The sequence below is a fragment of the Arsenicibacter rosenii genome (genome assembly GCF_001870735.1).
GTDB classification, from domain to species: Bacteria; Bacteroidota; Bacteroidia; order Cytophagales; family Spirosomataceae; genus Arsenicibacter; species Arsenicibacter rosenii.
The window spans coordinates 173,014-230,684 of the sequence record NZ_MORL01000004.1 but is presented as its reverse complement, the minus strand read 5'-3'; the positions used below and the strand labels follow the sequence as shown (position 1 = coordinate 230,684).

52 protein-coding genes and 1 riboswitch (2 of these 53 only partly in view) are annotated in these 57,671 nt (G+C 52.6%); of the genes, 23 read left to right on the top strand and 29 right to left on the bottom strand.

Annotated elements, in window-relative coordinates:
- The 3 genes from BLX24_RS10025 to BLX24_RS10015 all read right to left on the bottom strand — a co-directional run.
- Positions 1 to 122, bottom strand: partial view of an SDR family oxidoreductase gene (locus BLX24_RS10025; protein ID WP_071502989.1) — the 5' end (the start) only. It extends 673 nt beyond the left edge of the window; 122 of the gene's 795 nt are visible here — the first part of the coding sequence; the start codon lies at positions 120 to 122; its stop codon lies beyond the left edge, outside the window.
- A 108-nt stretch (positions 123 to 230) separates the two neighbouring features.
- On the bottom strand, positions 231 to 1,142 hold the full coding sequence (locus BLX24_RS10020) for a S66 peptidase family protein (protein WP_071502988.1): 912 nt from the start codon (positions 1,140 to 1,142) through the stop codon (positions 231 to 233).
- Positions 1,143 to 1,144: 2 nt separating this feature from the next.
- Positions 1,145 to 2,146 carry an ion channel gene (locus BLX24_RS10015; protein ID WP_229201750.1) on the bottom strand — a complete coding sequence of 334 codons (1,002 nt, stop codon included), beginning with the start codon at positions 2,144 to 2,146 and terminating at the stop codon, positions 1,145 to 1,147.
- Between the two features lie 136 nt (positions 2,147 to 2,282).
- Between BLX24_RS10015 and BLX24_RS10010 the strand changes: the two genes are divergently transcribed.
- The 3 genes from BLX24_RS10010 to BLX24_RS10000 are packed head-to-tail and all read left to right on the top strand — an operon-like array spanning position 2,283 to position 5,242.
- Positions 2,283 to 3,272, top strand: a complete 990-nt coding sequence (locus BLX24_RS10010; RefSeq protein WP_071502987.1) for a glycosyltransferase family 2 protein — start codon at positions 2,283 to 2,285, stop codon at positions 3,270 to 3,272.
- Positions 3,236 to 4,048 carry a polysaccharide deacetylase family protein gene (locus BLX24_RS10005; RefSeq protein ID WP_071502986.1) on the top strand — a complete coding sequence of 271 codons (813 nt, stop codon included), beginning with the start codon at positions 3,236 to 3,238 and terminating at the stop codon, positions 4,046 to 4,048. The genes BLX24_RS10010 and BLX24_RS10005 overlap by 37 nt, the downstream gene beginning before the upstream one ends.
- 6 nt (positions 4,049 to 4,054) lie before the next feature.
- Complete coding sequence (locus tag BLX24_RS10000; RefSeq protein WP_229201749.1) at positions 4,055 to 5,242, top strand: glycosyltransferase family 87 protein; 1,188 nt, start codon at positions 4,055 to 4,057, stop codon at positions 5,240 to 5,242.
- Here the strand turns inward: BLX24_RS10000 and BLX24_RS09995 are convergent.
- Entirely contained in the window at positions 5,235 to 5,561 is a 327-nt protein-coding gene (locus BLX24_RS09995; RefSeq protein ID WP_071503208.1) for a DciA family protein, read from the bottom strand. The genes BLX24_RS10000 and BLX24_RS09995 overlap by 8 nt on opposite strands.
- A 215-nt stretch (positions 5,562 to 5,776) precedes the next feature.
- On the opposite strand from BLX24_RS09995, the gene BLX24_RS09990 reads away from it, so the two are divergent.
- Positions 5,777 to 6,733 carry an NAD(P)-dependent alcohol dehydrogenase gene (locus BLX24_RS09990; RefSeq protein WP_071502984.1) on the top strand — a complete coding sequence of 319 codons (957 nt, stop codon included), beginning with the start codon at positions 5,777 to 5,779 and terminating at the stop codon, positions 6,731 to 6,733.
- On the opposite strand, the gene BLX24_RS09985 is transcribed toward BLX24_RS09990, so the two are convergent.
- The 3 genes from BLX24_RS09985 to BLX24_RS09975 form a co-directional block, all read right to left on the bottom strand.
- On the bottom strand, positions 6,730 to 7,308 hold the full coding sequence (locus BLX24_RS09985; protein ID WP_071502983.1) for a Crp/Fnr family transcriptional regulator: 579 nt from the start codon (positions 7,306 to 7,308) through the stop codon (positions 6,730 to 6,732). The genes BLX24_RS09990 and BLX24_RS09985 overlap by 4 nt on opposite strands.
- 12 nt (positions 7,309 to 7,320) lie before the next feature.
- The gene (locus BLX24_RS09980) at positions 7,321 to 7,734 is read right to left on the bottom strand and encodes a DUF1761 domain-containing protein (protein WP_071502982.1); all 414 of its coding nucleotides are present in this window, start codon (positions 7,732 to 7,734) and stop codon (positions 7,321 to 7,323) included.
- A gap of 160 nt (positions 7,735 to 7,894) precedes the next feature.
- Positions 7,895 to 8,308 carry a DoxX family protein gene (locus BLX24_RS09975; RefSeq protein ID WP_071502981.1) on the bottom strand — a complete coding sequence of 138 codons (414 nt, stop codon included), beginning with the start codon at positions 8,306 to 8,308 and terminating at the stop codon, positions 7,895 to 7,897.
- A gap of 120 nt (positions 8,309 to 8,428) precedes the next feature.
- Here BLX24_RS09975 and BLX24_RS09970 point away from each other — a divergent pair, with 120 nt between their 5' ends.
- Positions 8,429 to 8,767 carry a winged helix-turn-helix transcriptional regulator gene (locus BLX24_RS09970; protein ID WP_071502980.1) on the top strand — a complete coding sequence of 113 codons (339 nt, stop codon included), beginning with the start codon at positions 8,429 to 8,431 and terminating at the stop codon, positions 8,765 to 8,767.
- A 39-nt stretch (positions 8,768 to 8,806) separates the two neighbouring features.
- On the opposite strand, the gene BLX24_RS09965 is transcribed toward BLX24_RS09970, so the two are convergent.
- On the bottom strand, positions 8,807 to 9,802 hold the full coding sequence (locus BLX24_RS09965) for a ClpXP adapter SpxH family protein (RefSeq protein WP_229201748.1): 996 nt from the start codon (positions 9,800 to 9,802) through the stop codon (positions 8,807 to 8,809).
- Positions 9,803 to 9,889: 87 nt separating this feature from the next.
- On the opposite strand from BLX24_RS09965, the gene BLX24_RS09960 reads away from it, so the two are divergent.
- The 5 genes from BLX24_RS09960 to BLX24_RS09940 all read left to right on the top strand — a co-directional run bounded on the left by BLX24_RS09960 (position 9,890) and on the right by BLX24_RS09940 (position 14,463).
- Complete coding sequence (locus BLX24_RS09960) at positions 9,890 to 10,189, top strand: winged helix-turn-helix transcriptional regulator (RefSeq protein WP_071502979.1); 300 nt, start codon at positions 9,890 to 9,892, stop codon at positions 10,187 to 10,189.
- 188 nt (positions 10,190 to 10,377) lie between these two features.
- Positions 10,378 to 10,495: riboswitch (SAM riboswitch) on the top strand.
- 157 nt (positions 10,496 to 10,652) lie between these two features.
- Positions 10,653 to 11,951 (top strand): O-acetylhomoserine aminocarboxypropyltransferase/cysteine synthase family protein, encoded by a 1,299-nt coding sequence (locus tag BLX24_RS09955; RefSeq protein WP_071502978.1) that lies wholly within the window; start codon positions 10,653 to 10,655, stop codon positions 11,949 to 11,951.
- 70 nt (positions 11,952 to 12,021) lie between these two features.
- Positions 12,022 to 13,071, top strand: coding sequence for a homoserine O-acetyltransferase family protein (locus BLX24_RS09950; RefSeq protein ID WP_071502977.1), 1,050 nt, complete (start codon positions 12,022 to 12,024; stop codon positions 13,069 to 13,071).
- 7 nt (positions 13,072 to 13,078) lie between these two features.
- Positions 13,079 to 13,672, top strand: a complete 594-nt coding sequence (locus BLX24_RS09945; protein WP_071502976.1) for an SGNH/GDSL hydrolase family protein — start codon at positions 13,079 to 13,081, stop codon at positions 13,670 to 13,672.
- A gap of 62 nt (positions 13,673 to 13,734) precedes the next feature.
- The gene (locus BLX24_RS09940) at positions 13,735 to 14,463 is read left to right on the top strand and encodes an esterase family protein (protein ID WP_071502975.1); all 729 of its coding nucleotides are present in this window, start codon (positions 13,735 to 13,737) and stop codon (positions 14,461 to 14,463) included.
- 62 nt (positions 14,464 to 14,525) lie between these two features.
- Here the strand turns inward: BLX24_RS09940 and BLX24_RS09935 are convergent, their stop codons facing one another.
- The gene (locus tag BLX24_RS09935) at positions 14,526 to 15,596 is read right to left on the bottom strand and encodes a M42 family metallopeptidase (RefSeq protein ID WP_071502974.1); all 1,071 of its coding nucleotides are present in this window, start codon (positions 15,594 to 15,596) and stop codon (positions 14,526 to 14,528) included.
- 154 nt (positions 15,597 to 15,750) lie between these two features.
- On the opposite strand from BLX24_RS09935, the gene BLX24_RS09930 reads away from it, so the two are divergent.
- Positions 15,751 to 16,275 carry a response regulator gene (locus BLX24_RS09930; protein WP_071502973.1) on the top strand — a complete coding sequence of 175 codons (525 nt, stop codon included), beginning with the start codon at positions 15,751 to 15,753 and terminating at the stop codon, positions 16,273 to 16,275.
- Positions 16,272 to 17,576 carry a T9SS type A sorting domain-containing protein gene (locus BLX24_RS09925; RefSeq protein ID WP_071502972.1) on the top strand — a complete coding sequence of 435 codons (1,305 nt, stop codon included), beginning with the start codon at positions 16,272 to 16,274 and terminating at the stop codon, positions 17,574 to 17,576. Before BLX24_RS09930 ends, BLX24_RS09925 begins: the two co-directional genes overlap by 4 nt.
- Before the next feature lie 67 nt (positions 17,577 to 17,643).
- On the opposite strand, the gene BLX24_RS09920 is transcribed toward BLX24_RS09925, so the two are convergent.
- From BLX24_RS09920 to BLX24_RS09910, 3 genes are all read right to left on the bottom strand, one after another.
- A complete protein-coding gene (locus BLX24_RS09920) occupies positions 17,644 to 20,016 on the bottom strand; it encodes a TonB-dependent receptor (RefSeq protein ID WP_071502971.1) in 2,373 nt (790 codons plus the stop codon).
- Positions 20,017 to 20,203: 187 nt separating this feature from the next.
- Positions 20,204 to 22,843: an MGH1-like glycoside hydrolase domain-containing protein gene (locus BLX24_RS09915; protein WP_071502970.1), complete on the bottom strand. Its 2,640-nt coding sequence runs from the start codon at positions 22,841 to 22,843 to the stop codon at positions 20,204 to 20,206.
- Positions 22,844 to 22,863: 20 nt separating this feature from the next.
- A complete protein-coding gene (locus tag BLX24_RS09910) occupies positions 22,864 to 23,667 on the bottom strand; it encodes an SDR family oxidoreductase (protein ID WP_071502969.1) in 804 nt (267 codons plus the stop codon).
- Between the two features lie 285 nt (positions 23,668 to 23,952).
- Here BLX24_RS09910 and BLX24_RS09905 point away from each other — a divergent pair, with 285 nt between their 5' ends.
- The 4 genes from BLX24_RS09905 to BLX24_RS09895 all read left to right on the top strand — a co-directional run bounded on the left by BLX24_RS09905 (position 23,953) and on the right by BLX24_RS09895 (position 29,044).
- Positions 23,953 to 25,581 carry a M1 family metallopeptidase gene (locus tag BLX24_RS09905; protein WP_071503206.1) on the top strand — a complete coding sequence of 543 codons (1,629 nt, stop codon included), beginning with the start codon at positions 23,953 to 23,955 and terminating at the stop codon, positions 25,579 to 25,581.
- Positions 25,582 to 25,623: 42 nt separating this feature from the next.
- A complete protein-coding gene (locus tag BLX24_RS09900; RefSeq protein ID WP_071502968.1) occupies positions 25,624 to 27,900 on the top strand; it encodes a fused MFS/spermidine synthase in 2,277 nt (758 codons plus the stop codon).
- A gap of 63 nt (positions 27,901 to 27,963) precedes the next feature.
- On the top strand, positions 27,964 to 28,134 hold the full coding sequence (locus BLX24_RS32670) for a hypothetical protein (RefSeq protein ID WP_177225816.1): 171 nt from the start codon (positions 27,964 to 27,966) through the stop codon (positions 28,132 to 28,134).
- A gap of 46 nt (positions 28,135 to 28,180) precedes the next feature.
- Positions 28,181 to 29,044 (top strand): glycerophosphodiester phosphodiesterase family protein, encoded by an 864-nt coding sequence (locus BLX24_RS09895; protein WP_071502967.1) that lies wholly within the window; start codon positions 28,181 to 28,183, stop codon positions 29,042 to 29,044.
- On the opposite strand, the gene BLX24_RS09890 is transcribed toward BLX24_RS09895, so the two are convergent.
- The gene (locus tag BLX24_RS09890) at positions 29,027 to 30,148 is read right to left on the bottom strand and encodes an NAD(P)/FAD-dependent oxidoreductase (RefSeq protein WP_071502966.1); all 1,122 of its coding nucleotides are present in this window, start codon (positions 30,146 to 30,148) and stop codon (positions 29,027 to 29,029) included. The two genes, BLX24_RS09895 and BLX24_RS09890, sit on opposite strands and share 18 nt — an antisense overlap.
- An 18-nt stretch (positions 30,149 to 30,166) precedes the next feature.
- On the bottom strand, positions 30,167 to 31,435 hold the full coding sequence (locus tag BLX24_RS09885) for a glycosyltransferase (RefSeq protein WP_071502965.1): 1,269 nt from the start codon (positions 31,433 to 31,435) through the stop codon (positions 30,167 to 30,169).
- A gap of 282 nt (positions 31,436 to 31,717) precedes the next feature.
- On the opposite strand from BLX24_RS09885, the gene BLX24_RS09880 reads away from it, so the two are divergent.
- Positions 31,718 to 32,254, top strand: coding sequence for a heme NO-binding domain-containing protein (locus tag BLX24_RS09880; RefSeq protein WP_071502964.1), 537 nt, complete (start codon positions 31,718 to 31,720; stop codon positions 32,252 to 32,254).
- 25 nt (positions 32,255 to 32,279) lie between these two features.
- The gene (locus BLX24_RS09875) at positions 32,280 to 34,823 is read left to right on the top strand and encodes a PAS domain-containing hybrid sensor histidine kinase/response regulator (protein WP_071502963.1); all 2,544 of its coding nucleotides are present in this window, start codon (positions 32,280 to 32,282) and stop codon (positions 34,821 to 34,823) included.
- Between the two features lie 5 nt (positions 34,824 to 34,828).
- Here the strand turns inward: BLX24_RS09875 and BLX24_RS09870 are convergent, their stop codons facing one another.
- The 3 genes from BLX24_RS09870 to BLX24_RS09860 form a co-directional block, all read right to left on the bottom strand.
- Positions 34,829 to 35,716, bottom strand: coding sequence for a glycosyltransferase family 2 protein (locus BLX24_RS09870; protein ID WP_071502962.1), 888 nt, complete (start codon positions 35,714 to 35,716; stop codon positions 34,829 to 34,831).
- Positions 35,717 to 35,723: 7 nt separating this feature from the next.
- Positions 35,724 to 36,509, bottom strand: coding sequence for a response regulator (locus tag BLX24_RS09865; protein WP_071502961.1), 786 nt, complete (start codon positions 36,507 to 36,509; stop codon positions 35,724 to 35,726).
- Positions 36,510 to 36,674: 165 nt separating this feature from the next.
- On the bottom strand, positions 36,675 to 38,027 hold the full coding sequence (locus BLX24_RS09860) for a sigma-54-dependent transcriptional regulator (RefSeq protein WP_071502960.1): 1,353 nt from the start codon (positions 38,025 to 38,027) through the stop codon (positions 36,675 to 36,677).
- Between the two features lie 185 nt (positions 38,028 to 38,212).
- Between BLX24_RS09860 and BLX24_RS09855 the strand changes: the two genes are divergently transcribed.
- Complete coding sequence (locus tag BLX24_RS09855) at positions 38,213 to 38,578, top strand: response regulator (protein ID WP_071502959.1); 366 nt, start codon at positions 38,213 to 38,215, stop codon at positions 38,576 to 38,578.
- Positions 38,579 to 38,702: 124 nt separating this feature from the next.
- A complete protein-coding gene (locus tag BLX24_RS09850; RefSeq protein ID WP_071502958.1) occupies positions 38,703 to 39,977 on the top strand; it encodes a Gfo/Idh/MocA family protein in 1,275 nt (424 codons plus the stop codon).
- 42 nt (positions 39,978 to 40,019) lie between these two features.
- Here the strand turns inward: BLX24_RS09850 and BLX24_RS09845 are convergent, their stop codons facing one another.
- The gene (locus BLX24_RS09845; protein WP_218160688.1) at positions 40,020 to 40,454 is read right to left on the bottom strand and encodes an OsmC family protein; all 435 of its coding nucleotides are present in this window, start codon (positions 40,452 to 40,454) and stop codon (positions 40,020 to 40,022) included.
- Between the two features lie 245 nt (positions 40,455 to 40,699).
- Between BLX24_RS09845 and BLX24_RS09840 the strand changes: the two genes are divergently transcribed.
- Together BLX24_RS09840 and BLX24_RS09835 are read left to right on the top strand one after the other, a co-directional pair.
- Positions 40,700 to 41,992 carry an outer membrane protein assembly factor BamB family protein gene (locus BLX24_RS09840; RefSeq protein ID WP_071502957.1) on the top strand — a complete coding sequence of 431 codons (1,293 nt, stop codon included), beginning with the start codon at positions 40,700 to 40,702 and terminating at the stop codon, positions 41,990 to 41,992.
- An 86-nt stretch (positions 41,993 to 42,078) separates the two neighbouring features.
- Positions 42,079 to 43,335, top strand: a complete 1,257-nt coding sequence (locus tag BLX24_RS09835) for a ComEC/Rec2 family competence protein (protein WP_071502956.1) — start codon at positions 42,079 to 42,081, stop codon at positions 43,333 to 43,335.
- 93 nt (positions 43,336 to 43,428) lie between these two features.
- On the opposite strand, the gene uxuA is transcribed toward BLX24_RS09835, so the two are convergent.
- The 7 genes from uxuA to BLX24_RS09800 form a co-directional block, all read right to left on the bottom strand.
- Entirely contained in the window at positions 43,429 to 44,616 is a 1,188-nt protein-coding gene (gene uxuA, locus BLX24_RS09830; protein WP_071502955.1) for a mannonate dehydratase, read from the bottom strand.
- 128 nt (positions 44,617 to 44,744) lie between these two features.
- Positions 44,745 to 45,506 (bottom strand): SDR family oxidoreductase, encoded by a 762-nt coding sequence (locus BLX24_RS09825; protein WP_071502954.1) that lies wholly within the window; start codon positions 45,504 to 45,506, stop codon positions 44,745 to 44,747.
- Between the two features lie 70 nt (positions 45,507 to 45,576).
- A complete protein-coding gene (gene kduI / locus BLX24_RS09820; protein ID WP_071502953.1) occupies positions 45,577 to 46,410 on the bottom strand; it encodes a 5-dehydro-4-deoxy-D-glucuronate isomerase in 834 nt (277 codons plus the stop codon).
- Positions 46,411 to 46,467: 57 nt separating this feature from the next.
- The gene (locus tag BLX24_RS09815; protein ID WP_071502952.1) at positions 46,468 to 48,123 is read right to left on the bottom strand and encodes a sodium/sugar symporter; all 1,656 of its coding nucleotides are present in this window, start codon (positions 48,121 to 48,123) and stop codon (positions 46,468 to 46,470) included.
- Between the two features lie 88 nt (positions 48,124 to 48,211).
- Positions 48,212 to 48,910, bottom strand: coding sequence for an L-ribulose-5-phosphate 4-epimerase (locus tag BLX24_RS09810; RefSeq protein ID WP_071503204.1), 699 nt, complete (start codon positions 48,908 to 48,910; stop codon positions 48,212 to 48,214).
- Between the two features lie 90 nt (positions 48,911 to 49,000).
- Positions 49,001 to 50,497, bottom strand: a complete 1,497-nt coding sequence (araA, locus tag BLX24_RS09805) for an L-arabinose isomerase (protein ID WP_071502951.1) — start codon at positions 50,495 to 50,497, stop codon at positions 49,001 to 49,003.
- Between the two features lie 154 nt (positions 50,498 to 50,651).
- The gene (locus BLX24_RS09800; RefSeq protein ID WP_071502950.1) at positions 50,652 to 52,283 is read right to left on the bottom strand and encodes a ribulokinase; all 1,632 of its coding nucleotides are present in this window, start codon (positions 52,281 to 52,283) and stop codon (positions 50,652 to 50,654) included.
- Between the two features lie 166 nt (positions 52,284 to 52,449).
- Here BLX24_RS09800 and BLX24_RS09795 point away from each other — a divergent pair, with 166 nt between their 5' ends.
- The gene (locus tag BLX24_RS09795; protein WP_083421897.1) at positions 52,450 to 54,237 is read left to right on the top strand and encodes a PQQ-dependent sugar dehydrogenase; all 1,788 of its coding nucleotides are present in this window, start codon (positions 52,450 to 52,452) and stop codon (positions 54,235 to 54,237) included.
- Positions 54,238 to 54,338: 101 nt separating this feature from the next.
- On the opposite strand, the gene BLX24_RS09790 is transcribed toward BLX24_RS09795, so the two are convergent.
- From BLX24_RS09790 to BLX24_RS09775, 4 genes are all read right to left on the bottom strand, one after another.
- Positions 54,339 to 55,145, bottom strand: coding sequence for a DUF3108 domain-containing protein (locus BLX24_RS09790; RefSeq protein WP_071502948.1), 807 nt, complete (start codon positions 55,143 to 55,145; stop codon positions 54,339 to 54,341).
- A 15-nt stretch (positions 55,146 to 55,160) separates the two neighbouring features.
- Positions 55,161 to 56,198, bottom strand: coding sequence for an aminopeptidase (locus BLX24_RS09785; protein WP_071502947.1), 1,038 nt, complete (start codon positions 56,196 to 56,198; stop codon positions 55,161 to 55,163).
- A gap of 159 nt (positions 56,199 to 56,357) precedes the next feature.
- A complete protein-coding gene (locus BLX24_RS09780; RefSeq protein ID WP_071503203.1) occupies positions 56,358 to 56,588 on the bottom strand; it encodes a hypothetical protein in 231 nt (76 codons plus the stop codon).
- 87 nt (positions 56,589 to 56,675) lie between these two features.
- On the bottom strand, positions 56,676 to 57,671 hold the 3' portion of the coding sequence (locus BLX24_RS09775) for a sensor histidine kinase (protein WP_071502946.1). It continues 339 nt past the right edge of the window; only the last 996 of its 1,335 coding nucleotides appear in the window; the start codon falls outside the window, past its right edge; the stop codon is at positions 56,676 to 56,678.

Here is a 57,671-nt window from a genome sequence, read left to right as displayed (position 1 = left end):
TCATCTTCGCGGCGGGCCGACAGCACGAGCCGCGCACCTTGCCGGGCCAGTTCAATAGCCAGTGCCTCGCCAATCCCGGACGAGGCACCGGTAATCCAGACTACTTTTTCCCGGAATGACATGAACGAATGGGTTTTGACAGGATTACAGGATGGTATCCCTACAATAACTCATTTTAGTAAAAAAAGTCTGACCCGTAATCAGGTTATCCGACAAATCAGCAAATGCTGTCAGATAAACCGGAGCTGGTTTCCCGCATTGGCATCCACCTGAAGGCGTACGGTCCGGCCCAGCGGCAGCGTCAGGTTATGGGCAACATGGCCGGCCGGGAAATCGTAACAGACGGGGTACTCATAGCCGGCAACGGCATCTGCAATAATCTGGTTAGCCTCTTTTTCAAACGGCAACGACAAGCTGAGCTGCATATCTGTAAACTGTCCGGCGACCAGCCCGGCGAGTTCGGCCAGCCGGCCCGAACGCTTGAGCTGACACATCATCCGGTCAAGTGAAAACAGCGTCTCGTCAATATCTTCGATAAACAGGATTTTATTCCGGTAATCGAGGTCTGTCGGGGTATCCAGTGAATTAATTAACAGCGTTAGATTGCCGCCAATCAGCTGACCTTCAGCTAGTCCTTGTCTTTCGAGCGGATGGGATGGAATGGCGTAGTGTGCGGGTAGCTTACCGAATAACCATTGTTTCAGCGAGGCCAGAGCGCCTTCCACGCCCTCGTTGCCGAACTGTTTCGGCATGATGCCGTGCAGGCTAACGACTCCATGCCGGGTCAGCCAGCTGTGGAGTACGGTTACATCGCTGAAACCTACCAGCCATTTCGGCGATTGCCGGAAGGCGGTGAGATTGAGCTGATCAACGATGCGGTAGCAGCCGTAGCCACCCCGTGCGGCAAATACTGCCTTAATCTCCGGGTTGTCGAGCATGCGCTGAAGGTCGTCGCGGCGCAGGGTATCCGAACCGGCAAAAGGCCCGTCAGCTGCCTGTACACTTTCGCCTTCAATGACGTTGAGTTGCCAATCCTGACGCAGTAAGCGGAGGCCTTCCTGAAGCTCTTGATACGGAAACCGGCTGGCAGGTGCCACAATGCCCACGGTATCGCCCGGGGCCAGAAAAGGGGGAGTAATCATACTTAATTTAAGGGTACCAGATCGTATTCATCCAGTTTGTTGAGATCGACGGTAACCATCGTTCGGGTGTCGCCGTTAAACATCGGCCGGAATTTTGCGCCCCATACCACTTCATCGCAGCGGTACGAATACCGCAAATGTACCATCTGAGAGAACGTATCGTCAATAGCCCGCAACAAAATCAGAAATTCGGCGTCGGAATCCATTAGTTGCTCCTCCGTACAATCGTGCATCGGGCTGTCGGGCGTAATGGCATGCACAAGGGTCCAGTTGTTCGGGAAAAAGGCCACCTTGTTCCGTTCCAGCTTCAGAATAGAGTACTGACGCGACCGGCTGCCATCGGGTTTGGTGACCATTCGTGAATAGGACACTTCGATTTCTACATCAATCAGCTGATTACTGCGTTCATTGATGATGCGGAACATCCAGCCGTTGACATCCAGATAGGGCGCAAACACCGCTACTTTTGAAAAACGTATGTGCGGGGTCGGCCGTGAGAAACGCGCATAAAGCAGACCGGTTGCCAGGGCGAAAGACAGCAGCCCCAGCATCGACTCAAAAGCCGCAATGGAGCTCATCAGAAAGCCACGCGGGGCCAGATGGCCGTAACCGACCGTAGTCAGGGTTTGGGCACTGAAGAAGAAAGAACTCCAGAATGCCGAGACCTGCGTGTTTTCGGCCCCCATCATGTTATCTACCCCGACCCCGACATAAATGAGCGCAAAAAACGTATTGGCGACCATATAAGCCGCAAAAATCCAGCCCAGGAAAGGCAGCCAGGGCATCGTTATAAGCCGGGGATAAATATTCAGCCGGTTCCAGAACCCTTGATTGATATGCCGGACATTAAACGAACCGTCTTTATTGAGTAGCCGGGAGGTCGTATCGGCCCGTGTTCCGAAACCGAGGTCCTGGCGATTGCCTTCCTGCTCGACCAGCCGGCTGGCCCGGCCGCCTAAATTCCGGTTTTTCCGGTTTTCGGCTGAGTGAATTCGCTTTTTCAAGGTAATAGTAAGTCGATAGGCGTTGTGATTTAACAGAATTCTAATGCTAATCTAATGAAGAGAAATCATGAAAGTTCTGGAAAGACATGTAACTTTGTGGTTAAAGTCAAAAAACCGGACTTGTATAAATCTTATCATGAAACCAGTAACAGGATTAATCAGCCTTATTGTTCCGGCGTACAATGAGGAAGAAAATTTACCTGTCTTAGTTGATCGTTTAACAGAGGTCATGTCGCCCTATGATCAGTATGAAATACTGGTGATTGACGATGGGAGCTCCGATCGCACCCGGCAGGTTTTACGGCAATTAAGCCAGGCTTATTCAACCGTACGGTTTATTTCGTTTTCGCGGAATTTCGGTCATCAGATGGCATTACGGGCGGGCTACGAACATGCGCGCGGACAGTGTGTCATCAGTCTGGATGCAGATTTGCAGCATCCGCCGGAATTAATTCCGACTCTGATCGAAAAATGGCGCGAAGGCTATGAGGTTGTTTACACGGTCCGGGAGCCCGATTTTAATGCTTCCTGGTTTAAACGGACCACTTCACAACAGTTTTACCGGCTTTTACGGAAAGTATCGGATCTGTCACTGGAAGACGGAGCCGCTGATTTCCGTCTGCTCGACCGCGTTGTGGTTGATTCACTGAACCAGTTCAAGGAAAACGACCTGTTTGTGCGGGGAATGATTTCCTGGATGGGTTTCCGGCAGGCACGGATAGTGTACCGGCCGGCGGCACGCTTTGCGGGCACGACCAAGTATTCGCTCCGGAAGATGGTTAAACTGGCCCTGATGGGTATTACCTCGTTTTCGACCCGGCCGCTGTATCTGTCCGTATTTCTGGGTTTCCTGATGTCGATCGGGGCCGGTATCTTCGGACTTGAAGTGCTGTACGAAAAATACTTTACCAATCAGACCGTATCGGGCTGGACAACCCTGGTGCTGTTGATGGTACTTATGGGCGGTATTCAGTTTATCGTTATCGGGATCATGGGGGTGTATTTAGGAAAAACATTTATTGAAGTTAAAAAACGCCCGTCATTTATAGTAAGTGATTCGAGCGAGATAGAAGAAATTGCGGAGCTGGAATGGAAGACCGATTCTTATTATTCACCGTCGATGTAGAAGAGTTTGATACAGCAGTGGAGTTCGGCCATGCCATTTCGCTGGATGAACAAATTGCTGTATCAACCCGTGGTCTGACCTTATTGGCCGACCGGCTCGACGTATTGTCTGTTCCTGCAACGTTATTTACGACGGCAAACTATGCCCTGCATGAGCCGGACCTAATCGTCCGGCTCTCGAAGCAGCACGAGATCGCTTCTCATGGCTATTACCATACAACCTTCGAACCCGCCGACCTGGCCACCTCGAAAGAGGCGCTCGAAAAGCTGACCGGGCAGCGGGTCATGGGGTTTCGTAAGGCCCGCATGGGGGCCGTGGATGTGATGGATGTAGCCCATGCCGGGTATGTCTACAATTCCTCGCTGCATCCGACCTATCTGCCTGGCCGTTACAACCATTGGGGTAAGCCCTGCCGGCCGTTTCTGGAAAAGAGTGTATTACAGATTCCGGCTTCCGTAACACCAACGCTCCGGATTCCGCTTTTCTGGCTAAGCCTCAAAAATTTCCCGTTCAGCGTCTACCGGCAGCTTTGCCTGCAAACCCTGCGCCGTTTTGGCTTCCTGAACCTGTATGTACATCCCTGGGAGTTTACGGATCTGAGTGAATACACGAAGATACCGGATTATGTCCGCCGCCATTCGCGTGACCTGCTGCTCGACCGGGTCGAACAACTGCTTCGGTTTCTGCAGCCCCATGGCGAATACGACACGATGGCCAACTATGCCCTGCATAGTCTGTCTAAACTGCCTAGTCCAACAAACACCGTCAAAAAATAATTGCTGATGAACAAGGCCATGAACTGGCTGCCGCTCAACCGCCTGATGGTGGTTTTTGTCTTCATTCTGGTAGCCGCCTCCATTCAGAAATTCATACTCGGGTATTACAACAACTACCTGATGTTTGCCCGTCCGTTCGACTGTCTGCTTACGCACCGTTCCATGTATGTGCTGCGGCCGGAGTTATACAGCGACCTGTATAAATACAGCCCTGTCTTTGCGTGGCTGATGGCACCGTTCTATTACATGCCCGACTGGCTCGGTGTTACCCTCTGGAATTTGCTGAATCCGGTTGTGTTGATACTGGGGGTATGGTATTTTCTGAAAGACGAGTACCACGCCGACTGCAAACGCTGGATTGCCCTGGCCATCATCTTTCCGGAAGCCCTGATTACGGCCCAGAACATGCAAAGCAACAACCTGATTGTCGGGATGATGCTGCTCGGGATTTACCTGCTCCGCAAGGAGAAGGTCTGGCTGGCTGCGTTGCTGTTTACGCTCTGTTTCTACATTAAATTTTACGGGGTGGGGGCCGCTATCTTCTTTTTGTTTTACCCCAGAAAGGTGCAGTTCCTTGTCGCAATGGTTGTCTGGACCGTTATTTTTGCGTTGCTGCCGGCTACCGTTATTTCGTTTGCTGAACTCGGGGCCGAATACGAGGCGTGGCTGAAAATTGTGGTCGATAGCAAACTTGGTCTGTTAGTGTCTGTACCGGGCATTCTGGTCTATTGGTTTGATATGGCCAAAACAGATGGTAACCTGCGGATTGTGGAGGCAGTTGGCATTACGCTCTTTCTGTTGCCTTTCCTGCGTTTTAAGCAATGGAAAATGCCGGTTTACCAGCAACTCATGGTGGCCTATTTTCTGCTGTTTGTGATTATTTTCAATAAGATGGCGGAATCACCGACCTATGTGCTGGCGGTGGTAGGGGTGGCAATCTGGTGGGTAACGGCCGCCGAACGTAATACACTGGACCGGATCCTGCTGGGGCTGGTGGTGGTCTTTACCTCGCTGTCGCCCACAGATTTGTTCCCGCCGTTTATCCGTGACGAGTACATGAATCCCTACAGTATCAAAGCGGTTCCGTGTGTGCTGGTCTGGCTGCGGATGCAGTATCAGCTCTGGACAATACAGTCGTTTCAGGAGCGCGGAAAAACGGGGCAGGCGGTCGCCGCAGAAGTTGCCCTCAAATAAAGATGACGTCTTCAATCACGTCGGTACCCATGTCGGTGTTAATCAGTTTGATCATTTTCTGCTTGGCATTGACGAGTTCGCTGCGAAGCGGTGCCGATGTGATTTCAATGTACAGAATCCGTTCCCGGACGTAGAGCCGGCTGGTACGCGAAGCAATAGCCGATCCCATCATTTTCTCCCAGAACGCTTCCAGATAGGTCTCATTAAAGCGGGCCTGTAGCTGGTACGATTTTAATAACATACCAATGGCATCTTTAACGCTTGTCACATCGGAGCGGCGGGAGCTTGCGTCTTTACGGAATCGATATACTTCGTTCATCAGAAAATCTTGCTTTAAAACAAAAGTACACAACAGACGCTGATGCGCCAAAGTTTCAGCGCTGAATGTTCCGGCAACAATAAGGTGCACTAACTGTCCAAAGAATATCTTTTAGTTAATTACTACCGATAGCTGCATTTCTTAACCGAAGTCAATGCATGGCTGCTGGCCGCAGGGGTAGTTTTGCATCATCATAATCAATTCGTAAACAACTGATGAAAGCCATTGTCTGCCCTGCCTACGGCACCCCCGATGTACTGATGCTACAGGAAATAGCAACCCCTGAACCTGCCGCCAATCAACTATTGATTCAGATTGTGGCAACGGCCGTTAATACCGCTGATTGCCGGTTGCGGCAGGCCGACCCGTTTGCCGTCCGTTTCTTCTTCGGATTGACAAAGCCTGCATACCCGGTCCTGGGTGGGGTTTTCTCCGGAATAGTGGTCCAAACCGGTAGTGCCGTGTCCCGTTTTCAGGTAGGGGATGAGGTCTTCGGGTCAACGGATTTGCGGTTCGGAGCCTATGCCGAATACATTACCCTGGCCGAAACAGAGGCCATTGCCTTAAAACCGTCATTTTTATCCCATGAACAAGCAGCGGTTATTCCGTTCGGCGCAACAACAGCCCTGTATTTTATCCGGAAGGCTGCCATCAAGCCGGGACAAAAAGTACTGATCTACGGTGCCTCCGGTGCGGTAGGCTCAGCGGCAGTGCAGCTTGCCCGGTATTTCGGGGCTGAGGTTACCGGTGTTTGTAGTGCGGCTAACGCCGGTCTGGTCAGACAACTTGGCGCACAAACCGTCATCGACTATGCCCGGACGGATCTGGCATCGCTGACGGAAACGTATGACGTAGTGATGGATACAATTAATAAACTATCCGTCAAGACAGCCGTAAAGTTGTTGAATCAACAGGGAACCCTGATTCTGAGTGCTGCTCAGCTCAGCGAGGTGTTACAGGGTGTTTGCAGGACGATGGGTAACGGTAAAAAACTGCTGATGGGTATGATTACCTCCACCCCGGCAGACCTGGATTTTCTGAACGAACTCATTCAAACCGGGGCATTAACACCCGTGCTTGACCGGACTTTTCCGCTGAGCGACATGGCAGCTGCCCACCGGTATGTGGAGGCGGGGCATAAACGCGGAAATGTAGCCATCAGCATGGCTTAATGCTTCTGTAAAATACGCTTGCGTATCCGGCTCAATGATTCGGGCTTAACGCCGACGTAACTGGCAATCTGGTATTGCGGGACGAGCTGAAACAGATTGGGGCGGGCGGCCATAAGCCGCAGGTAGCGTTGTTCGGGCGTTTCGGTCAGGTATGTAGCGAGAATTTCCTGTTGTTCAGCAAAGACACGCTCCATAATTTTCCGCGAAATGGTCTCAAATTTCGGAAACTGCCGGTATAGACCTTCTTCTTTATCCCGATTCCCGACGATAACGTATGAATCGACACAGGCATCCAGAAAATGAGCGGCTGGTACCTGCTCGTTCAGGCTTTTGATGGAAACGACCCACTGCTCATCGGTAAAAAAGTTGCTGGTTTTCTCGGAACCGTCGATCAGGTAATACTGCCGGATACAACCCTCCAGGACGAAATAGGCTTCTGCCGAAATGTCACCTTCGTGCAGCAGAATCGTGCCTTTTTTGACGTGCTCAATATGGATCGTCGCTGCAATGGCATCGGCTTCTTCCTGCGTAAGCGGCATAATCCGCTGAAAATAGTTCAGTAATTTCTGATGCATAGGCTTACCGGCTTAGTGCCAGGCACCGATGATGGTGCCCATAACCGTAAAGGTCACGACCATATATCCGCCATTGATCAGGATATAAGCCAATGGACGGGATTCGAACAAGGCAATGATTGCCACCGCTAAGGCAACCCATCCGAAGCCGGTCATAAAACCGGCCGTTGCGCCAAACGAGACATCTGCCTGCCCGATGAATAAAGCCAGATTCAGCGCCATTACGAAGGCAAAGAAAAACGCCAGACCGAAAACGACCGCAGGATTGCTTTTGGGTAAATTTGCAGGGTCGAAGCCATTGGCACGTATCCAGCTTTTCTGGAAAAGTACCGGCGAATACCATAATCCGCCAATGAGGAAGGTAGAAAAGGCCGCCGCAAAAACGGCCGGCCAATTGAGATGCTGGAGGGCCACGGTAATGTTCATCAGTAAAAAATCGTTCAGGTAAAGGGTTTGTTCCGCTCAGGTAACCGACAATTGAGCCTTACCAAAAATACAAAAAGAGGCCGGTTAACAACGAAATTGCAGGAAAGAATTTTCATGAATAAACCTGAAAAAAGGCGGGATACAGGCCGTCCTCATCCGTTTATCTTTTGCTTGTGACCGGCACTTTTATAAACCGTCCCCACGCCACAAATGCGGCCATCATGGCAAAGAGGAGATTCGGGGTTATAAGGGCCGCTTCGCCGCGCTGAATATGAAAGACGGTGGCGCATACCATCAGCACCAAACAGCCGACAGCCGCTATCGGGGTCAGGATGGGTTGAATGCGCAGCAAGGCAGGCAACAGCAGGCCAAGTGCCCCCAATAGATCAACGATAGCTGTAAACATAAGCAGGGATCCGGGTACCTGGCCGGTCCAGGGCCACATCTGCGCCAGCTGGCCGGCAGGTTGTATGAGTTTCATCAGCCCTCCCCAGGCAAAACCGGCAGCAAGCAGCCCCTGTACTGTCCATAAGGCGATGTGTAACCCCTTCGGAAATGTTGATTGATTCGTCATCTGTAGTCTGCGTTTGTGAATGGACAAAACTAACTACCTTTACTTTCCGCCGGATAGTACTATCCCGTCGGATAGCGCTATCCGACGGGATAGCGTCGTAAACATAAACTGCCGGAAACTATGCTGACCAGTGGGGGATGCCCTAAAAATATGCTGTCGATCAAAGATGCGCTTGAGGCACTTGAAGGGAAATGGAAACTGTTGATTTTGTTTGCGTTATCCGGAGGGCCAAAGCGGTTCAAACAGATTTCGGCCGAAGTGGGTGGCATAACGGATAAGGTGTTGTCGAAGGAGCTGAAAGCCCTGGAAGCCAATCAGCTGATCCGGCGGCAGGTATATGATACATTTCCGCCAACGGTCGAATACGCCATTACACCCCACGGCTTATCGCTCGAAAAAGTGATGGAAGAGCTGCATTACTGGGGCCTTTCCCATCGTAAGCAGATTATAGGAAAATGAGCGTCCGGCAATCTGCCAAACGCTCACCAATCGGAGGGGTTAGCGGGTAATCCGTTTCCAGAGTACGCCGTTTTTGGTGACCAGACTGGTCAGCATTTGTTGGTGGACTAGCCGGAGGAGCTGCTGGTCGGCCTCCTGAAAGGACAGACCGCTTAATTCAGCAAATTCACGGGTAGTGAGGGTGGGATAGGTGTTAAACAGGTATTGCCAGCTTGTATCGTACGGTCGTTTACCGGCTTTGGGATATAGTTTGGTAATGCCGGTTTCATAGGCCGCATAGGGCTTAAAGCCATAGATAAACTCCCGGTTGCCGGTCATGTCGGTGATGTATACGCTCGGGAAGCCACGGACGCCCAGTTTGCGGGCGAGTTCAAGATCTGCCCGAAACCGTTCCTGCGCCGGACCTTCATAGTCTTGCTTCAGCTTCACGGCATCCAGGCCGGCATCGATGGCCGCCTTCGACAGGTGTTCCCACTTCGTGATGTTCTTTTTCTCCAGAAACACCATTTCGCGGATTATCCGCAGGAAAACAAGGGCTTTTTTCTCATCCTGTAGCTGGGCTGCCTTAAAGGCAATCGATGGCGGATACGAGGAGTGGAGCGGATCTTCGAGCCACACATCCCCGTCAATCGGCATCTGGTAGTACCGGCTGACCTCGTCCCAGTGGTGCGCTACATCCGACGGTTTGCTGATACCTCCGCTGTTATAGCTCCAGTCGGGCAGCAGGCCTCCCATGTGATAGTCGATATGGATGCCATCCCCGTATTCGAGTTTAAGCTTGCGCAACTGCGGTTCAATACCCCAGCAGGTTGAGCAGATAGGGTCGGTAAAATAAGTGATTGTCAGGGGTTTCTTGTCAACCCGGACACTAACCGGTGCGGTTGCTGTCTGTTGGGCCGGTAGCTCACAGATACCTGTTTCAGGATCACAGAGCAGAGGATTGTTGTTGACCATAACGTTCTTCTTGTCTTGTCCGTTGCAACTGCCAAAGAGTGCACTCAGTAGGGTGAAGCAGGCAAAAACGGCTTTTAGCATGGTTTTGTATTAACTTTGTTACAAAGTTGGACAATTACACCAGCCGGGTCAATTAGTCAGAAAAAGTTGACCGGGTAAAATCTCAATATGGAATCAAAGGATGAATGCCCGGCGCAGGGTTTATTAAGAGCCGTTTCCGGAAAATGGAAACCGCAGATTTTTCAATTGGCGGCCGAATCGCCGGTGCGGTTTAATGCGTTATTACGGCAGTTGCCGGGAGCGAATAAGCAGTCGCTCGCGAATGCCCTGAAGGAGATGGAGGAAGAAGGGCTTCTGGATAAATCCGTTGTGAGTGAGAAGCCGTTACACATCGAATATACACTGTCGGCCCGTGGTCAGTCGCTGATTCCGGTTTTCCGGCAGCTGGAGCGTTTGCTGGAGCAGTAGGGGCTGTTGGCTAGTGTTGACATCACTAATACACTTATCCGCCCATTGTCCTGACCGCCCAATCGTCCCGACACTAACAACCTTCACGCCGCCTCTCCCGGAGCGGTTAAATTTGCATTCGAGCGTTTTCTGCCGTATACTTGCGCCATCAAGTCAATTCGAACGTGCCTGACACTCCGGCACGGATTGATTTATACAGAAGAGGGGAGAGATCGGGCTCTGTAAACCTCTGGCAACCTACCGCATGGCAAGGTGCTAATTCCCGCCTAAGACAACCGCAGGTAGCGGCGCTAGGGACTATAAATCGTTAACAACATGATCAACTATCGACGTTGTATGCCCCAAAGGGGCCTATGAACCTGTATCACTGTCTGTCTGAAACCAGGAGCGTTTCCGGCAGGCCCGAGCCTGCACGCTTGCGCTGAATCTATAGTTCATCATTTCTTTTCATTTTCCTATAATCATGGCCGATCAATTGCATTTTGACACCCTCCAGCTTCACGCCGGACAAGAGGTAGACCCGACAACAAATTCACGGGCGGTGCCCATTTACCAGACCACATCGTATGTCTTCAACAGCTCAGAGCACGGGGCCGACCTGTTTGCGCTGAAAGCGTTCGGAAACATCTACACCCGCATTATGAACCCGACAACCGACGTGTTCGAAAAGCGGGTGGCTGCCCTCGAAGGCGGCGTGGCCGCGCTGGCCGTCGCCTCAGGACAGGCGGCGCAGTTTATCGCCCTGAACAACATCCTGAATGCGGGCGATAATTTTATTTCGACCTCGTACCTCTATGGCGGTACCTATAACCAGTTTAAGGTTTCGTTTAAGCGACTGGGTATCGACGTACGGTTTACAGATGGCGAAAGCATCGAAAGCTACGAAAAACTGATCGATGACAACACCAAAGCCATTTATGTCGAAACCATTGGTAATCCGGGTTTTAACATTCCGGATTGGGAAGGCTTGTCGGCGCTGGCGAAAAAATATGACCTGCCGCTGATTGTCGACAATACATTCGGTGCGGGCGGTTACCTGTTCCGGCCGCTGGAACACGGCGCGGCCGTTGTCGTAGAATCGGCAACGAAGTGGATCGGTGGTCACGGTACGAGCATCGGCGGGGTAATTGTCGATGGCGGTAACTACGACTGGGGCAATGGCAAATTCCCGCAGTTCAGCCAGCCGTCGCCGGGGTATCATGGGCTGGTGTTCAGTGACGTGTTCGGGGTAAACGGGCCATTCGGCAATATTCAGTTTGCGATCCGGGCACGGGTGGAAGGTCTCCGCGACTGGGGGCCGGCCATTTCGCCGTTTAACTCGTTTATGCTCCTGCAAGGCATTGAAACGCTGTCACTTCGTGTCGACCGGACTGTGCAGAACGCCCTGGCGCTGGCGCAGTGGCTGGAGCAACACGAGCAGGTCGAATACGTAAACTATCCGGGTCTGGAAAGCAGCCCGTACCACGAACGGGCAAAAAAATACCTTAAACGCGGGTTTGGCGGAGTGTTTATGTTTAAGCTGAAAGCGGGGAAAGAGGCCGCCGACCGCTTCGTAAACAGCCTGAAGCTCGTGAGCCACCTGGCCAATGTCGGAGATTCTAAATCGTTGATTATCCACCCGGCCTCCACAACGCACCAGCAGCTGTCGGAACACGAGCAGGCTGCTGCGGGCGTAGAGCCGGGCCTGTTGCGCGTATCGGCCGGTACGGAACACATCGACGATATCAAAGCCGATTTTGAACAGGCTTTTGCTCAGCTGTAGGCCTGAGTCATCTTGTTTGATCTACCTACGGTCAGCCCGCGCAAGCGGGCTGACCGAAACTGTTTAAGTTTTGAACCACTTCGACTACAAATACTCTTTCCCCCTCGAAGCAGGCGGAACGCTGCCGGGCTTTCGGTTGGCTTACACAACCTATGGGACATTTAAGCCGGACGATCCGAAAAACGTGATCTGGATTTGCCATGCCCTGACCGGCAATGCAGACCCTGCTGACTGGTGGAGCGGGTTAGTGGGACCGGGTAAGTTTTACGACCCGGCTCAGCACTTCATCATCTGTGCCAACGTGATTGGTTCCTGTTACGGGTCTACCGGCCCGCTTTCGATCAATCCGGAAACGGGCGAACCGTTTTATCACGATTTTCCGACCATTACCATCCGCGATATGGTCAATGCGCTGGATTTGCTGCGGCAGGAGCTGGGCATTGAAAAAATCTACAAGCTCATCGGCGGATCGCTGGGCGGGCAACAGGCGGTCGAATGGGCTATTTTACGGCCGAAGCTGGTCGAAAACCTGATCCTGATTGCGTCTAACGCGGTCTTTTCGCCCTGGGGCATTGCCTTTAATGAGTCGCAGCGCATGGCCATTGAGGCCGACCCGACCTGGCGGGAGCGCCGCGACGATGCAGGCGTGAACGGCATGAAAGCAGCCCGCTCCATGGCCCTGATTTCGTACCGGAACTACGATACCTACGGCTTTACACAGGCCCTTGATAATAACGAGCAACTGGCTGATTACAAGGCTGCCAGCTACCAGCGGTATCAGGGCGAAAAAATAGCCGCCCGCTTCAATGCCTTTACCTACCGTGTACTGACAACGGTGATGGATTCCCACAATGTGGGCCGTAACCGCGGCAGTATCCTGAACGCCCTGGCGCAGATCAAAGCCAATACGCTGGTGGTGGGTATCCGGTCCGATATATTATTTCCGCCGTCGGAGCAGCAGTTTCTGGCCCGCCATATTCCGAATGCGGTGTATGAGGAAATCGACTCGCTGTATGGCCATGATGGGTTCCTGATTGAGTTTAAGCCATTGGCCGGGCTGATCAGAAAATGGGTGACTGCTATCGAACAGGCAAAGAAAAAGGAACAGCAAAGCGCGTAACAAGAGCATGTTCTGGTACGAAGAAGAAGTTCGGCAGCTCGAAAAAAAAGTAAGCAATAAACCACCGCTTTCGGGCCGGACTGTGTTTTATGGTAGTTCGTCGATCCGGCTATGGTCGTCGCTGGCGGTTGATTTTCCGGAGAAAAAACCGCTGAATCTCGGCTTCGGCGGCTCCACGCTGGCTGCCTGCACATGGTTTTTTGAGCGGCTGGTTGTACCGGCTAATCCGTCGTCCATCGTGTTTTATGCAGGCGACAACGATCTGGGCGATAACCGTCATCCCGAAGAAGTATTTCTGTTCTTCTGTACCCTGGTCGATAAAGTAGCGCAGTACCTGCCGGGCACCCCGCTGGTCTACCTGGCCATCAAGCCAAGTCCGGCGCGGTGGGCTATTGTCGACCGGATTCATTACACCAACAAAATCATTTCCGAAAAAATACAGGAATTGCCTCATTGTCATTTTGTTGACCTCTACACGCCTATGCTGAACAATCATGGATTGCCGCGGCGGGAACTGTACGAGGCCGACGGATTACACCTGAATCCGAAAGGATACGCGCTGTGGCGGGACGTGTTGTTGAATAGTGCCGTTACGTTTTAACGATTTCTTTACAACCGATTACCCGAAAACTGCCGAAATTCGGCCGTTGAACTGAACTTGTTATGCATCGCGAGTATCACGAATGGTATAGCCCGAACCTCGGCCGGAAGATGGAACTGTTGATATTCGGTCATGCCGGCGCCCGGGTGCTGGTGTTTCCGACGCGTTGCGGCCGGTTCTACGAGTACGAAAACTTCGGGTTGGTAGAGGCGCTGGCCGACAAGATCAATAACGGCTGGATTCAGCTCTTTTGTGTCGACAGCATTGACGCCGAAAGTGTATATAACCTGTACGCCCCGCCAAAAGACCGGATCCGGCGGCATCTGCAGTACGAGCAATATATTCTGGATGAAGTGTTGCCGCTGACGCGGGTAAAAAACGATCAGCCGTTTATGATCTCGCACGGATGCAGCCTGGGTGCGTTCCATGCCATGAATATTGCCCTCCGGCATCCGCATTTATTCGGCCGTATTGTGGCCTTCAGTGGCCGTTACGATTTGTCGACGCCCGTTGAGGACTTCCGCAGTCTGTTCGACAATGCCTATGACGAGGATATTTATTTCAATACGCCGGTTCATTTTCTGCCCAATCTGCAGGATGAATATACCCTGAGCCTTATTCGCCGGATGCAGATCACCTTTACCATCGGCGATCAGGATCCGTTCCTGGGGAACAACATGGCCCTCCGCGACATCTTCCACGAAAAACAGATTCCCCACGAATTTTACGTCTGGCAAGGCCGCGCCCACAAAGCCAAATACTGGCACAAAATGGTACAGATGTACCTTTAGTAATTGGTGAATGAGCGATTGAGTGAAAGAAGTCGCTCAATCACCCATTCGCTCAATCACAATTATTTTATGTATCTGAAATCCTCATTGCCCTGTAATGCCAGGAGCGTCTGGTACATGAGCTGGATGACCGACTGTACGTCGTCTTTGTGAACGGTTTCGACGGTCGTATGCATGTATTTCAGCGGCAGAGAAATCAGGGCGGAAGCGATGCCTTCGGTGGCGTAGGCAAACGCGTCGGTATCCGTACCGGTCGACCGGCTGACGGCCTGACGCTGGAAGGCAATCCCGCTTTTGTCGGCCACATCGATGATAAAATCCAGCACGTTGTTCTGCACGGCCGGTCCGTAGCAAAGCACCGGACCACTGCCCGCTTTCAGGTCGCCCTGCTCTTTTTTGTCGTAGCGCGGCGATTGGGTATCGTGGGTCACATCGGTACAGATGGCGAGGTCGGGGCGCAGGCGGCGCGCGATCATTTCGGCACCACGCAGTCCGATTTCCTCCTGTACGGCATTGACAATGTAGAGCGTGAAGGGCAGCGTTACGTTGTTTTCCTTCAGCATCCGCGCTACTTCGGCAATCATGAAGCCACCCATACGGTTGTCGAGCGCGCGACCCACGTAGTAGCGGTCGTTCAGTTCGAACAGGCCGTCGACAAATGTACAGACCGTACCGACATGAATGCCCATTTCGGCCACTTCCTGCTTATTCGCCGCTCCGACGTCGATGAACAGGTCCGTTACTTTCGGCGCAGTATCTTTGGCCAGGTCGCGGACGTGGATGGCCGGCCAGCCGAATACGCCCGTTACAACCCCCTTCTTCGTGTGCAGATTTACCCGCATCGACGGCGCAATGACGGCATCGGAACCACCGTTCCGGCGGACGTAGATATAGCCGTTGTCGTCGATGTAGTTCACAAACCATGAGATTTCGTCGGAGTGAGCTTCGATCACTACTGTATAAGGCTGCCCCGGATTAATAACCCCGACGGCCGTACCATAGACGTCGACAATGTACTCGTCAATGTATGGCTTCAGGTAATCAAGCCAGATTTGTTGCCCCGAAGCCTCGAAGCCGGTCGGTGAGGCATTGTTCAGGTAAGTATAGAGAAACGCTTTACTTTGATCAGTCATGATAAAAATAACAATGGACTTCTTTGTTTGGCAAGTTATTGGCAAACGGGCATAATCCATAATAAAAAGAATTTACCAATGGATAAATTCGCATCCGGCAACTCAGAAAAGATCACCGAATTTCCGGCCTCATTCGTAACCCTGTACCTTCTTTATGTATAAATCAGTGCTCTCGGTCGCTATCGTTGACGACGATGCTGACGTACGTGATGCTTTACACTGGATTATAGACGACGCTGACGGATTCTCGTGTCAGGCTACCTACCGTTCGGGGCAGGAAGCGCTCGACGGTTTGCAACCCGATGCCTTGCCGGATGTAGTCCTGATGGATATTGGACTGCCCGACCAATCGGACGGGCTGTTACACATAATTACGCCGGCCGCAAAGACGTTTCCGCAGGCTACTTACCTCGGGCCAATCTATCAGGCGGCGAACTACGGCGATTTGCTCCGGACATGGATTATGCCCGAAATGATGGACGTGCTGGCACCGGTTGGCCTGACCGACATGCGCACGGGCAGTAATCCGGCACGCCTCGACAAGGTACGGTGGTTTGCCCGGAACGCCCTTCAGGGCGGTAACGGTCTGTTTATGCAGCGGGCAACCAACCGAAGGCAAACGTTAACCCGCCCGATCCGCGACCGAATCTGCCGACGACCTTTAAAGACAATTCATTGAACAAAATTCTGTCACGGTCCGACTGGACGGCCAATGCCACCTGGTTTAACTGGCAATGCCACTGGACATCCATCAATCACCAGTCGGGGGATGGCAATCAGTTCGAACTCTTCCGGAAAGGGGAGTGGCTGATTAAGGAGCGGAGCGGTTATACAAACGATGGCATTGGGTACACGTCTGAATTTCACAATACGCTGGGTTTGCAGAACGACGTGCCTGCCAATATGCAGTGGTTTGAAGCAGCAACATCGCAGCGGGGCGGGCAGTGGACCAACGGTATGGGGGCCGGCGATCCGTCGGTAATCAGCAGCTACGCAACAGATTACGTCTATGCTACGGGTGATGCTACGAACCTGTACAACCGTGCTAACTCGGCAACCGATATGTTGTACGCTGTGCGGTCTATTGTCTGGCTGAAACCGGACCATGTCATTGTGTACGACCGTGCACGGAGTAAGACGGCCAACCGGTTCAAGCGGTTTTTCCTGCAATTTACGGGGCCGCCGCAGGTCTCGGGTAAAAACGTGGCGGTGAATACACCTGGTGGCCAGAAGGTATACCTGACCAGCTTACTGCCTGCCGCCGGGGTGCTGACGTCGTCGGTATCGGAGGTATTGAATTCGCTGGCTGAACTGGAGACCACTACGCATGAGCTAAAAATTGAAGACCGGTCTAATCCGGCTAATATCCGTTTTCTGAATGTGATTCAGGGTGCCGACGGGACTGTGGCGCAGGATGCATCGGTACTGGTGCAGAGCACCGCCGGCGATGCATTTGAAGGGGCTGTCGTGAAAAACACAGCCGTTCTGTTCCCGAATGTCTGGGGAAATGGCTTTACGACAACGACCTACACCATTCCGTCGGTGGTAACGATGCAGCTCATTACGGGCTTAACACCGAATACCGGTTACGCGGTCGCATCGGTCAATAGCGGTGCCACCACCACCGTGACCATTACGCCGGGCGGCAGCCTGATGACGGACGGTGGCGGCGTTTTACGGATTGCTGGTGCCGCCGGTCGGGAGGCCACAAACGCTGATCTGACGCTTACCGTAATGGCGATGCCAAACCCGGCGCAGGACGAGGTGACGGTGCAGTATACCATGCCGAAGGCAGGGCCGGTCACGGTGGATATTATTGATGTTCCCGGGCGTAAGGCAGCGGTTTTAACGGCATTGCCGATGCAGGAGGCGGGCCGGCATACGTTACAGGCCCCAACGCGGCAACTGAGCAAGGGCATGTACCTGATTCGGGTACAAACCGCCGATCAGCAGGCGACCTATCGTTTATTGGTGCATTAACCGGCAGATCGATTGCCTGTATGGTAACCGGCCCTGCTGTCTGATCAGACGGCAGGGCCGGTTCGGGTTAAAACACAATCCGGTAGCTCAGGATAGGCAGCAGACCGGTCATGAAATAGGTTTTGGTGGTGCCGGAGCGGGGCTCGAAATATTGCCCGAAGACGTTCTGCCGGTTCGTTACATTCTGAATGTCCAGCGACAGCGTACGGGTCGAATGCAGTTTGTTTTTCTTCCAGCTCAGGCGGATATCCGTGCGGAAATAGTCCGGAATTTTTAGCGTATTCGTCAGCGCATCCACGTAAACCGTTTGCTGCTGCCGCTGCGATTCGGCGAGGTTGATGGGCGTGTCGCGGTAACCGCCGAAATACGTCAGTTTGACGTTCAGACCCAGCACACTGTTTTTGAAAACGCCCGTTTCGCCCATGATAAACTCTTTGCCCGCCAGGAGGTTAGTCGCGTATTTCCCGTCGTAACGGGTGCTGCGCCAGATTTGGTCTGAGCCCTGATATTCAGATCGGTAAAGTGATGCCGACCACAGAAAATAGAGGTTATGGTGCAGAAACTGCTCCAGGGTCAGCTCCGCGCCGTAATTGCGGCCCTTACCGGTATTGGCGAGCGGCCGCGCCGAAAACCCGTACATCTGGTTAACGGCCGAAAAGGCGTCGCGTGTCCCGGCGCTGACCGGCAGGTTAAACAACGCCTGATAGTAGGCTTCGGCCTTCAGCCGCAGATGGTCGTTGATGGAGTAGTCGTAGGCCAAAACCGTATGGTGCGATTTGCTGAGGCCCAGGTGCCGGTTGGGGGCCATCAGGCTACCGTCGGCGGCGGGAAGTTTGATAAAATACAAGGCCGGATTCTGCAACTGACTGTGCAGGCCATAGCCGAGGCTAAGCGTATGTTTCGGCAAAAATGCCCACCGGACCGACGCACGTGGCTCCACCGAATGGGTGCTGTTGAGCATGAAGCCGAGGTAATGCAGCCCCGCATTCAGCGTTACCTGCTCCGACAGGCGGTAATTCCATTGCCCGTAGGCTTGCAGGGTATAGGCCGTCTGGTTGTTAACTGAAACCATCGTCCGGATTTGCTGTACAGTGTCTACCCACGTGTTATTCCGGAGATCGTACCGGATTTGTGCACCAATCAGACCCGTCCGGAAGGTGTTTTTCGCATTCAGTTTGTAGGTCAGGACACTGGAAATAGTCCGGCGCTGCACGGTATAGCTGTCATCTTCGCGGAGCTGCGGTTTCAGCTCATCAGTCAGGTAGTTGCCTTTGAGTCCGTTGCGGTAGCCCGACGCCAGTATGACCGTTTTCAGAAAGGCTTTCCGGCCGATATTCAGCGAATGGGTGGCTCCGACGGCCCCCGTGTTGGCATAGTACTTCTCGCTGAGACGGTCAAATTCGCTTGTCCAGGCGGTCGAATCGCGGTTGGCTTCGATATTCTGGCTACTCAGCCCGCCGAAACCAAACAAGGTAAAGGTTCCCGCCTTGTTGGTAGGCAGATACACATTGAACGACAGGTCCTGAAACGTAGTCACGCCCGACGTTACATTAACCCCGACCTTCGACAGGATACCTAGTGTTGAATACCGGTAGTTGAACAGGTAAGACCCCTTGTAGTTCTTCGAAAACGGCCCTTCCGACGAGACATCAATACCCAGTACGCCCGCCTGCACGGTACTTTCACGCTTCTGGTTGTTGCCACGGCGGAGTTTAAGGTCAAACACACCGGAGAGCGCGTTGCCATATTCGGCGGGAAAAGCGCTGGTCATGAAATCGGAGTTGGCGAGCAGCTGAGCACTCAGGATCGACACCCCGCCGGCGGCCGTACCGATGTTGGCAAAATGGTTCGGGTTCGGGATCTCGACACCTTCCATCCGCCAGAGCAAGCCATTGGGCGCGTTGCCGCGAATGACAATCAGGTTATTACCGTCGTCGGCCCCGACCACACCGGCGTAAGCGGTTGCCATACGGGCAGGGTCATTCACGGCAGCGGCAAATCGCTGGGTTTCTTCGACCGAAAAGGTGCGCGCCGAAACGGTAGCCATTTCATTCAGCGGCTTGTCTTTTTCGAGGGTTGGCTTTACCGTTACTTCCGTCAGCTGATTGATTGTTTCTTCCAGATTGATGCTCAGGATCAGCTCTTTACCCGCGTCGACTACCACGTTGCTGAGGACCGCATCTTTATAGCCGACAAACGAAATCTTAATCGTGTGGCGACCAACCGGTACCCCGGTCAGCCGGAACGAGCCGTCGGCTTCGGTCAGCGTACCTTTGATCGGGGAGAGGCTGACCAGGGCTACGGTTGCCACGGGGATGGGGGTCTGTAAACTTTGATCGACAACCGTGCCACGGATCGTCTGGGTAAATCGTGCCTGGCCGCAGGCAACGGATGAACAGAGGAGGAGGGTAAAAAAGAGGAAACTACGCCGTGCGTTCATGAGGTGATTTTTGTTGTTTGCTCCCCCATGACAGCCGTAAGCGTGCTTACCCCTACTTTTTTTAATGAATAATGAGTAATGTTTTTAATGAATAATGATTTTTCCGGCCATTTTTTTTAATTATCCATTATCCATTATCCATTATCCATTATCCATTATCCATTATCCATTATCCATTATCCATTAATCACTCCCATTCCCAGGCATCGTCATTAATCAGTTCGGCGACGATGGCGGTCCAGCCGGTTTGGTGGGAGGCACCGATGCCATGAGCCGTATCCCCGTGGAAATATTCGTAGAATAAGAGCAGGTCCTGATTTTCCGGTTTCTGGTAAAAGCCGGCATAGGGGCCATGAACAGGCCTTTGCCCCAGAGGTGTTCTGGCGAAAATATGGACTACGCGTTTAGCCAGTTCGTCCGACACTTGTTCCAGCGTCAGGAAATTGCCCGAACGGGTCGGGAATTCAACTTTCAGCGAGTCGCCGTAGAACTGGTGGTATTTTTTCAGTGATTTGATAAACAGGTAGTTGATGGGCATCCAGACCGGCCCGCGCCAGTTAGAATTACCCCCGAACATAGAGGAGTCTGAGTCGCCCGGATTGTAGCGGACACTATATACCTGCCCGTCGAGCTGTACCGCATACGGATGTTGCTCATGAAATTTCGATAAGGCACGGATGCCGCCCGCCGACAGAAACTCGGTTTCGTCGAGCAGAATTTGCAACAGTTTTACCAGCCGTTCTTTGGAAACCAGCGACAGGATAATGTCTCCCTCGTCAGATGTTTGCTCGTTGGGCAGGGGCTTGCCCAGGCGCTGGTGGTATTTGTGGAAGTAGTCCATCCGTTTCAGAAAATCGGAGAGGGGTCCGCATTTGCTGCGCTTGATTACCGACACGGCAAAAAGCACGGTCAGCCCCACAACCGAGCGTACTTTCAGGCGGGTAGCGTCGCTGTGGGCGGGGTACAGCAGGTCGTAGTAGAAGCCGTCTTCTTCGTCCCACAGCTCCTGATTCAGGGATTCGGCGATGAGGATAAAATGCTCGTAAAATTTAGTGGCTACGTCCTCAAACGTCGGGTCATAAACCGTTATTTCAAGCGCAATATCCATCATATTCAGCGCATAGAGTGCCATCCAGGCCGTGGCATCGGCTTGTTCGAGCAGGGTGCCCGGCGGCAGGTGACTGCGGTCAATCACTCCGATGTTGTCCAGGCCGAGGAATCCGCCCGAAAAAACGTTGTTTTCTTCCTCGTCGTGCCGGTTGGCCCACCACGTAAAATTGATGAGCAGTTTCTGGAAAATGCGTTTCAGAAAGTCAACATCGGCATGCCCGTGGATGGTGCGTTCGATGCGGTAGACCGATAAGGCTGCCCATGCATGTACGGGCGGATTCACATCCGAGAAATTCCATTCGTAGGCCGGAATCTGCCCCGCCGGACTCATATACCACTCGCGCATCATCAGAATCAGCTGATTTTTGGCAAAAAGCGGATCAATCATCGCCATCGGGACGCAGTGAAAGGCCAGATCCCAGGCCGCATACCAGGGGTATTCCCACTTGTCGGGCATCAGCAGAATGTCTTCGTTGTTGAGGTGCATCCAGTGATGATTCCGGCCAAGGGCGCGTTCGGGAGGCGGTTTCGGAAAACCCGGATCGCCCATCAGCCAGCGGGGAATGTCATAGTGGTAATACTGACGGCTCCAGAGCAGACCGGCCAGGGCCTGCCGCTGGATATTTTTGAGGTCGTCCGAAGCATCGGCCGGAGCCATTCGGGCATAAAAGGCGTCGGCTTCCTGCCTGCGCAGTGCAAACTGTTCGGTAAACGCGGAATCGAAAGGCTGATCAATCGTTTCTTTAGTAAGCCGGAGCGAGATCGTAACGGTGGTATTGCCCGCCACTTTGAGCGGATAGACAGGGGCAAATTTGGTGCCGGTTGCCTGCTGCTGCAAGGCTTCGGTAAGGTAACTGTTCTGACCCGTCAGTGCATCATGGAAAGCGTCTTTAACAAACGGAGAACGGTTGGGAATACCGTACAGCCGCAAGGTGTTCGACTCATTTTCGGTCATAAACGCCGTATCGGTAGGCTGGTAGTACAGCCGGTATTGGCCAACCTTCGCATGCATCAGCAGGACCGAGTTGGCGGCGTCGGTGGCCGTCTGGCGGGAGATAGCCGGTTTGGGGTAGTCGTTTTCAAACGCCCAGCGATTGCGGCACCAGAGCGTCGGCAATACATGAATGCCGGCCGTTTCGGGGCCACGGTTTGTCACACTAATCCGGATACACAGGTCGTCTGAATGGACCTTCGCATACTCCACCTGTACGTCGAAATAGCGGTTTTCATTGAAAATGCCGGTATCCAGCAGTTCAAATTCAGGGTCCTGGCGCGTCCGGCGGGCATTCTCCTGCCGGAGCTGCTCATAGGGAAAGGCCGACTGAGGGTATTTATACAGAAACTTCATGTACGAATGCGTCGGCGTGTTGTCGAGGTAGTAATACAATTCCTTGACATCTTCCCCGTGATTGCCTTCGTAATTGGTCAGACCATACAGCCGCTCTTTCAGGATAGGATCTTTTCCGTTCCAGAGTGCCAGGGCAAAACAAACGTGCTGGTGATAGTCAGAAATACCGCCCAGCCCGTCTTCGCCCCAGCGATATACGCGCGAACGGGCGTGGTTGTGCGGGAAAAAGTCCCAGGCATTGCCATCGGCACTGTAATCTTCCCGGACCGTTGCCCACTGACGATCTGAGAGATAGGTACCCCATTTTTCAAGGGGCACCGCCTTTTTGGCGTTCTCAAGGAGGCGCGCCCATTCTGCTGAATTAGTCATGATGCAGACATTTAAACGGCTCAGCCTCCGGTTGCAAAGCTTTCAAAAACGGTCATGCCCCCATCAATCAGGATACTGGTGCCGGTAATGTAATCCGAATCGTCGGAGGCCAGAAAAACGGCGAGTTTACCAATATCGTCGGGCTGCCCGATGCGGTTGTACGGGATCAGCGACATGAGGCTGTTGAGCGCCTGCGTTGTTTCCCAGGCCGGTTTGTTGATCGGTGTCTGAATGGCCCCGGGCGCAATGCTGTTTACGCGGATTTTCCGGTCGCCATATTCCTGCGCCAGCGACTGCATCAGGAGTTTTACCCCGCCCTTTGAGGCCGCATAATTGACATGGCCTGCCCACGGAATTACCTCGTGAACCGAACTCATGCAGATGATTTTGCCGGTTGCGAGCGAAACCTCCGGCCGCGGGCCACGGCGCAGAAACTCGCGGATGGCTTCGCGGGCGCACAGAAACTGACCGGTCAGGTTGATGTTGATCACCGTTTGCCACTGATCAAGCGTCATTTCGTCGAATTTGGCATCTTTCTGCAAACCGGCATTGTTGACCAGGATGTCAATGGTACCAAACTGCTCAATGGCCTCTTTAAACATGGCCTGTACCTGCGCTTCCTGACTTACATCGGCCTGGACGGCGATGGCCCGGCTACCGGCCGCTTCGATTTGGGCGACCACCTCCTGTGCTCCTTTCAGACTTGAACTATAATTGACCACCACATTGGCCCCGGCCTGACCGAGTGCAAGGGCTACCCCTGCACCGATGCCGGAGCTTCCGCCGGTAACCAGAGCTATCTGCCCGGCTAATTTCTTCTCCATAAAATTTGGTTTAAATGGTACCACTTTTGTCATGCTGACGCAGGAAGCATCTCATACGCATTTACTGCCGAACACCTCCAAATACATTCTGCCGCTCTGTCAGACCGGTCAGTCTATCCAACTATGTTATGTATGTAAAACAAGAAGTATGATCTTTGGGTAACCGGTGCCTGTAGCAAAGGTTATTGATTGTGTGCTATTTTAGCGAAAATTTAATGATCCGGATACGGATCTATCCAGGTAATTATCTGACAATTGACCGAACGGGTCGCCCAGGCACTGATTATGAACAGATACCTTATTGTCGTTTTGCTGTTGGCTATCCGGGGCCAATGCTGCGGCCAGTTAACCTACCAGCAACCGAACATAGATGTTTTGTTCTACCATTTTTCGCTGACTCTGTCGGATGAGTCAAACCAGATCAAGGGCGAAACACGCATCCGGTTTAACCAGCGGTCCGCACAAACCGACCTCGTTTGGTTTGACCTGGCCGGACCGGCATCGGGCACCGCCACAACGGGTATGCGTGTGACGGGCGTATCCGCTGCCGATGGGAAAGAAGTCCTTTTTTCGCACCGGCAAAACCGCGTGTACCTGACCCTGACCGGTCAGCCCAATATCCCGCAGGAGGTGATTATCCGCTACGAAGGTATTCCTGAAAAGGGCCTGATTATCAGTAAAAACAAATTCGGTGACCGGACCTTTTTCGGCGATAACTGGCCCAACAATGCCCGCCACTGGTTACCGGTCGTTGACCATCCGTCTGACAAGGCCACCTGCGATTTTATGGTCACGGCGCCGGCCCGGTACCGCGTTATAGCCAACGGCAAACTGGTCACTGAGCATGTCATGCCAAACGGTCAGAAACTTACACACTGGCACGAAGGTTCCCCCATCCCGACCAAAGTGATGGTGATTGGTGCGGCTCAGTTTGCCGTTGAGGAGGTGGGCCGTGTAGCCGGTATTCCGGTACAAAGCTGGCTTTATCCCCGCGACAGCACAAAGGGATTTATCGACTACAAACCTGCCCGCGGGATGCTACAGTTCTTTATCGATAAAATCGGGCCGTATGCCTATGAAAAACTGGCCAATGTCGAATCTACGACGATGTTTGGCGGAATGGAGAATGCAAGCTGTATTTTTTACAACGAAAAAGCGATTGTCGGGCGCAAGAACATAGACATGGAAGCGCTGCTGGCCCATGAAATTGCGCATCAATGGTTTGGCAACTCCGCTTCAGAAGCCGACTGGCCGCATGTCTGGCTCAGCGAAGGATTTGCCACCTATTTCTCTGCGCTCTACCTCGAACATGCCTACGGGCGCGACACGCTCAACCGCATCCTGAATACCAACAAGGGACAGATTTTCCGGTTTGCAGGCCTGCGCCCAACCGGAACCATCGTTGATTCAACCGCCACGGATCTAATCAGTTTGCTGAATCCGAATTCATATCAGAAAGGAGGCTGGGTGCTGCATATGCTGCGCCATGAAGTGGGCGACGAGGTATTCTGGCAGGGCGTCCGGGCTTATTATGCCCGTTACCGCGACAGCAATGCGCAGACAGCAGACTTTCAGCACATGATGGAACAAGCGGCCGGCCGTTCGCTGGCGACGTTTTTCCGGCAGTGGCTCTATCAGCCGGGGTATCCGGAACTAACCTGGCGCTGGCGATATGATGCCTCCCGGAAGGTGCTGGTTATCAACGTAGCCCAGCAACAGGCGGTGGCCACTACGTTTACGTTGCCGCTGGTGTTTAGTTTGCAGGACGGTATCAACCGCGATCTGGCGCGCTCGGTCAGGGTTGTGCTCGACAAACGGCAGCGGGAGTTCACGGTTCCGCTGGATCAAAAGCCGGTGCTGGTTGTGCTCGACCCCGACAATACGGTGCTGATGAAGGCGACACAGGCAAAATAACGCCACAGACATTCACTACTCCCATATAGCTTATCTATCCAAATGACCCATGTTCTGCCAGCGGCCAAACGGCCTGTTATTGTCCTGTTTATTTTGTTTTTCCTTTCCGGCTTTGCGGCCTTGCTCTATCAGGTTATCTGGCAGCGCCTGCTCGTTTTTTATACAGGTTCGGATACGGTCAGCATCAGTCTGATTGTGTCGGCATTTATGACCGGTCTCGGGCTGGGTTACCTTGTCGGGGGGCGGCTGGCCGACCGGGCAACGCCATCCTTAAATCTGCGTTATTTTGTCGGTGCCGAAGCCGGCATTCTGTTGTTTGCCGCGTTCAGTAAAGGAATTCTCTACGACTACCTTTTTCAGTCGGCCCCCGATTTCGGGGATAATGCCGTTGTATTGTATGCGGTTGTTTTCGGGGTGCTGCTGGTGCCGACGTTTCTGATGGGCTTCTCGCTACCGGCTTTGTCCAAAGCGTTCCGGTTTGCTGATGGTACCGAACAGGCCCGATACATTAGTCTGCTTTATTTTGTGAACACCCTCGGTGCGGCCGTCGGGGCATTTGTTACCGGATTCGTGCTGGTGCGGCAGATGGGCTACGCATCGTCGATCTGGGTTGGCGTGGCATTGAACGGTATTTGTGCGATTGGGGCATTAGGGCTGGGACGGCAGCATCGGCAGGTTGGAGCCGGGCCGGTAACCGACACCGAAACGGGTAGCCTCCCGTTTACCGCTACGCTTACGCTGTGGTCGACCCACTATTTTCTGTCGGGTCTCGCTGCCCTGTCGCTGGAACTGATCTGGTTCAGGGTCCTCGAAACGCTGATTAAGTCGGTTTCGCTGACGTTTTCGGTGCTGCTGGCCATCTATCTGGGGTCTATGGCCATTGGCACATGGGTGGGTGTGCGGCTGGTAAAAGGCCGGGCCTATCAGGTACCTGCCCGTCGCGAACGCCTGTTTCTGATTGCCCAGACGATCCTGTACAGCTATACCGGGCTGTCGGTCGTGATTTTCATTGCCGGTGTCAGTAAGCTGCCGGCCCTGCGTTTTCTGTGGGATTATTTTCTGAGCGGGGAGCCGGTGCTGAACGCGCGGTTTACGCTGTTCACCTACGGCCTGATTCCGCTGTTTTTACTGTTTGTCCCTACGTTTCTGATGGGCCTGAGCTTTGCCGTGTCGCAATCCCTGATTCAGGACCGCTACGAGGAAGTGGGGCGCAAAGTGGGCTGGCTACAGTTTATCAACATCGTCGGGTCGGCGGTCGGCGCGTGGTGGGTCACATGGGTCGGCTTTCCGTTGTTTGGCTCGGCAGAGTTGCTGCGGCTGATTGCCGGGCTGAGTCTGGTCTATGGGTTTGTACTGTTTTTCCGCAAGCACATTCATCCGGTGGCAATGATTGTGCTGGTGATTGTTCAGCTGCTGGCCATCCTGACCATTCCCGATAATAACCGGTTCTGGCAGCTCATGAACGGGGTCCGGTCAGAAAAGCAGATTCTGTTCAACGAAAATGAATCAGGTGTGTCGGTCATTAAGCTGGATAGTGCCCAAAGTAGCGGAGTTGTATTTGTCAATGGATTGGGTCAGAGCGGGTTGCCGTTTTATATTGATGAGGTACATACCCTGCTGGGCGGGTTGCCGGTGATGATTCACCCGAACCCGGAAAAGGTAGCCGTTATCGGGCTGGGGTCGGGCGGGACGGTGCAGGGCATCGGTGGCCGCGCCGAAACCCGGCGGATCGACTGTTTCGAAATTGTGAGCAACCAGGCGCAGCTACTGGCCGAATATGCTGCCGTGGCCAATGACCGTGCCGTTGAGTATGTATTGTCTGACAAGCGCCTGCAACTTATTTTCCGGGACGGCCGGTATGCGCTCCGGCAGCGGCCGGACCTGTACGATGTGATTGAGGCCGATGCGCTGCGGCCCTCGTCGGCTTTCTCCGGGAATATTTACTCGAAAGAATACTTTGCCTTGCTGCGCTCCCGCCTGAAACCAAAGGGGCTGGCAGTTACCTGGTGCCCGACGGGCCGCGTGCTGAATACCTTCCGGCAGGTGTTTCCCTATGTATTGTATGTGGAGCATCTGGTGCTGATTGGCAGTAATGAGCCGATTCTGCTCGACTGGGGGGCCATTGAGCAGCGGGCAACGAGCGTGTTCAGTAAGCAGCATTACGGAATGGCGAACGTCGATCTGTGGAAGCTGATTGAAAAGTTCCGGCCGGTTACCCAACTGCTGCCACGGCCAACGACGGTTCCGGACGAGATCAATACGGATCTGTTTCCAAAAGATGAATACAGCATCCGGCAGCGGGATAAGGTAGGGTATTAAACGGCAACACTGATTGTATGGCTTTTTTGCCGCACATCGTCCCGGGTCCTCCGCTTCGTCCTCGTGTGCGGAGGTACTTTACCCGAAAAAGACTGGCTGGATATTGCCCTGGCATGCGGATACTATGATTGTCCGCACATCCTGAAAGACTTCCGCCAGTTTGCCAACGACACCCCGACCCGCCTCTGGCAGCAGAAAAAAGCCGGTATCGACCACTGGGCTAATCCGTCCTGAGGTTGAGGCTGACCTGCCACAACGGTTTTTGCCTTACCTTTGCGGCATGAAGTTTACTCAAACACTCATCGGCATACTGGCTGTTTCCTTATCGGCCTGTACCCCAAAAACATACACAAAGGCACCGGCCAGTTTAGCAGAATTCTGGGCCCCCAAAGTGACCCGCACCGGCATGATCTCGGCGCACCGTGGCGGCGGCGACATTAAAGGCTATCCCGAAAACTGCATCGAATCCTTTGCTTACCTGGCCAAACGCCTGCCGGTTATTATTGAATGTGACATCGACCTGACCAAAGACAGCGTGCTGGTCATGATGCACGACCAGACCCTGGACCGGACCACCAACGGCACCGGTAAGCTCATCGATAAAACCTACGCCGACATTCAGCAATACCGGCTGGAAGATAATGCCGGTAACCTGACTGCCTTTAAAATTCCGACGCTGGAGCAGGTACTGCGGTGGGGCAAAAACAAAGTTACCTTTACGCTCGATGTCAAACGGAATGTGTCGTTTGACAAAGTGGTCGATATGATCCATAAAACCGGAGCCGCCACCTATGCCTGTGTGATCACATACAATGCGCAGGATGCTGCCAAAGTCCATAAACTGGATCCGTCGCTGATGATTTCCGTAACCATCCGTAACCGCGCCGAATATGACCGGCATCATGATCTGGGCATTCCCGACAACCGCATGGTGGCGTTTGTGGGTGTAAAAGAGCCGGATACGGAGCTGTACCAGTTCCTGCACCAGAAAGGTATTCCGTGTATCCTTGGTACGCTGGGTAACCTCGATAAGCAGGCGGTGGCAAAAGGCGATCAGGTGTATCGCCGGTTTGTGAAAAACGGGGCCGATATCATGTCAACAGACCGGCCGGTTGAGGTGTGGCAATCACTGACGAAGCAGTAGGTCAGCTCCTTCTTCACCCGTTAAACTACCCAACGCAACGCCCATACCCTGCATTTTAACGGCACAGACCACGTGCTCCGTTACTTGCCGGACGATGGGCGTTTGCTGTTTGCCAAACCCCATAATCCCGCTCCAGCGCAGGTCAATTTCGTAGGGCTGATCGGGCAGAATTACCTCGTCGAGTAACGAAAGAAGCCGTTGCTGTATCGTCTCAGACAGGCCGAATGCGGTGGTTGTTTCACCGGCGATGTCCAGATGCCGGCCGCCGCCGAGCAGTACCCGGCCGTCGATGTCGCGGAAATAAACATAGCCCTGATCCATATGAAACGTGCCTTTGAGGGGCAGGTTCGGGACCGGTTTTGTGACGAGTACCTGCCCGCGGCCGGGCGTCACATCCAGCGCCGGCAGCAGCTGCCGGGCAAAGGCATTGGTGGCCACCAGTGCTTTCCGGCAATGAATAATCCCCGAAGCGGTCACCAGCTGTACACCCTGACTAACGGTTTCGACTGCCTCAATGAGGGCACCGTTGAAGACACAGATGCCGAGCGTCTGCGCCTTTTCCAGCAGAGCCGCCATCATCGTGCCCGTATGGATATGGCCTTCGTATTGGTTGAAGATGAGGTGGTTTACGTGTCTGAAGCCAAAACGGGCAATATCGGTGTCGGCCGGCCGGTATACATCGGGGCCGATTTCGTCCCGAAGCAAAGCATTAAAATAGGAAATCCGGTCGGCGCATCGGGCGTAAAAAGCAGCATCGTCGAAGAGTTCATACCCGCCGACGGGTTCAAACCGCAGGGCTGCGGTGCCGACATTAGCTTTCAGACGCTGCAAACCCTGCCAGCGCTTGGCAACCAGGGCCATGACCGCGGCTTCGGTATGGGTTTCGAGGTCCATCAATAACTCAGAAATGCTACCGAAGCAGGCAAATCCGGCATTTTTCGTGCTGGCGCCGCTTGGTAGCATTCCCCGTTCAAAAATAGCAACAGTTACGGTTGGTTGTTGTCTTTTCAGATGGATGGCGGCCGACAGACCGACAATCCCGCTGCCTATGACGGCGATATCAATGCCGCTCAAAAACGTTTGTTGTTCCCAATAGCTAAACATCCGGACGGTTAACAGCAGTTAAACCGCCAAACTAGTCAATCTGCTCAAACCGGCAAACGAATGGTAGCTGGTTAACTTGTTGATTATGCTCATAAACTGGTCCGCGCGCTTGTTCCATGTATGCTGGCGGGCAAGGTCGATTCCCTGGTCAATGCTAAAATAAGGTTCGTACAAGGCTTCGTCCAGCTGTTCAAAAAACATGTGTTCATCAACGGCAAGCCGGATCTGATCAATGTGATCAACCATATTGCCGAATGTCGTGGCCACTACCGGCATGCCGGCCGCCAGGTACTCGTTTACCAGTGCTGTCTGTGAGGGTTGTACGTTACGGTGGAACGGAATGATGGCAACATCCATGTGGGCCATCATTTCCGGTAATACGGTAGACGGGTGATCTCCGGCAAGCCAGACATTCGACAGTTTCGATAAGGCTTCATCAACACGCTTGCTTTTAATTTCGCCGATAAACCAGAAATCCGTATTGGGCATGTGGTTAATGCTATATAGCAGCAGATCCAGATCAATGCGGTCATCAACAGTGCCGATGTAACCGGCTACGCGGCGGGTGGCTGTTTTTGACCGGGCTGCCCATGATAACTGGATCGTCTGACGGATGCTCCGTAACCCCACGGCCTGGTTAAAAAAGTCGAAGTTTACCCCATCCGGTAACAGAAATGCATGTCTGGCAATTCCTTTTTTGGTGGTCAGAACGTGTTCTTCGTTCGTAATCAATGCATCTGCCTGGGCAATAAACATGTTTTCGGCCTTCTCCGCCATTGAACCGGCAGGGGCCGCTGCCTCATTCCCATCCAGGTAATAGATCGAAAGCTGTTCGCCCAGAACCTTCCCTGTATTGAGTCCGGCTTCTGGTTGCCCCATATTAATCAAAAGGGGCTGGTCAATTTTTAAGGTACGCATGGCCGCACAAACATCGTCCATGAGCCGGCGGGCATTGATCTGTCTGGTCCAGTTGAACGGATGAGAGCTGCCTAGCCAGTTTACAGGTAGCGCAGGACGCGGATGCAGGACATAGATCGACGCGGTTTCCGACAGCCCGATTTTTTCGAGATGAGATTTCGCGGAATATGTCCGGGTGATGTCTACCTCGTTTGTGATACCGATGGTGGCTTTGATCAAATCAGCGTACGTTGGTTGTGGATTCACGTACAATACGGTGGTATGTTGAGCAAGTCCGTTCATAAGTTGGCCGGCTGCCTGCAAACCATTCATTTCCCATGATTTATTGGCGAGACCGATAATTGACGGATTGGTTGATTCAAAAGCCATGGTTAACAAAAACGTTAAAGGTATATGGTTGACTACATGTATCTACTCTTTACGCAAATGCTGTGCTAATGGATGTGTGTGTGTTTAAGTTTTTGATTATCAGGATATTTATTCTTTTGGCATCAGGCAAAATATTCCAGAAACTGGACTTCAATGCATTCACTGGAGTTCTGTACCTTTATATAGCCTTAAAATTTGTTTACAGTACATTAATATCATATATTTTGCCGTATAAATAACAGTACCTAATTGCAACGCTTGACACACATAGATAGATAATCGATGAAAGGCATTGTTTTTACCGAGTTTCTGGAAATGGTTGAGGAAAAATACGGCTATGAAGCAGTAGACAGAATTATCCGGCAAAGTAAGGTGCCGAATGATGGTGCCTATACGGCAACAGGTACATATCCGTCATCTGAAATGCATGCTTTACTGACAACTCTCTGCAACGCTGAACAACTGTCAGGAGATGATGTACTGACTGCGTTCGGAGACCATTTATTCCGTGTATTTCTGAAAAATTATCCCTGGCTGATTACAGCGAGTAAAGATTCTTTCCAGCTTTTGGAAAGTGTTGAGGGAACGATTCATGTGGATGTACTGAAATTGTATCCGGATGCGGAATTACCCCGGTTTCAGACGACCCGGCTTGACGAACACACGTTAGAGATGATTTATCAGTCTGATCGCAGAATGAGCAGTTTAGCCGTTGGGTTAATCATGGCAACGGCCAGACACTTTCAGGAGCAGATCACAATAGAGACAGAATCATTGGAAAGTACGGGAAAATCAGTACGATTTTTGATAAAGAAATAGCGTAAAATTCAGTAACGACCGTAATATGAATGTAGCAGAAGAGGTAGAATTGCTTAAGCGACGGATTCAGCGTGAAATCAATGCCCGGAAACAGGCAGAAAAACTTCTTGAAGAAAAGTCGCTGGAGCTCTATCGCGCAAACGAAGAGCTGAAGCATATGAACACCTCCCTGGAAACAGCCGTGAAGGAGCGGACTGATTCATTGTTGCTGTCGGAAATGCAGTACCGGTCTTTGATACAGAACCTGCATTCAGGGGTATTGCTGGAAAATGAACACCGTAAAATCGTTCTGACCAATCAGATCTTCTGCGATTTATTTGATATACCAGTCAACCCCGACTTACTGGTCGGCGCCGACTGTTCACAATCTGCTGAGCAGAGTAAGCACGCATTTGAGGACCCTGACGGATTTGTGCGGCGGGTAGATACATTGCTACAGGAAAAAAAGCTATGCATCGGCGAGGAACTGAAAATGAACGACGGCCGGATTCTGGAACGGGACTATATCCCGATCGTGGCCGGTGATCGTTATCTGGGGCACCTCTGGCGCTATGAAGACATTACCGAACAGCGCAAGGTCCAGGATATCATCCGGTACAGCGAGGAAAAGTACCGGGGTATCATCGAAAATATGGAGCTGGGGTTGATTGAGGTAGATAACCATGATATTATCCAGAAGGTTTATCCGCGTTTTTCAAAACTGGTCGGTTATGCGCCGGAAGAACTGGTCGGAAAGAGAGCCAAGGAGGTGCTGTTACCCGATGATTCGTTCCGGCGGATTATTGATGAACAGAATAAACACCGGCTTTCCGGCGAACCCGGGGTTTACGAAGTTCCGTTGCGCCGGAAAGACGGGCAGATTATCTGGGTCATTATCAGCGGGGCGCCCATTATTGAGCCTTCCGGCAAAGTGACGGGTTCGATCGGCATACACCTGGATATTTCGGAGCGCAAGCGCACACAGGAAGCCCTGGAGGAGGCCCGGCGCATTGCGGAAGAAGCCCGCAAGGCCGAAAAACGTTTTCTGGCTAACATGAGCCATGAAATCCGGACGCCGATCAACGGGATTATCGGCATGACGCACTTGCTGTACGATACTGAACTGACCGTATTGCAGCGTGAATACCTCGATGCAATCAGCCATTCGGCAGATTTGCTGCTGGCGCTGGTATCCGATGTGCTGGATATTTCAAAGATTGAAGCCGGAGAAATGCAGTTGACAGAACGGCCGTTCAATCTGCCGGATCTGCTTAATGAACTGACCAAAACGTTTAAACTGCGCCTGCGGGATAAACCTGTCAAAATAGAATCCCTGGTAGATACGCAGATTCAGCGGACGGTCATGGGCGATGCGACGATGCTGCGCCAGATTCTGATGAACCTGATTGGTAACGCAGTCAAATTTACAGAGAAAGGTTCCGTTCGCGTTCAGGTAACACTGCTGGATCAGTTAGGCGATTTCCTGATGACCGAAGTTAGTGTTACGGATACCGGTATCGGCATTGCCCCGCAGCACCTTGAAACCATTTTCGAAAGCTTTAAACAGGCCGACCGCGATGTGAAAAGTAAATATGGCGGCACCGGCCTTGGACTGGCTATCGTGAAGCAGCTGGTAAACCTTCATGGTGGCGAAATTGCCGTGGAAAGTGCACTGAATCAGGGGGCAACCTTTACGTTTACACTGCCGCTGAAAATCGCCGGCGACGAAGATCTCAGTATCGTGGATGAACACGGTAAAATTGACAGCGCCTGCCTTGAATCCAAGAAAATCCTGATCGTTGAAGATAATCCGCTGAATAAAAAGTATGTAGAAGGTCTGTTGCGGAAGTGGAAAGCCGAATATGATGTGGCTGACAACGGCCTCGAAGCGATCCGGCTGGTTGAACAACATACGTACGATCTCGTTCTGATGGATTTAATGATGCCCGTCATGAACGGTTTCGAGACGACCGTCAGGCTGCGTAGTATGAAGGCCAATCCGAATGCAGCCATTCCGATCATTGCGCTGACGGCAACTGCTTTTGCTAAGGAGCAAAGCGAAGCCATTGCGTCTGGTATGAACGACTGCCTTAGTAAGCCGTTTACCCCGGATCAGTTGCTTCAGTTATTACAGCGTTATCTGCCGACGCCGGAAACGCCTGCCGTAAAGACCGGATTACTCCCGGACCCGTTCAACGAGCCCGCCGACCCGTCAGAGCCGTATACCTACAGTACAGCACTGGATGTTGAGCAGTTAGAACAGTTCTATGGCCATGACTATTCCTACGCACACATGATGTTTTCGCTGTTTATGGAAACAACGTTTCCGGAGCTGGGGAAAATTGAAGAGGTGATTGCGGCACAGGACTGGAAACAACTGGCTGCCTTGTCGCACCAGTTCAGGCCTTCACTGGTGATGGTCGGGCTGACCGAAGTGGCCAATACCGGAAAGCAGTTTGAACTGTTGCTGAAAGCATCGCCGTCTGATGAGCAGGTGCCGGTCGCTGCCGCTGCGTTAGGTCGGATCGTAGCCGAAAAACTGCCACTCATTAAGCAGGAGTTTGCGCGGCTCGGTAAGGCAATCGAATAATCGGCTCAGCGGTTGACCAGGTGCCACTTAACGGCTTCCCAACAGCCAACTCGCTGCGGAATTTTGCCGGCATAGGTGTAGGCCAGTATATCCCGGAATGTAATAAGGCATAAGTAGCTGAGAGTGACCCAGCGTCCGGGGCCCCGCCGCCAGCGACGGGCCAGCAGAATGCGGTTGCGGGTTTTATAATACACCTGAAACGCACTGGTTTTACTCAGGCTCACTGATCCTTTGTGATAGACGACGGACTCGGGGACGAAATAAATGCGGAATCCGGCTTGTTTTATGCGCTCACACCATTCAACCTCCTGATAGTAAAGAAAATACTCCTCCGGCATTACACCTGCCCTATTCACCGCTTCGCGTCTGACAAGCAGCGCAGCGCCATGTACATGATGCGTATAGCCTTCCTGATCAAACTGTCCTTCGTCCTTATGTCCGTTTCCGATAAGTTGCGGAGCCATGCGTAAGGGGTGCAATGGCGTCGAACCGGCAAACTGAATGTATTCCGGTTTTTCGTATGACCGGATTTTGGCTGCGCAAATCCCGACATCCGGATGTTGCTGCATGGCATTGACTAACGGGAGCAGAAAATCAGGGGAAACTTTCGTATCGTTATCGAGAAGCATAAAATAATCGCCCCGGGCGATGCGCAGCCCCAGGTTAACCCCTCCGGCAGAGCCAAGATTTGTTTCGCTCGAAACAACACGGACATGGGGGTAATTTCGGTTGATAACCGGCTCGCAGGAGTGCTGCGAGCCGTTATCGACGACAATAATCTCAAATTGAGAAAAACAAGTTACGGATACGGTAAGTGAATCGAGCAGGTCGCAGGTTACTGCGGTTTGGTTATAGTTTACGGTGATGATTGAAACAAAAGGGAGTGTGGCCATCGGTACATTAACGGCTTGCTTCTATCTGCTGACAAACCTGTTCGAGCGTTTGACAAACCTGATTGGTCAGCTGGGTGAAATCGGTTCCGGGCTGCGGTAATTTAGCATTGGCTTCCAGGTCGCGGACGGGACGTTTAAGCGAGTTAACATCCATTAGGTCAACCGAAGCTTTGATCTTATGAGCAAGCTTGCTGAGGCGGTCCCATTCCTGATTAAGAAGCGATTCCTGCATTTGCATGATGGTGTCTCGTGCCTGCTGAATGAACAAATTTTCCATTTGCAGTATGCGTCCTTCGTCGTTGTTTAGCATCATCGCCAAACGCCCCTTGTTAAAAAGAGGTACAATCGCGTGACTCATGGCTGTACTTTTTTGAAAATCAGTTGATTTTGCTTTAGGTTTGGGGATAAACGTTACGAGTTTTTTCCTCAGTTCTTCATTCAGAAATGGCTTAATAAGATAGTCATCCATGCCCGCCTGCCGGAACAGGTCAATGTCTTCACGAGCAGAAAGTGCCGTTAATGCAATAATCGGCGTGTTCAACCGGTGGTGCTGACGAATCATACGGGTAGCCTGGAGCCCGTCCATACGGGGCATCTGGATATCCATCAGAATTAAATCATACACCTGCGCTATAACCATCTCGACTGCTTCGACTCCGTTCTGAGCAATGTCGACAATTATATGCCAGTCTTCCATCAGTTGCCTGGCAAAGAACTGATTCATTAAATTGTCCTCTACCAATAGCACCCGACTGCCGCGTATATGGTCCTCGTTGAAGGCAGAAAAATGCATATAGGCCTATTTTCTGCTGATTATGCACAAAGTGTGCCATCGCTATAAATTGCAGAAAATGAGGAGATTGGTGATTTTGTCTGTTGTGTTATGGTTCCACAATCTGGAAATGAAGTCCAGATTGTGGGAAACAAAGAGGTGTTAAATCAGGAGAACAGCTACAGGCTATGAGGTTAATTCACCTGATTTCAGCATGTTATAAATCGTTGATTTTCCGATATCCAGTTTTTCGGCAACCAGCAATACATCGTTGTCGTATTTGTCAAGGTAAAACCGGACGATCCGGCGCGTATATTCCCGAAGAGTCATCTCCTGCATCAGAAAAGCGCCTTCCGGACGAATCGACCGGAAGGTAATGTCCTCGGCCTGGATCACTCCGTTGTCGGCCATTACGCAGGCCAGTTCGATAATGGCTTTCAGTTCGCGGACATTGCCGGGAAACGGATAGGGAAGCAGCTTTTTAAGGGCTTCAGCCGATAAGTTCAGCTTGCCAAGTTTATTCTTTTTGGCGTATTCGTCCATGAAATACCGGCTCAGGATCGCAATGTCGTTTTCCCGCTCGCGGAGAGGCGGAAGCTCAACCGACAACCCAAGCAGCCGGTAGTATAAATCTTCCCGGAAACGGCCGGACCGGACTTCTTCGGCCAGGTTCTTGTGGGTGGCTACAATAAGCCGGAAATCACTTTTAACGAGCTGGTTACTGCCGATCCGGTTAAATTCCTGTTCCTGCAGCACACGCAGCAGCTTCACCTGCATTGTCAGGTCCATTTCGGCTACCTCGTCCATAAACAGGGTGCCTCCGTTAGCCTCCTCAAATTTGCCGATCCGGCGGTTAACGGCGCCAGTAAACGCACCTTTCTCATGGCCGAACAGCTCACTCTCCATCAGATCTTTCGGAATAGCTGCCACGTTGACGGGCACAAAGGGCTTTTTCTGACGGGTAGAATTGTAGTGAATGGCCTTGGCAACGAGTTCTTTACCCGTTCCGGTCTCGCCATGAATGGACACGGTGATGCTGGAACGGGTTGCTTTTTCCATGACGGCGAAAACCCGCTTCAGCTGCGGACTGTTGCCAACAATGAGGTTGCCGAAATCATACTGTTCCCGTACCTGCTCCCGTAACTGATCCACTTCTGCCCGCAGCTGCTGGGTTTCCCGTGCTTTAATTAAGGTACTCCACAGCCGGTCTTTGGTGTTGTCGTCTTTAACGATGTAGTCGTATGCCCCGTTTTTGAGCAGGGTGACTGCCGTCGAAATATCTTCCTGACCGGAAATGATAATGACCGGAACATCGGGAAACTGCTTCCTGACCAGTTTAAGCACCGCTTCGCCGTTCATGTCGGGTAAGGAATAATCCAGGGTGATAACCGATGGTTTGCGATGCAGGTTGTTCAGCAGGGCTTTTCCTGTCTCAAACCGGACTACCGAATAATCGGGGTTCAGGGTGAGATGATACTCCAGCATGGTACCGTAAAACACATCGTCTTCGACAACAAAAATGGTAAAACCGTTTTCCATGTTCAGGCAATCAGTCAGTGAATGGGAAATTTTCCAAAAATAGATATAAATTCCTGATTTTGGATAAATTTAGAGCCTAGAAAATAAATATTGTTCTGATAATAAGGGTGTTATGTGTTTTTAAATTAACTGGTACGTATTTGGATTATAGAAAAATACGACAAACCCATAAAAATTCTAACACGATGAAACCGACTGTAGTAGTAGTTGACGACAATGAAATGATCCAGATGCTGTTGCAAAACTATTTGTCATCAGAGTACAATGTACAGGCTTATTCGGATGCTTCAGGGGCTCTTTATGCAATTGATCATGGTGTACAAACGGATGTAATCGTCACCGATTTATCAATGCCGGGCGTTGATGGTCAGGAGTTACTCCATAAAATCAAGAACGATCCGAAGCATAGCCACATTCCGGTGTTAATCTTATCGGGTAACGAAAAAAGTGAAGTTCGTATCAACTGTCTGATGGACGGTGCAGAAGACTTTATCCAGAAACCGTTTCATCCGGAAGAAGTAAAGATCCGGATTAAGCGGGTGCTGAATTAATAAACCTGACATAAACGTTTACCCACGAATTTAAGGGTCAATCTAAGCAAAAAATCCTTGGGTAAGGATATTGTTCGGCAGTCTTTTACACAAAAAGGTGATAAGACCTCCATTTCCTATCCTTATGATTAACCGAAGAGATTTTTTAAGACAATCCGGTGCCGGCGTATTTGGGCTGGCCATGGCACCGGCCCTGGCCCGGAAGGTGGCTCCGAGCGACCGGCTGCGGGTGGCCCACATCGGGTTGGGCGGCATGGGAACCAATCACCTGAAGTGGTTTGCTAACCTGCCCGAGGTTGAGGTAGTGGGGCTGTGCGACGTTGACAGCGACCATCTGGCCACCGCCAGAAAGGTGCTGCAGGGCATTCATCCGGATACAAAAGCGGAAACGTTCGACGACTTCCGGCGTATTCTGGACCGCAAGGATATTGACGCCATCACCTGTGCAACCCCGGACCACTGGCACGCGCAGGTAGCTATCCTGGCGTTTGAGGCCGGCAAAGATGTGTACGGCGAGAAACCGCTGTCGTTCAGCGTGCGGGAAGGGCAGCAGATGCTCAAAGCAATGAAACGGCATAACCGGATTTTTCAGCTGGGTACGCAGATTCATGCCGGCGACAATTACCATCGGGTGGCGGAGCTGATTCAGGCCGGTGCAATCGGAAAAGTGCATACGGTAAGGCTCTGGAAAACAGGCTTCCCACCCGTTTTGGGACCGTCGAAGTATCAGGACCCGCCCGCAACCCTCAACTGGGATTACTGGCAGGGACCGGCGCCCAAATCACTGTATAGCCCGGAGCGGTGCCACTTTACGTACCGCTATTTTCTCGATTATTCCGGCGGGGTGTTTCAGGATTTCTGGAGCCACATCGCCGACATTGTCTGGTGGTCGGTACAGCCAAAAGGTCTGACGCGGGTGAGTGCCAAAGGCGAGCTGCCCGAAGGCGTTGGCGATGCCCCGAAATGGATTGATATTGAATACGATTTCGATAACCTGAAGCTGTACTGGACCAGCACACCGCCCAACGTACCGGGTGCGGCAAAACGGGGAATCGGAGCCTATTTTGAAGGTGATAAAGGAACGCTGATCTGTGATTACAGCAGTAAAGAAATAACCATCAACGGAGTGGCTATGCCGGACATTGCGGATATACCCGTAACAATTCCACGCTCGCCGGGGCATCAGCAGAATTTTGTGGATGCCGTGAAGAGCCGGAAGCAACCCGAGTCGAACCTGGAATACGCCAGAGAGATGACGTTGCCGATGCATCTGGGATTGATTTCGTACCGGTTGGGCCGCCCGTTAGCATGGAATGCAAGGAGAGAGAAATTCAGGCACGATGCGGAAGCCAATTCGTATTTGTCGCGTGAATATAGAACAGGATGGGACTGGATTTAACCGGACAGCCGGTCGGCCATATTGCTGACCGGCTGTTTTTTTTTACGCCAGTGTTGCGTTTAAGGTAATGTCGATGCCCGGACTCAGGGCTTTCGAGATAATGCAGTTTTGTTTTGCGCCTCCGGCCAGTTCCTGAAACTTCGCCTCATCGATGCCGGGAACCGTGCCGGTCAGGTTTAGTTCGACAGCCGTGACTTCCAGTTTGTCGGTGTCGAGTGTCAGTACGGCTTTGGTTTCCAGTTTGTCAGCCGTAAAGCCCGCCTGCCCGAGGGCTACGCTGACGGCCATGGTAAAGCAGCCGGCATGGGCAGCGGCCAGTAATTCTTCCGGGTTTGTACCGGCGGTGCCGTCTTCGCTCACGATCCGGGTTTTAAATGAGAACGGCGTGCTGTTCAGGACGCCGCTTGTTGCCGATACGGTACCTTTTCCTTCCTGAAAATTGCCTTCCCAGGTGGCTGATGCTCTTCTTTTCAGCATAATGTTGTTTTGAACGTTTTCTACACAACCCGGCAGGCGGCCGATTGTTCGTGTGTTAGTTACCTTTTGGAATGTTCAGCCCTGACTCGCAGGATTCATCAGCACCTGTATACCGGTAAAGCCGTATTTTTACGTATTGACTTCGTCGCTTACCATGTCTACATTTGACCTGATGGCCAGTCAAGGGTGTTCCGCCCGCTACAACGCTATCACCAGATCCAAACCAGCCTATTCTGTTTTACACCATGAGACACCATTTTTCTGCCATCATTCTGCTTACCCTGCTGCTTCCTGCCTGCAACCCGGACAAGATTGTAACTAAAACAGATGCGGAGGGAGTAGTAGTTCAGCTATCTCCTGTGTGGCGAAGCTCTGTTTCGGAGCAGACAAAATACATTGCTGATGGGATCGGGCAGGCATTTATTACCGAAAGAGGCATTTTATTCCCTAATGCAACGGCTCTTCCGGGGAAACCACAATACGCGCGGTCGTATCTGGTGTTAAAGGATAAAGATACCGGTGAAGATATCTGGACCTGGAATGATTATCTGACCGATTTTGAACGGCTTGATATGTACAAAAACCGCCAGGCTAATGTTAACGGTACGTTATTTTACGCGAGCGGTAACCGTGGCTACGGCATTGACATGCAGCAGGGACGGACGATCTGGAAGACGACTTATGCAGACATGTGGTCTAGTGTGGCTACTGTAACAGGTCCGGATAAGTTTTATCTGACACTGAATCCTATCGAATGCTACAATCAAAGTATTTTTAAGCCTCAGGTTAATCAGGGAGAGTTGAGCAGCGGCAGAATCATCCGGATGTTGCCGCTGGTATTCGAGGCCGATAAGGGAAAACCGGGCGGTGGCTACAAAGAAGACTTTGGTCAGGTAAACGGGATGCGGCTCATTAGTATCAATGGCGAAGAACATCTTTTGTTCAATTACTATGATTCCACGCCTCCCACAGCCAATTGGTACACTCCCCGCATGTCGCTGTATAACCTGGTCCGGAAGACGTTTGTCTATGAAGGTCTGGCGATGAAAGAAGCGGGTTACATGCTGGCGGTCAACGGGCATCTGCAGGTAACTAATGGCAAGGTGTATGATGCGATGTCGCGCTATACGGTATGTCATGATCTGCTGACGGGCAAACAGCTCTGGGAGCGGGTGTTCGGTTCGCTGTGTGATTATCAGCTGGCGACGGGAGACAAGCTGCTGACCTACATTTCGGATGGGTATTTATATTGTCTGGACGCGAATACGGGTCAGACCCGTTGGCAGCAGGAGTATGTGGTGACGAGTAACCTGACGGAGCTGAACGGTGTGGTGTATTACACGGCTAACCAGCGGCTTTATGCCACGGACCTGCAAAGCGGCAAGCTGCTGTGGAAGATTGATTCGCCGGATGCGAACCGCAACAGTAATGCGCAGTTCCGTGGCTTTGTGGCGGTGGTGCCGGGGAAGGAAGGCGGCAAAGGGCGGGTGTATGCGCACACGGGTCTGAACGCCTATTGTTACGAAGCGATCCGGTAGCAGCCGGGAACGTATAGAGTCCGGTTAGCAGTCGCTAACCGGTTTTTTTATGTGGTAAACCGCAAAACGGATCGTACCTTTCGGCCATGAAGCGCGTTCGGCTGTTTTCCGGAAAAACAATACTTTTTGTTATGCTGATTTGTCACGGGGTGGCGGCTCAGCAGACTGGTTCCCCGATCTTTTCGCCCTGGAAAGCGGGTTATCTGGATATTCACCAGATCAATACCGGGCGGGGCAACGCAACGTTCTGTATACTGCCCGATGGCACAACCCTGCTCATTGATGCCGGTGCCATCGATCCCATCAACTGGCGGGATAATAAGCCCCGCAACAACCCCATCCTGCCTAACGATTCGCGGCAACCCGGCGAGTGGATTGCGCGCTACATCCGGCGCGTTATGCCGGTTAAACAAACGTCAGGTATTGATTATCTGCTGATTACCCATTTTCACGACGATCATGTGGGTACGCCGAAACATGCCTCCCGTGCTGCCGCGGGCGGTTATAAACTGAGCGGGGTTACCGAACTGGCGGAATTTCTGCCCATTCGCCGGATACTGGATCGTGGCTGGCCCGACTATACCTTTCCGCAGACCTTGCGGCAGGATTCGATTGTGATTAATTACATCCATTTTCTGGAAAACCGGAAAATACCCGCCGAACGGTTTGTCGCCGGTCGGCTGAATCAGATCAGGCTGGTGCATGAGGCCGGAAAATACCAGTCGCAGTTCAGCATCCGGAATCTGGCCGTGAATGGCGATGTCTGGACAGGAAAAGATGAAGATACCCGACATGTATTTCCTGACTTGACCGGTGTATCCGCCAATCAGCAACCTAACGAAAACATGTGCAGCGCGGTTATGGTGATGCGCTACGGCAACTTTGACTATTTTGCCGGGGGCGATATTCAGGGCGTTTTGCCGTATGGTGCACCGGCCTGGCATGATGTCGAAACGCCGGTGGCGGCGGTGGCCGGACCGGTCGATGTGCAGCTACTGGACCACCACGGGTATGCCGATTCGCAGAACGGGGCGCTGATGAAGGCCCTGCGGCCGAGGGTGTTTGTGGTACCGGCCTGGGCGGTTTCCCATCCGGGACCGGCCGTAGCGGAACGTTTGTTTGATGCGTCCATTTACCCCGGTGAGCGGGATGTGTTTGTGACGCAGCTTTTCCCCGAAGCAGAAGCGGCCCTGGGACCGGCAGCGGCTAAACTAAAGCCCGAAACGGGCCATATCGTTATCCGCGTACAACCCGGCGGGACATCGTATCAGGTACTGGTCCTGGACGACGCTGACGAATCCATGCGGATCAAGGCTGTGTACGGGCCGTATCAGTCGCGGTGAGTTAATCAAAGTCAGATTCGACTGACTGCTATTGGACCTTTGGATGGCGCGAAACAGTTGATGATCAACAGCCTCGTGCCATCCGAAAGAGGTTTATAAACTCCGCTCGATACCCAGCTCCAGACCCCGCAGTTCGGCAAGGCCCCGGAGGCGGCCGATGGCCGTATAGCCCGGATTGGTTTTCTTCGACGGGTTGAGATCATCGAGCATGCGGTGACCGTGGTCGGGGCGGAAAGGCAGGCGATAATCTTCGCGGCCTTCGGCCTGGCGGCGGCGCTGTTCGAGTACGAGCGCTTTCATGACTCCGTACATATCCACATCGCCGTCGAGGTGATCGGCCTCGTGGAAGTTGCCCTGCTCGTCGCGTTTCGTTGCCCGCAGGTGAATGAAATTGATGCGGTTGCCGAGCCGTTCGACCATTCCCGTCAGGTCATTATCGGCACGGACGCCATAGCTGCCGGTACAGAAACACAGACCGTTGTGCTTGCTGTCGGCAGCGTCGAGCAGTTGCCGGGCATCGGCTTCGGTACTGACTACGCGTGGTAAACCCAGAATCGGGTACGGCGGATCGTCGGGGTGAATGGCGAGCAGAATACCGGCATTTTCGGCAACAGGGGTGATGTCGCGCAGAAAACTGTACAGGTTCTGCCGCAACTCCTGATCGCCGACGTGATCGTAGGTCCGCAGCACCTCGGCAAATGACTCCACCGTAAAACTTTCTTCACTACCCGGCAGACCGGCAATGATGTTCCGCGTTAACCGGCGGACATCGTCGTCTGTGGCCTGATCGAGCCATGCTTTGGCTTCCGACAGCTGCGCGGCGGAATAGTGAGCCTCCGCGCCGGGACGTTTCAGGATATATACCTCAAAGGCGCAGAACTCCGACATATCGAACCGGAGAGCCGTCGAGCCATCGGGCAGTTTGTAGTCGAGATCGGTGCGCGTCCAGTCGAGTACCGGCATGAAGTTATAGCAAACCGTATCGATGCCGCACTGTGCCAGATTCACCAGCGATTCCTGATAGTTCTGAATGTACTGCTTATAGTTGCCGGTCGCTTTTTTGATGTCTTCGTGGACCGGTACGCTTTCCACGACCGACCACGTTAAGCCGACGGCTTCAATTTCGGCTTTGCGCTTACTGATTTCGTCGACCGTCCAAACCTGACCGTTCGGAATATGATGCAGGGCGGAAACGATACCCGTGGCACCGGCCTGCCGTACGTCCCACAGGCTTACAGGGTCTTTCGGGCCGTACCACCGCCATGTTTGTTCAAGAGGCATTGTGAAGAGGTTGTAATGTTGTTGTAACGTTTTGGAATAAAAGCCGCCGGTGCGTCATTTTACCCATATGAGCGGCAGGTTTTTAAAAACTTACCTGGCTGTGGGCTCCAAAACATTACAACAACAGATTAGCGACCCATCCAGCCACCGTCGACGGTCAGGACGGTGCCGTGTACGTAGCTGGATGCATCTGAGGCCAGAAATACGGTCGGGCCTTTGAAATCTTCCGGTTCGCCCCAGCGACCGGCCGGAATCCGGCTCAGGATGGACTGGCTGCGTTCCGGATCGTTGCGGAGGGCCTCGGTATTATCGGTAGAGATGTAGCCCGGCGCAATGGCGTTCACATTAACACCCTTACCGGCCCACTCATTGGCGAATGCTTTCACCAGACTGCCTACCGCGCCTTTGCTGGCGGCATAGCCCGGCACATTGATGCCGCCCTGGAACGTTAGCAGCGACGCGGTGAAAATGACTTTTCCGCTGCCACGGGCAATCATATCGCGGCCAATTTCGCGGGTCAGGATAAACTGCGCCGTCTGGTTGATGGCAATCACTTCGTCCCAATACTCGTCCGGATGTTCAGCGGCGGGTTTGCGTAAGATCGTTCCGGCGTTATTGATCAGAATGTCAATCACCGGATGATCAGCCTTTACCTGACTGATGAAAGCGTTCAGCGAAGCACGGTCGCCGAAATTAGCCTGATAGGCGTAGAATTTGCGGCCCAGGGCTTCTACACTTTTTGATACGGCGCTGCCTTCCAGCTCAAGGTTGGCAGATACACCGATAATATCGGCACCGGCTTCGGCAAGTGCTTCGGCCATGGCCTTACCAATCCCGCGCTTGCACCCGGTTACTAAGGCAACTTTGCCTGCTAAAGAAATTGAGATCATACGTTTGTCGTCCGGAAGGATACTCCGGCTTATATAAAAAAGCCCCGGAACACTGTTCCGGGGTGTCTGATTATTTCAGTTCAGTAATCGCGCAGAAGTCCATGTCGCCGTAGTCGAGGTTTTCGCCGGCCATGCCCCAGATGAACGTGTAGTTTGACGTGCCTGCGCCGGAGTGAATCGACCAGTTCGGTGAAATAACCGCCTGTTCGTTCTGCATCCAGATGTGGCGCGTTTCCTGCGGCTGCCCCATGAAATGGCACACCGCCTGACCCTGCGGGATTTCAAAGTAGAAATAAACCTCCATACGCCGGTCGTGGACGTGTGCAGGCATGGTATTCCAGACACTGCCCGCCTTCAGTTCGGTCATGCCCATCTGTAGCTGGCAGGTCGGTAATACACTGTTTACCAGTAATTTATTGATAACGCGGTGGTTGGCAGTTTCCATGCTGCCCAGCTCCACACGGTCGGCATCGTCGCGGGATACCTTACGGGTTGGATAGGTCGTATGGGCAGGGGTAGAGTTCAGGTAAAATTTGGCCGGAGCACTGCTGTCAACCGACTCAAACTGAACATCCTGCGTGCCACGGCCGATGTAGAGGGCTTCCTTGTAGCCCAGTTCGTAGGTGTCACCGCCGGCCGTTACCTTACCGGCCCCGCCAACGTTGATGATACCGAGTTCCCGGCGTTCCAGAAAGTAGCTGGCTTTCAGGTTTTCGGGCGCTTCGAGTTTAACCGGCCCAGCTACCGGCAGGGCACCGCCGGTCATGTAGCGATCAAAAAACGAAAGAACCCACGAGCATTGATCTGCTACAAATAGGTTCTCAATCAGAAAATGCTTACGGAGAGCCTCCGTATCCATCTGCTTCACTTCGTTCGGCGAAGAAGCATAACGGCTTTCAAACATAAGTAAACGTAGTTTGTAGCGGCGGACTCAACCCAGGGTCGGGCCCGCCACCCGTTCTTACCAAAATATTGTATAAATCAGGACAATAGCGGCAATAATGGCAAACGCACCGGCTTTGAATCCCGGTGTTGTCCGGAACGATGATGCCGGTACATCAAACGCTTTCGGACTGTCTTTTCCTTTCGACGTCAGCAGGCTGATGGTAATGTGCACCAGCGTACAGATCCAGAACACGACACCCATGCGGTTCAGGAACGGCATATCGGGAGCATAGTACTTGAACAGCGTCGAAAGCGGAATACTCAGCAGGGCCGCCACCAGCGCACCGTTGGCCGTTGCTTTCTTCCAGAAGAAACCCAGCACAAAGATGGAAAGGATTCCCGGAGAAATAAAACCGGTGTACTCCTGAATGTATTCAAATCCTTGCCCGAAGTTCTTCAGAAACGGACTAATCGCCAGGGCAATAATAAACGAAACGACAATGGCTACACGTCCTAACCAGACTGTACGCTTTTCGTCGAGGTTCGGGTTGAAGAACTTCTTATGGATGTCCAACATATAAATAGTCGAAATACTGTTGGCTTTACCCGCCAGTGACGCAACAATTGCAGCGGTTAAGGCTGCGAACGCCATTCCTTTCAGTCCGACCGGCAGAATATTCAGCAAAACAGGGTAGGCATTGTCGGGTTTGATGATGCCGTTTTCGGTAATGCCGTTGATAATGGCCTGATCGGCTTGTTCCTGGAAGAGAACGTAGGCCGCCAGCCCCGGCAGCACGACGATGAACGGCATGAGCACCTTCAGAAAACCGGCGAACAGTACCCCGTTACGGGCTGTGGTCAGGTCGGCACCGAGGGCCCGCTGCGTCATGTACTGGTTACAGCCGAAGTAGTTAAAGTTTACAATCCACTGACCGCCAATGATAAACATCATCATGCCCGGCAACTGTTTGTAGGCGTCAATGGTGCCGCCCTTGCCGTCGTAGACCTGATACTGCCCTTTCTCAAACATCATGTGCAGGTGATCGTCGGCTTTCTGACGGATCAGGCTCAGCCCTTCAAACACGCCCGCACCCGTACCGACTTTGGTCGACAGCAGTTCCAGCGCCAGATAGGTAGTTGCCAGACCGCCAACCACGAGGCAAACCACCTGAATGACGTCGGTGTAGCCGATTACCTTCATACCGCCCAGGGTGATGATCACGGCGAAAACGGTCAGGAAAATGGCGCAGGGCATGAAGCCGAAACCGGTCATTTTTTCCAGACTCAGCGCTCCCAGGTAGATAATGGAGGTGAGGTTAACCAGGATGTACAGAAACAGCCAGAAAACGGCCATGATGGTGGCCAGCCGGCCGTCGTACCGCATTTCGAGAAATTGCGGCATGGTGTAAATCTTGTTCTTGATGTACATCGGCAGAAAGTACACCGCGATGATAATCAGCGAGAAACCACCGACGAGCTCATACACCGAAATGGCCAGACCCAGCTGAAAGGCCTGCCCGCTCATACCGATAAACTGTTCGGCCGAAATGTTGGAAGCGATGATCGAGGCGCCGATGGCCCACCACGTCAGGGAGCCTTCGGCCAGGAAAAAGTCTTTGGAGTCGGCGTTCTGGCTACCCTTGTTCTTGTAGACCCAGAAGCCATACGAAGCCACAATGACGAAATAAACCAGAAAGATAATGTAATCGAGCGTTTCTAAGCCAAGCTGCATGGGTTGAGGTTTAGGTTTAAAGGCCACACAGGCACATAATTAGCCGCAGGGTGTTTTCTACTGTAACCATGTGCCTGTGGAGCAAAAATTAACATCCTTGTCCGTAATAGGCGTTTTTGCCGTGTTTGCGTTCGTAATGCTTCATCCGGAGCGTGTCCTTGATGCGTTCGGTGGCCGGATTAATCTGAAGCGTCAGGTAAGCCATCCGGGCCACTTCTTCCAGCACGGCGGAGTTATAGACGGCTTTTTCGGCGGTTTTTCCCCAGGTAAACGGTCCGTGATTCTGCAATAGCACCATTTCCATTTCCTTGTGCGATAAGCCCTTATCGGCAAAGCAGTTAAAAATCTGGTTGCCGGTTTCATACTCATAATCGCCGTCGATCATGGCGTCGGTCAGTACCGGGGCGCAGGGAATGTCCTGATGTGTATGATCGGCGTGGGTCGTTCCGAAAATCGGAATGTCCATACCGGCCTGTGCCCAGGCCACTGCGTAGGTGCTGTGCGTGTGCGAAATACCGCCGATGTCTTGCCACGTTTTATAGAGCAGCGCGTGGGTTTTGGTATCCGACGAGGGCCGCATTGTGCCTTCCACCACGTTTGCATCGTAATCAAGAATCACGATGTCGTCGGGTTTCAGCAGGTCATAGGGCACGCCGCTGGGTTTGATGGCAAACACGGCCCGGTCGCGGTCGACGGCGCTGACGTTGCCAAACGTAAAGAGCACCAGCCCCAGCTTCGGCAACTGCATATTCGCCTCGAAACAGGCTTCTTTTAAGGATTTATACATGAGTTCGTTATTCCGGATGGTTCTGGATTGTTGCTGATGGTTCTGTGTTGCTGATAACAACCAGCAACGCAGAACCATCAGCAACCAGAATTACGCGTTTTTGTAATACATCTCATTCCACCGGAGCTCGTTGCGGAGCTGGCGGAGGTTTGTGTCTTTGTCGATAACCACCAGTTCAACGCCAACCATGTCGGCGAAGTCGTTGATGTACTCGGTCGTCAGGTTCTGGCTGTAGACCGTATGGTGGGCACCACCGGCATAAATCCAGGCGGCGCAGGCGGTCTGCATGTCTGGTTTCGGTTTCCAGAGCACGCGCGCTACCGGCAGTTTCGGCAGTTCATGTTCGGCGGCTACGGCATCGACCTCATTGACCAGCAGACGGAACCGGTTACCCATGTCGATCAGTGACACGTTCAGCGCCGGACCACCGGCCGTGTTGAACACAAGCCGGACCGGATCGGCTTTCCCGCCGATACCCAGCGGGTGAATTTCGCAGGAGGCTTTCCCGTCGGCTATCGACTCGCAGATTTCGAGCATGTGCGCACCGAGGACCAGCTTGTTATTCGGGTCGAAGTGGTAGGTGTAGTCTTCCATGAACGAGTTACCGCCCGGCATACCGCTGGCCATCACTTTCAGCGCCCGTACCATCGCGGCTGTTTTCCAGTCGCCTTCACCGCCGTATCCGTAACCGGCAGCCATCAGCCGCTGCGAGGCAATGCCCGGCAACTGCTCCATGCCGTGGAGGTCTTCGAAGGTGTTGGTATACCCCTTGTAGCCGCCGTCCTGCAGGAAATGCTGCATACCCAGCTCAATACGGGCCGCTTCGCGCAGGGACTGATGCTGGGCACCGCCTTTGTGCAGGCTCTCCACCAGCCGGTATTTCTGTTCGTATTCGATCACGAGCTGATCAATCGACGCATCGGATACCTGGTTGATCACCTTCACCAGATCGCCGACCCCGTGGGTGTTTACGGCGAACCCGAATGTCATTTCGGCCGCTACCTTATCGCCGTCGGTCACGGCTACCTGCCGCATGTTGTCGCCGAAACGGACGAATTTTGCGCCCTGCATGTCGTACCGCGCTGCTGCCACGCGTGACCAGACGTTAATGGCCTGAATCACATCGTCCTGCTGCCAGTGACCAACCACTACTTTGCGGTTCAGGCGCATGCGGGTCATGATGAAGCCAAACTCGCGGTCGCCGTGGGCCGACTGGTTCAGGTTCATGAAGTCCATGTCGATGTCGCCCCACGGAATGTCGCGGTTAAACTGTGTATGTAAATGTAACAGTGGTTTTTTGAGCACATTCAGGCCCCGTATCCACATTTTGGCAGGGGAGAAGGTATGCATCCAGGCGATAATACCGATACAGTTAGGCGCCACGTTGGCTTCCTGACAGATGGCGTAGATTTCGTCGGGGGTTTTCACCACAGGTTTAAACACGACCCGCACCGGAATCTGATGTGACTGGTCAAATGAGTCGGCAATGATTTTCGAATGCTCATCGACCGTGCGAAGCGTTTCTTCGCCATACAGATGCTGGCTGCCCGTAACAAACCAGACTTCAAATTGATTTAGGTTGATCATACTAGTTCTATTGGCAACAAATTAGGGTACAAAGCCCCGGTTGCTTGCTAATCTTTGAATAATGTTCTACGTACCTTTGTCATCCCGAGCCTGCGAGGGATCTGATAACATTCAATGGCCAGGTAGCTCTTCTTCGCCGGATGACAAAAAAGTATTACCCCTCAATAAACTGCCCGATCTTCCGGTATTTAGCGTACAGCGCTTCGTAGACCGGCACCAGCGCAGGGCGGGGATGGTATTCAGCGTCGAAACCGGACGACATCGATGCCTGGGCATCCTGCATGGTCGGGTACAGACCCGCCGCCACGGCTGCACACATGGCCGCTCCCAGCGCACAGGCCTGGTCTGAACTCGCTACCTTGATCGGCATGTTCAGCACGTCGGCCAGTGTCTGCATCACAAACGGCGACTTCTTGGCAACCCCGCCGATGGCAATCACTTCCTTAATCGGTACACCTTCGCTGAGGAAACGTTGTACAATGCTTTTCGACCCGAAGGCCGTGGCTTCCACCAATGATTTAAAGATCTGCACGGCATCACTGCCCAGATTCAGACCGGTGATCGCCCCCTTCACCGTATGGTTGGCGTCGGGTGTGCGGCGGCCGTTCATCCAGTCAACCGATACCGGATCGTTCTCGGTAACCGGCAGGTTGGCGGCTTTCTCCGACAGCGACGGAATAAGCTTTTTGGTCAGTGCTGCCAGTTCATCGGCAGGCAGCAAGCCGTCCAGACCGCTCAGAATAACGCGCTGGAACCAGGCATAAATATCGCCGAATGCTGACTGACCGGCTTCCATACCCAGCATACCCGGAATGATCGACCCGTCGACCTGACCGCAGATACCACGGATCAGCAGGTGACCGATTTCGTCGTTCGGTGCGATCAGCATGTCGCAGGTCGAGGTACCGATCACCCGCACAAACGAATACGGCTTAATGTCGGCTCCGACCGCTCCCATGTGCGCATCAAACGCCCCGACCCCGATCACCACATCGGCTGGAATGCCCAGTTTTTCCGCCCATTCGGCCGAAATGGTGCCCATTGCTTCGTCAGCGGTATAGGTGTCATGGAATAACCGGCCGCGCAGTCCGCCCAGGAGCGGGTCAAGTTTTGTCAGGAAATCTTCGGCCGGTAAGCCGTTGAATTCAGCATGCCACATGGCTTTGTGGCCGGCCGCGCACCGGCTGCGCTTCATCGTCAGCGGATCGGTGTTGCCCGTCAGCACCGCCGACACCCAGTCGCAGTGTTCGACCCAGGAGAAGGCCTTGTCACGGATGGTTTCGTCGGCCCGCAGGGTACGCAGGATCTTCGCCCAGAACCACTCCGACGAATAAATACCGCCCACGTATTTGGTATAGTCGGTATCCCAGTGATGGGCCAGCTGATTGATTTCTTCCGCTTCGGCGTTGGCGGTATGGTCTTTCCAGAGGATAAACATACCGTTGGGATTTTCGGCAAATGCCGGCAGTAAAGCCAGCGGCGTACCGGTTTCGTCGACCGCGCAGGGTGTTGAGCCCGTCGTATCAACCGAAATGCCTTTAATGTTTTGTCGTACTTCGTCGGGAAGATTGGCCAATGCGCCTTTGACCGAGGCTTCTAATCCCTCCAGATAATCAAGGGGGTGCTGGCGGAACTGCGAAGCCGAGGGGTTGCAGTATTTGCCCTGTTTCCAGCGGATGTATTCGTGGACATGCGTGCCAACAGATTGGCCGGTTAGTGCATTCACGACAAGTGCGCGCACCGAGTCAGTGCCATAGTCGATGCCTATGACGTATGCGTGTTCCATGCTAAAAGCAAATTTGGGAGCAGGATGGAAAAAAAGCTTAGAATGTGTCAAAGAAACACATTTTTGATTTGCAGAACAAAACCAATAAGAAATATATTTTTAGCATGATACAGGGTTCTGCGGAAGGGGTAGTAAAAACGGGCGGCAGTTTCCTTTCTAAGTTGCCATGAATCAACAGGAAACGCATAGATTGACCCGTCCTCATCAACGAACAGGGTGGTATTTTGTATTGGCAGCCCTTCTCAGTATCAGCACAGGGGGCTTTGCCCAACAAATGGCCGGTAAAGCTACGGCCAAACCCATCACAACCGCTGCGGCCTATTCGGCCGACAAAACGGTGATAGCCAGGGGGCAGGCGCTTTTTCAGGCAACCTGCACCACGTGCCATAATTTCCGGCAAAAAGGAATCGGACCCAATCTGGCCGGTATCACCGGTGAGATGTCGGGGCCCTGGATCACTGCGTTTATCCGCAATGCTCCGGAAGTCATCAAAGGGGGCGATGTACGGGGCCTCCGGTTGTTTAAGGAGTACAACCAGTATATGCCCGCCTTCCCCGACCTGTCGGAGAGTGACCTCAGCGCTCTGCTGGCGTATCTGCATCAGCAGCCGAAACCGAAAGCGGAAACTGCAGACGCAAGGCCGTCGGTCCCGGACCCGATACCGGCCCGTATTCAGAAATCAGGATTACGGGTCACCCTGACGGAGGTCACCACCGCACCCGCCACGGCCAAACAAACGCCTCTGGCCCGCATCACCAAAATGCTGGTGTTGCCTGGCGCGAACGGCCTGCCTGACCGGCAGTTTGTGGTTGATATACGGGGCTTGCTGTACGAAATGAAGGGGGCCGATATGCTGGTCTTTATGGACATGGCTAAGGAGCGGCCGGCGATGATCAACTCGCCCGGACTGGGGACCGGCTTTGGTAGTTTTGCGTTTCATCCGGATTTTTACCGGAACGGTCTTCTCTATACATCGCATACCGAAAAAGCGGGGGCAAAACCTGCCGATTTTGCGTATGCCGATTCGGTAAAGGTAGCCTTACAGTGGGTGGTAACCGAGTGGAAAATGACGGATCCGGCGAGCCCCGCCTTTGCCGGAACCGGCCGGGAACTGTTCCGGGTAAATATGGTAGCGTCGATGCATGGCATGCAGGAACTGACGTTCAACCCGCTGGCGAAACGCGGCAGCCCTGATTACGGCTTGCTGTATATCGGAATCGGCGACGGAGGGTGTACCGAAAACGGTTTTCCGTTTATCTGCCGCGATAAAAGCCGTATCTGGAGTTCGGTCCTGCGGATTGATCCGCTGGGAAATAACAGCAAAAACGGACAGTACGGCATTCCGGCATCGAATCCGTATATGGGCGACGGTGATCCGGCTACGGCCGATGAAGTCTACTGCCGTGGTTTCCGGAATCCTAACCGTATCTGCTGGGCGCCCGACGGTAAAATGCTGATTTCAGACATTGGTCAGACACAACTCGAAGAACTCAACCTGGGTATTGCCGGTGCCGATTACGGATGGCCGGAACGCGAGGGGACTTACGTGATGAACTATCGCGGTAAAATGGACAAAGTCTATGCCTTACCGGCTAACGACCGGTCGATGGGTTATATCTACCCCGTTGCGCAGTATGATCACGACGAAGGCAATGCTTTCTCGGGGGGCTTTGTTTATGCCGGCAAAACCATCCCGTTGTTGACCGGCAAATACGTGTTCGGCGATATTGTAAACGGGCGGGTGTATTACGTAGAAAACCGTGAACTGGCCATCGGCCGGCAGGCTGTCGTGCATGAGCTGGACATTGAGCTCAACGGTAAGCTAACCTCTTTCCGCGAGCTGACCGGTACCCGGAAAACCGACTTCAGGATTGGCCAGGGGCTCAATCAGGAGCTCTACTTTTTTACCAAAACAGACGGGAAAATCTACAAGGTGACGGGTTGTTCGAAATAAAAAGAAACCACAGAGTACACGGAGTTCAGGCACTGAGTTGCACAAAGTTTTTATCTGTGTAACTCAGTGCTCAACCTCAGTGTACTCTGTGGTTAAAAACCTTACTTAAAAAAACGAAAGTCCTGCTTCAGTCCGCCGTAGTCGCGGATGTCCATATCGAGGGAGCCGATGGCGAGGTCGACCTCCACCTTCATCGGTACTTTATTGTTATCATCGGAGACCCAGATCCGGATGGAATCTTCATCTTTAAAGAAGCCGTTGGGCGGCATAACCGGATTTAGTTTAATGACATTGATCTTGCCGAATTTTGTTTTCAGGACGGCTTTCCCCTGATATTTGACCTTCATGTTGTAGATCTTATCGTCGAAAAACGCCGGTACTTCTATCACCTGACCAATGCCGAATTTGTTGAAATCAATCGTCCGCAGGAAGAAATAGCCGCTGACGACATCGTGGACATTGTCAGGTACTTTGAAAACGTCAGTGTCGACTTTTTCTTCCGACTTAGCGGTATTGGAAAAATGGTTGAACGTCACGTTTTCTTCTTTCCGGTAATTTCCTTCCTGAATATTCCGGTAGAAACGCTGCGGCAGAATGGCGCCGGTATCGACGTAGGAACGCCACGTATCCCGTACCCGTGTGACCAGATCAAACGCGCCGGTTGTACGGCCAAAGACATTGACTTTAAAACAAGGCCGGTCATTGACTTTATAAAGAGCAGGGGCCACATCGACGGTTGCTTCGGCTGCATTGATAAACCCGTAATGGACCCGGTATTCAATCCGCTCGCCTGGCCCGAAGCTGTTGTTCACAATACGGCGATAGGCATTCGCCAATGGATTTTCAATCGTTGTAAATCCAAACGCGACAGTCACTGCCAATAAGAGCCCGCCCAGCAATTTCTTCATAGTGCCAAAACCGTCTCAGAGCGACGGATAGGTTTGTTTAAGGTATGTAAAATAGCGTGTAAAATTACCCCCGAATTTTTGCTCAAACTCCGTTCTGAACCGGTTCTGTTGTTTCCGGTAGGTCAGATAGCCAATGAAATAGGCATTATTCGGAAGATTCTTCCTGTTTAAACGACGTTTTTTGAGCATGGATTGTTCCCGTTGATCATATAACGAGTCAGACGTTGCCACAATCTGCCGGATAAGCTGCCATTTTAACGTATCTTTTACCGGAACTGACATAGACGGCGTAAAAGAATGATACAAACTATCCAGTTTACGGGTCCCGCGCAGCACATGTTCATCGTACCGGTCAAAGAATGATTTATCGGCCAGATACTCCTTATACGGCCCGGACCCGGTACCGTATCGGGCTGCCAGAAACCGGAGCGCCCCGTACTCACCTACGAAATCGGCGAGATTTTCGTTGTACTCCAGGCTATTTTTAATGAACAGCGTACCGTGCGTCAGCTCATGGATGATCAGCTCGGCAAGACTGCCCACGGGCCGGTCGGTCATGCTCGACAAAATCGGATCGTTCAGAAAACCCAGCGTCGACCAGGCCGATACTTCACCGATCCGGGTGTCATATCCTTCTTTTTTGAGTTCCTGTTGCTGCTGATCGGCCCGGTCTTTGTCAAAAAAGCCCTTGTACGAAAATGTACCCAGAATCGGGAAGGTCCATTCGCGGGCGACCAGCCGGTAAGGTTCCGCTGCCGTAATGACCCAAAGGATCGGCTTTCCCTGCTGATCATAATACGACTCGTAGCTTCCGGATGGGTTTAATCCAAGAGAATCAATGGCAAAACGCTTAATTTCCTGAATTAGTTTTATTTTTTGTTTTGTTGAATCAGGGATTGCCGGATCGCTCAGGACGTCGGGAACAGGCCGTGTATTCCAGAGAATCCGCAACTGCCCGCGCCCCTGCATCCAGCCGTAACTAATCAGTTCGCGCTGCCAGATACCGGCAATAAGCAGCAGCCCCCCCAATCCAATCCAGATTTTTTTCCACATACCGGCAAAGATAACAGTAGAGACGCAACATCTTGCGTCTCCTCACCGGCAGGCTGATTCGTGGCCGTCAAAACGAGCTGCGCGATGCAAAATGAGCCGCAAGCCGCAAGCCGCAAAACGAGCCGCAAGCTGCAAACCGAGACGCAAGATGTTGCGTCTCTACAGATCGGACAGTTCAGGAATCAGGGTAGCCTGAAAACCGGCTTTTTCAACGGCGGCGATAATTTGCTCCGATACGCGGTTGTCGACGGTTTGTACGGTTAACAGGTGATCCTGATGCTGCGGATCAATGTTCCAGCCGTCAAGCGGTTCAATAGCATTCAGCGGGAGGGTTACCGCCTCAATAGCGTCGTCAGTCGTTATATTTGTTTTGAAATTTAAGGTCTTCATGGCCTCGTCACACATGGTTCATGGCTCATAAACTCAGCCGACGGCATTTTGGTCAGATAAACGAGCGAATGACACCCGGAAAGCCGGTTAGCGCAGACAGATGCGGTGTTCGCCATCAGCAAACGTATAGGTGATGGTCAGACCGTAGCTGTCGCCGATTTGTTTGACGATGGCCAGCCCCAGCCCGACTGAATTCATCGGGGCGTACTGTTTCGGGGCGTTTTCTTCTCCAATTGTTTCCATACCCTCATTATCATGGGGCGTAGGGGAGACGTAAGGTGTTGCGTCTCTGCCTTTTTTGAACCGTTCGAACAGGCGGTCGGGCGGGATGGTCGGGGCGGGGCCGGTGTTGCTGATACACAGCTGGCCGGTAGTAGATTCGATGCGGATCAGCCCGCCGGGAACGTTGTGTTTGATGGCGTTAGAGACCAGATTGCTCAGCAGGACTTCGGCCAGAACCACCGGCAGCATACGCGGGAAGGTGGCAGTGCCTTTGGTGAAAACCCGCAGTTGTTTATGCTGTAGAACCTCATCCATGTCGCAGAGTTTTTCGGTAATCAGCACGTAGAGATCAACCAGATCGACATCGGCAAACTGGCGGTTTTCAATTTTGGCCAGCAGCAGTAAGCCCTGGTTTAGTTTCGACATCCGCCGTGAGGCCCGGTAAATCTCATCCAGCCAGTAAGACTGGGATTCGGTCAGGGTGTCCGACTGGATCAACTGCTCAACCCGGGCGTTGATCAGGGCGAGGGGCGTCTGGATTTCGTGGGACGCATTTTCGGTAAATTCCTTCAGGCTCTGGTAGTCCTGATGAATTTTTTCCGACATCTTCTGTAACACATCGTTCAACTCGTTGAACTCAGTAATTTCTTCGGCCGGCAAGTGGAGGGGCGTACTGCTGCTCAGGTCAAACTTCCGGACTTTTGCTAAGGTGTTGTAAAACGGTTGCCACAACTGACCTGAAAGGCGGCTCTGGAACCAGAAGGAGCAAAGGAACAGCAGACTCAGAAAGGCGATCATCGACACCGTGATGACTTCGATCAGCCGATAGGACTGAATAAGCGACTTGCGGATCGATACGCG

Bases quoted from the DNA above. Each gene is read 5' to 3' on its own strand.
- BLX24_RS10020 (WP_071502988.1), bottom strand. From the start codon at position 1,142: ATGATTACTCCCCCTTTTCTGGCCCCGGGCGATACCGTGGGCATTGTG.
- BLX24_RS10010 (WP_071502987.1), top strand. From the start codon at position 2,283: ATGAAACCAGTAACAGGATTAATCAGCCTTATTGTTCCGGCGTACAAT.
- BLX24_RS10005 (WP_071502986.1), top strand. From the start codon at position 3,236: ATGGAAGACCGATTCTTATTATTCACCGTCGATGTAGAAGAGTTTGAT.
- BLX24_RS10000 (WP_229201749.1), top strand. From the start codon at position 4,055: ATGAACAAGGCCATGAACTGGCTGCCGCTCAACCGCCTGATGGTGGTT.
- BLX24_RS09995 (WP_071503208.1), bottom strand. From the start codon at position 5,561: ATGAACGAAGTATATCGATTCCGTAAAGACGCAAGCTCCCGCCGCTCC.
- BLX24_RS09990 (WP_071502984.1), top strand. From the start codon at position 5,777: ATGAAAGCCATTGTCTGCCCTGCCTACGGCACCCCCGATGTACTGATG.
- BLX24_RS09985 (WP_071502983.1), bottom strand. From the start codon at position 7,308: ATGCATCAGAAATTACTGAACTATTTTCAGCGGATTATGCCGCTTACG.
- BLX24_RS09980 (WP_071502982.1), bottom strand. From the start codon at position 7,734: ATGAACATTACCGTGGCCCTCCAGCATCTCAATTGGCCGGCCGTTTTT.
- BLX24_RS09975 (WP_071502981.1), bottom strand. From the start codon at position 8,308: ATGACGAATCAATCAACATTTCCGAAGGGGTTACACATCGCCTTATGG.
- BLX24_RS09970 (WP_071502980.1), top strand. From the start codon at position 8,429: ATGCTGACCAGTGGGGGATGCCCTAAAAATATGCTGTCGATCAAAGAT.
- BLX24_RS09965 (WP_229201748.1), bottom strand. From the start codon at position 9,802: ATGCTAAAAGCCGTTTTTGCCTGCTTCACCCTACTGAGTGCACTCTTT.
- BLX24_RS09960 (WP_071502979.1), top strand. From the start codon at position 9,890: ATGGAATCAAAGGATGAATGCCCGGCGCAGGGTTTATTAAGAGCCGTT.
- BLX24_RS09955 (WP_071502978.1), top strand. From the start codon at position 10,653: ATGGCCGATCAATTGCATTTTGACACCCTCCAGCTTCACGCCGGACAA.
- BLX24_RS09945 (WP_071502976.1), top strand. From the start codon at position 13,079: ATGTTCTGGTACGAAGAAGAAGTTCGGCAGCTCGAAAAAAAAGTAAGC.
- BLX24_RS09940 (WP_071502975.1), top strand. From the start codon at position 13,735: ATGCATCGCGAGTATCACGAATGGTATAGCCCGAACCTCGGCCGGAAG.
- BLX24_RS09935 (WP_071502974.1), bottom strand. From the start codon at position 15,596: ATGACTGATCAAAGTAAAGCGTTTCTCTATACTTACCTGAACAATGCC.
- BLX24_RS09930 (WP_071502973.1), top strand. From the start codon at position 15,751: ATGTATAAATCAGTGCTCTCGGTCGCTATCGTTGACGACGATGCTGAC.
- BLX24_RS09920 (WP_071502971.1), bottom strand. From the start codon at position 20,016: ATGAACGCACGGCGTAGTTTCCTCTTTTTTACCCTCCTCCTCTGTTCA.
- BLX24_RS09915 (WP_071502970.1), bottom strand. From the start codon at position 22,843: ATGACTAATTCAGCAGAATGGGCGCGCCTCCTTGAGAACGCCAAAAAG.
- BLX24_RS09910 (WP_071502969.1), bottom strand. From the start codon at position 23,667: ATGGAGAAGAAATTAGCCGGGCAGATAGCTCTGGTTACCGGCGGAAGC.
- BLX24_RS09905 (WP_071503206.1), top strand. From the start codon at position 23,953: ATGAACAGATACCTTATTGTCGTTTTGCTGTTGGCTATCCGGGGCCAA.
- BLX24_RS09900 (WP_071502968.1), top strand. From the start codon at position 25,624: ATGACCCATGTTCTGCCAGCGGCCAAACGGCCTGTTATTGTCCTGTTT.
- BLX24_RS09895 (WP_071502967.1), top strand. From the start codon at position 28,181: ATGAAGTTTACTCAAACACTCATCGGCATACTGGCTGTTTCCTTATCG.
- BLX24_RS09890 (WP_071502966.1), bottom strand. From the start codon at position 30,148: ATGTTTAGCTATTGGGAACAACAAACGTTTTTGAGCGGCATTGATATC.
- BLX24_RS09885 (WP_071502965.1), bottom strand. From the start codon at position 31,435: ATGGCTTTTGAATCAACCAATCCGTCAATTATCGGTCTCGCCAATAAA.
- BLX24_RS09880 (WP_071502964.1), top strand. From the start codon at position 31,718: ATGAAAGGCATTGTTTTTACCGAGTTTCTGGAAATGGTTGAGGAAAAA.
- BLX24_RS09875 (WP_071502963.1), top strand. From the start codon at position 32,280: ATGAATGTAGCAGAAGAGGTAGAATTGCTTAAGCGACGGATTCAGCGT.
- BLX24_RS09870 (WP_071502962.1), bottom strand. From the start codon at position 35,716: ATGGCCACACTCCCTTTTGTTTCAATCATCACCGTAAACTATAACCAA.
- BLX24_RS09865 (WP_071502961.1), bottom strand. From the start codon at position 36,509: ATGCATTTTTCTGCCTTCAACGAGGACCATATACGCGGCAGTCGGGTG.
- BLX24_RS09860 (WP_071502960.1), bottom strand. From the start codon at position 38,027: ATGGAAAACGGTTTTACCATTTTTGTTGTCGAAGACGATGTGTTTTAC.
- BLX24_RS09855 (WP_071502959.1), top strand. From the start codon at position 38,213: ATGAAACCGACTGTAGTAGTAGTTGACGACAATGAAATGATCCAGATG.
- BLX24_RS09850 (WP_071502958.1), top strand. From the start codon at position 38,703: ATGATTAACCGAAGAGATTTTTTAAGACAATCCGGTGCCGGCGTATTT.
- BLX24_RS09845 (WP_218160688.1), bottom strand. From the start codon at position 40,454: ATGCTGAAAAGAAGAGCATCAGCCACCTGGGAAGGCAATTTTCAGGAA.
- BLX24_RS09840 (WP_071502957.1), top strand. From the start codon at position 40,700: ATGAGACACCATTTTTCTGCCATCATTCTGCTTACCCTGCTGCTTCCT.
- BLX24_RS09835 (WP_071502956.1), top strand. From the start codon at position 42,079: ATGAAGCGCGTTCGGCTGTTTTCCGGAAAAACAATACTTTTTGTTATG.
- uxuA (WP_071502955.1), bottom strand. From the start codon at position 44,616: ATGCCTCTTGAACAAACATGGCGGTGGTACGGCCCGAAAGACCCTGTA.
- BLX24_RS09825 (WP_071502954.1), bottom strand. From the start codon at position 45,506: ATGATCTCAATTTCTTTAGCAGGCAAAGTTGCCTTAGTAACCGGGTGC.
- kduI (WP_071502953.1), bottom strand. From the start codon at position 46,410: ATGTTTGAAAGCCGTTATGCTTCTTCGCCGAACGAAGTGAAGCAGATG.
- BLX24_RS09815 (WP_071502952.1), bottom strand. From the start codon at position 48,123: ATGCAGCTTGGCTTAGAAACGCTCGATTACATTATCTTTCTGGTTTAT.
- BLX24_RS09810 (WP_071503204.1), bottom strand. From the start codon at position 48,910: ATGTATAAATCCTTAAAAGAAGCCTGTTTCGAGGCGAATATGCAGTTG.
- araA (WP_071502951.1), bottom strand. From the start codon at position 50,497: ATGATCAACCTAAATCAATTTGAAGTCTGGTTTGTTACGGGCAGCCAG.
- BLX24_RS09800 (WP_071502950.1), bottom strand. From the start codon at position 52,283: ATGGAACACGCATACGTCATAGGCATCGACTATGGCACTGACTCGGTG.
- BLX24_RS09795 (WP_083421897.1), top strand. From the start codon at position 52,450: ATGAATCAACAGGAAACGCATAGATTGACCCGTCCTCATCAACGAACA.
- BLX24_RS09790 (WP_071502948.1), bottom strand. From the start codon at position 55,145: ATGAAGAAATTGCTGGGCGGGCTCTTATTGGCAGTGACTGTCGCGTTT.
- BLX24_RS09785 (WP_071502947.1), bottom strand. From the start codon at position 56,198: ATGTGGAAAAAAATCTGGATTGGATTGGGGGGGCTGCTGCTTATTGCC.
- BLX24_RS09780 (WP_071503203.1), bottom strand. From the start codon at position 56,588: ATGAAGACCTTAAATTTCAAAACAAATATAACGACTGACGACGCTATT.